We start from the raw sequence: 57,671 nt of genomic DNA on the forward strand, positions 1-57,671 counted from the left end.
TTTTGCTACTACTAAATATTTACTGTTACTTGGCTTGGTACAGTTGCGGACTCTGCGTGCTCGTCTCTTTTGATCTCACACCCCTATGCTACCTGCTGCCCTCGATTTGTTCCACGGCTTGAATCCCGCGCTGAAAGTGCTCTTGCCAGCCGTCGTGATTACTGCTACGCTGCTTATCAGCCGCGCACGGCACTTGTCATTTGCCACGGATCTTGGGCTCGTGCGTCCACCTACCAAGCCGCTAGTGGGGTGGGTGCTGTTAGCCCTAGGCTGGATGCTAGCGACTGATTACGTGCTGCACTGGCGTGGAGCGTTTGACTTCAGCCCGTGGCAGGCCCAGCCACTGTGGGTATCCCTAGCGCGTGTACTCGGCGTGGGCCTTGTAGGACCTGTTGCCGAAGAACTCGTCGTCCGTGGCTTGGTGTTCTCGCGGCTACGCCAAGCCGGTTTCGCCGCCATCGTCGTAATTTTATTAACGGCGGCAGGCTGGTCACTGCTGCACCTAGACTATTCGCCAGCGGTCATCTTTGTCATTTTTATCGAAGGAGTACTGCTCGGGGCGGCCCGCCAGTACACAGGGTCGTTGCTTGTGCCCATCCTTATGCACATTGCCTGGAACCTGTATGCCGTCTGGTAGTTGCCTCCTACCGGAGGGGCTCATGAGAACTAGCCGACTTGCCTTTATTTTACCCCGCCAAGCTTCTCGTTCGATCAGCGCACCAGGGCAGCTTTTTGTTGCTGTTTGCCTTATAGAAGGAAGACTCCATCCTCACTTAGCCGTACCTGCGCCGCGGGCCATCCGCTGCTATGCACCGCAACAAAACCCCTGGCTCTTGGAGAACTACTTGGCGGTCGAACCTCGTGGTCAAGACCGTTACACCTTTCTTACCTAGAGCTCGCGCGTAGCAGGTTGTACGAACCCCACATATATTCAGAAGGCGCCACGCGAACCCATACTGGGCGTTGTGTTGTACCAGAATACCAACATTCGATACTTGTTTCTTGCCTAGTCTCACCGCTCGTCTTAACGTCATAGAAAAGCTGCACATCCTTTCTGCGCCCGCTGCTATGCCGAGCAACTGGAATACCAGCGGCCATCCTACCACCACGCAAGGTATTCGGGAGGTCGTACGCAAAGCGCTACCTAATCAGGCTCCGACCGAAACGGACGCTGGGAAGAGTAGGAGCAGCTGATGGCCCGTCCGCAGAGCGCCATTCAACTCCGCAAAGACGTAGAGGAGGCTCCCAAGAAGAATCGAGCGCCCCGTGCGACGAAGTAATATTACAATGCTCAGTATAAAGAAAAAGCCCAGCCATATGGCCGGGCTTTTTGCTATCTTATCAGCCAGCAACAAATGGCCTTACCTAGCCCAATAGTATGACGCTAAAGACCAGCCTCCTCGCTCTACTGCTAGCCGTCGCTACCCTTGCGTCGGCCAAAAAGCTGGAACTGCCCATTGAAATCATTGCTTCCCAAGCAGAGTATATTGTCGTCGGGGAGATCGTCTCTGTTCAAGCTAGCACCTACCAGTTTCACGTAGCCAAATATGTCAAAGGCAGCGGCAGCTCAACCGTGACGGTTCAGCAATTTGAGGAGTGGACGTGTGATGTACGCTACGCCAAAGCAGCCAAAGGACAACGCCTGGTGTTGTTTCTGCAGAAACACAAGGGTGCGCTGGAATTGATCAATGGCAGCAGCGGGGAACTACCCATCCTCAACAACAAGGTCACGTTGAAAAATGAGACGTATGCCTATCAGTATGGCAAACCATTCGTACCCTATTCGATTCCCTTACCGGAGTTTGCAACCGGTCTCAAGAAGTTTGTTCGCTATTTTACCATCCCGACAGACCCCAACGCCCGTTTCTCTTTTGCTCCCAGAGCCATCGTGCAGGTAGGCAGCACCAAAGAAGTAAAAGCCTTTCGTGCTACGAGCAAATTCGCGGGCTGGCTCTACGAGCGAATAACGTCACGTTATATAATTGCCAAGGCATAGAGTATTTGATAAGATGAATTCTTACTAAGCAGCTATCAATGGGGATGCAACCTAGCCGCTACGATGCCGGCTCTTGAGGGTAGCTATGGATAGTTTCTCTTTCAAGGTTGGCTACTCTACCTCCCCGCAGGCGTCTATGCCAATACGCGCTTGCCATCCGCCCAGCACGCGAGCGCGCCCTAGCGGCAGAAGCCACCTCACCTGGTCACTATTCAGTTGGGGCTTGGTCTTGCTGCTGCTCTGGCGTAGCCTCCCGGGCCAGGCGCAAATACGGGTAAGGGGTATCATCCTAGACGCAGAGACCAAGCAGCCCGTGCCGGCGGTCACCATTCGCCTTGGCTCCGGCCTCGCAACTAGTTCGAGCACAGATGGTGCCTTTTCGCTCACCGCGCCGACCAGACCCGACACCATACGACTCGCTCGCCTCGGCTATGCTCCCTTGACCGTAGCCGTGCCGCCCGGACCATTCCCCACGTTCTACCTGCACCGGCAACAAGCGCTGCTAAGCCCCGTGGCGATTACTGCCCACCGCTGGGTAGGACGCAAGATCGGCATCACGAGTGCGCGGGCGCTGGTTCACTTCACCGACGGCACCTTACCCCCAGGGAAGCCCGTTGAAATTGCTCAACTGATGCGAGTGGGTACCGCCGGGGCGGCCCTGACTTCCGTCAACCTCTTGCTGGCAGCTGATTGTGCTGACAGTAGCACCGTCGTCGTGCGATTCTACCGCCTCGAAGAAAACCAACCGACTACCGTGCTGGTGGACCAGCCGCTTACCTACCGTGTGGCCCTGCGGCAGGGCTGGCTGCGGCTCGACCTCGCGCGGCATCATCTGTATCTAACCCAGGACTTTGTCGTGGGGCTCACATTTTTGCCTGGTGCCAATCACGCTTGTATCGTGCCCGTTGACATTAAGCTAGGTGGTAGCGCCAAAAGTTTTGCGCGGCCCGCTGGCGCTGTCGAGTGGCGCGTACCACCCCATCATTACCGCCTATATATCACGGCGCAGATGCCAGACCACGCCGTACCTGCCGGCGTGAACGAGGCCGAGAACCGGGAGACGTCCGCTGCCGCGCGTCTGTATTCCGAAGTGGTACAAGACTCCTTCTCGCTGTTTGTGCAACTTCCCAAAGGCTACGCGCACTCCCTGCGCCGCCACTACCCGCTGGTGGTGCTCTTGGACGGCAATGTCTACTTCGATCAAGTCAGCGAAGCGGCGCGTCAACTCCCTCAGCGCGAGGCCAGCATCCTGGTGGGTGTGGGGCGGCCCACGGTGCTGCAGCAAGACTCCTTGCGCCAGCGGGATTACACGTACCCCGCGGCACTGCCCGCCGACAGTATTCCTTTATCGGGTGGCGGGCGGCAGTTCTTGTCCTTCTTGGAACAGGAACTGCTTCCGTATCTGGACCACACCTACCGGATCGATTCTACGCGCCGTACGCTCATGGGTCATTCATTGGGCGGGTACTTTACCTTATTTGCGCTCGTCGAAGGGCTCAAAGCAAAGCGGGCAGGCTTCAGCCAGTATGTGGCAGCGAGTCCTTCGCTTTATTATGCCAATCAGTACTTGCTACAGGAATTGACGACGCTCACGCCAACGATTCCACCTGATCCATTGCGGGTCCGCCTTACCATTGGGACCCAAGAAATGACGCCGACGACAGAAGGACGCGCCAACCAAGCCGCTTTTCAAAAAGCATTAGCCTTGTTATCAGCTCGTAAGCTAGCCCCGCTTACCGTGGAGCATACCATCTATCCTAGCTATCGTCATATGGAAACAGCCATTCCCACCTTTACCACAAGCCTGCAAACTAGGCAACATGCGCCAGCAACTGGCGGCAAATGAGAGCAGCCGAGAACCTGCTAGAATACGTTGAGGCTATCACTTACCCAGTAAGCCGGGTTACTGTCCACTCCATTTAATCGCGGCCAATGCCCCTACGGGAAGTAGTAGAAAGAGTACATTACTCAGCCGAAAATTGATTCAGCGATAAGCAGTATTAGACAGGATCGTTATCCAGAGGCAACGGTTGCACTCATTGCCGTATCTGGGTCATATCCTGCTTATTACTGCTGTATGTCATTTGCTCAACGCCTGTGCCTGCTGCTTGGCAGTGGAATCTGTCTCTTGCTACTCGGAGTTCATCCGCTGACGGCTCAATCGGTGCAGAAACAGCACCTGCTTTCCAGTGACCCGACTCACTTATACCGGACGAGGAAGGTAAGCCACGAACTCGCGCTCTACCTGCTTCCTGCCCAGTCACCTACTCCGCGAGGCGTACTGCTTTTATTGCCCGGCTTTGGTGGCCCGGCTGAAAGCGTCTTTCAGGAAACTGCCCTCGGGCAAGAAGCCTCTCAGGCTGGCTTCGTAACGGTAGTGCCGACCCTGAATAACCGGCTATATCTGGATTCGTCCAGTATGTATTTCCTTGATGACGTGCTGCGACACCTGCTTCGGCAGTATCCAAGCGTCGGCCCAAACTTGGTTATTGGCGGCTTCTCGGCGGGCGGGCACTTGGCCTTAACCTATGCCGAAACCCTCGTTGGCGATACCACGCGCCTTCCGTTACGCGTCAAGGCCGTATTTGGCGTGGACCCGCCCGTGGATCTGGCCAACTTCTGGCAAACGGGACAACGACGTATTGCGCAAGCGTGCAGTCCGTTGCTGGTGCGAGAGGGCCGATCGATGGCCGCAACACTCACCCAGGCATTCGGCGGTTCTCCAGAGCAGGTGCCCGGCGCCTACCGCCAGTACTCAGCTTTTTCTAGCAGCGATTCTACCGGTGGCAACCTAGCTCTGCTCCGAACCATTCCGGTGCGCGTGTACTGCGAGCCGGATTTGTCTTTCTGGCGCGAACACTATTGCCCCACGATGCAACTAGAAGACTTAAATACACCTATGCTTCAACAACTGATACACTGTTTGCAGCGGCAGGGCAACAGGCAGGCCGAGTATCTTGAAACGAGAGGAAAGGGACGAGTTGGCAAGCGACCTTTTCCGCATTCTTGGTCGATTGTCGATGCGCCTGAATGCATCCGTTGGTTACAGCCCTATACGGAGCAATGATTATAATAAATCATAACAGCGTCAAGCAGCTAGCCTTGCATCGCTATAGCAGCCGAGAATCCCTTCGTGCGAGTCGTCTTTGACTAGGCAACCGCTTATTTGATTTTCAATTCCGGAATCAGCGGGTCCGTTTCCACCAGTTCTAACTCCTGCACCATGGCCAACGTGCCCTGCTTGTACTTCAAAAAATGTGGCGTTTTGATATGAGCCTGATACGCGGCTTCGTCGGCGTACATTTCGAGAATGGTGAGGTGATTCGGCCGCTTTTTTTCAAATACGGCGTACAACGTGAGCACCCCCGGCTCCTTCTGCATGGCCGCCTCGACTCCTTCTTTTAGCAGCACTTTGTAACGGGCGAGTTGCGCGGGATCAATTACGAGGCGAGCGAGCCGGACTTTCTGCGGCGTGGGAGCCGCTGGTTTAGAATTCCAGCTGCCCACGATCAAGGCTACCCCGACCAGGAGCGCCACTTTCAAGAGGGGGTTGGGATACGTTCATGTGCCGAAGACGTGTAGAGTGAAAACGGATGAAGGACGTGCTTTTTGGCTCACCCTTTTACCCAAGGTCAAAAGTAGGCAGCTACGCGCCGGAGTCAGAGATTTCTCCTCTGTTTGTTCCCTGACACCCACCTTGTTTCTCATTCGATTAGCGCACGAGGGCCGTTTTTTGTACTGCGGATTCCATTAGATGAAGTAGGCGCTCGTCAGTTTCTACTTGCCCCCAACAGAACGCTCTTAAGACGGTTCTTTTTAAGCATCTTAACGAAGACCTATATGGACACGCCCTTTGTGTTGGAGCAATTGTATGAGGCTCCACTTGCTCAAGTCTGGCATGCCTTAACGGAACAAGACCAGCTGCGCGCCTGGTATTTCCCGCAATTGCAGGAATTCAAGCCCGTGGTGGGTTTCGAATTCAAATTTACGGATGAGGGGTCTCCCTACCAGAAAGAATGGCGGGTAACGCAGCTCGTTGCGGGAAGGAAGCTTGCTCACAGTTGGATGTACAAAGGCTATCCCGGTAGTTCGGAAGTAACCTTTGAGCTAGTGGCTGAAGGGAATAAAACCCGGCTGGTCTTGACGCATACGGGCTTAGCCAGCTTCCCGAATGACCCACACTTCGCCCGGCGGCGATTTGAAAATGGGTGGCAGCAAATCTTGGGGAGCAACCTGAAAGAGCAGCTGAAGCTACCTTCTCTAGATTGACTACCCTAGCAAGCCCCTCTTAAAAGGGGCTTGCTACTTTTACACCAGCAGCAGTACACGCACTCGTTTTTAAACGCTATGTTGCATGCTTGGTGGTTCGCCGCCGTCACCCACCTCCCTAACCACACCATGATTGTAGCATCCCCCGCCACTGCTGGGCGGGAAACGACTCCCTACTTTGGCCTCCTCGATGGCCTACGGGGCATCGCCGCGGTGGCTGTCGTGGTCTTTCACTTCATGGAATTCGCCGTGCCGGACTATGCCGACAACTTCATTGCCCATGCCTACTTCGCCGTAGATTTCTTCTTCTGCCTCTCGGGCTTTGTCATTGCCTGCGCCTATGACACGCACCTGGAGAAAATAGGAGCCGCGTCCTTCCTGCTGCGCCGCCTAATCCGGTTGCATCCCTTGGTGGTCATTGGGTCGTTTCTGGGGCTGTTGACCTTTCGCCTGGACCCGTTCAGTGACTTGTATACGGCGTATGCGCCCAAGGTTCTGCCGCTCTTGGTCACCTCGTGCCTGCTGATTCCTTATCCGCTGGTGCCGGAACGGTACTTCAACCTGTTCCACCTCAACCCGCCCACGTGGTCCCTGTTCTGGGAGTATGTTGCCACTGTCGTGTATGCCTTCGTGCTGGTCCGCGTGCGCCCAGGCGTGTTGCATATTCTCACTGGGCTGGCAGCCGTGGCCCTTATCTACGAGGCGCACGCGGCCACGAACCTAGCCGTAGGCTGGGGTGGGGAAAACGTGGGGGGCGGCGCCGTGCGGGTCAGCTATTCCTTTCTGATGGGCCTCGTCGTGTATCGGGCGCAGTGGATTCTGCCCACCCGCCTAGGCTTTCTCTCCCTGGCACTGTTGCTGCTGGCGGCCTTTCTGCTGCCGTTCGCCAAGCAAGTGAATTGGCTCACCGACTCGGTGGTCGTGCTCTTCTACTTTCCTTTTCTAGTAGCCCTAGGCGCCGGGGCACGCATGACGCTACGCTCCGCCAAGCTCTGCACCTTCTTGGGCGCAATTTCTTATCCGCTCTACATGATCCATTACCCTTTCTTGTGGATCTTTTTGAGCTATATCGAAAAGCAAAAACCACCGCTGAGCACCCTAGCTGTGTTGATTCCGCTTGGAGTGCTCTTCTTAGTGCTCTTAGCCTATGGCATCATGCGCTTCGTGGATACCCCGCTTCGCAGCTACCTGAGCCAGAAACTGAAGCTAGAGCAAGCAGCCGTTTCCTATGGTAAAGTAAACCGCTGAAGCTGCAGAGATATTAGGCAGGAATCCCGTTTTTAGAGACCTTACAATTAAGAAGTTCAATGGTATCCGCAAGCATATGAGGTATCTTATCGTCTTCTTGTTATTTATCTCTTCGCAGGTAACCGCCCAAGTACCCGCGTTATATAATCACGTGTCTAATGAGGTGCATCTACTTCATTCTAAGGTGCTCCAGCAAGACCGCCAACTCTACATTCAGGTCCCACACCTCGATTCGGCAGCGGCCAACACGGCCTTGCCCGTGCTGTATCTGTTAGACGGGGAAAATCATTTTCACCTGCTGGCAGCCTATATAGAATACCTGAGCCATTGGCAGGTTATCCCCCCGATGATTGTCGTAGGCATTATCAGTGTCGACCGGGTAAAAGACCTGACGCCGACCAACAGCGTCCTCAACTTTTCCGGCAAGGTGGATTCCAGCTACAAAACATCGGGTGGGAATGAGCCGTTTCTGACCTTCGTGCAGCAAGAATTGATGCCCTACGTGGAGGCGAAGTATAAGACTAGTGCTGTCAAAATACTGGCTGGCCATTCGTTCGGTGGCATTACCACGCTCAACTGCCTACTTACCCGCCCTTCCCTGTTTGATGCTTACATTGCCATCAGCCCTTCCCTGTGGTTTGCCAATAAATTCGTTTTACACTTGACAGAGAAACGCCTCCCACAGCTAGCGTTGGCTAATCAAAAGCTGTTCTATAGTGTAGGAAACGAGGACGGTTCTTTCCGACAGGACGTAGTAAGGTTTGATCGCTTAATCAAAAAAGGGAGGTTGAAAAACCTTGAGCACCGCTACAAGGAGTATCCCGCTGAATCCCACATGAGCGAACCCATTCCAGCGTATTACGATGCCTTGCGATTTATCTATAAGGATTGGAAACCCGATTCGGTAAAGTGATTGCGTTCCGCCAGGAAACGTAGAAACTACCGCCAACGCGTTTGACTAAACGCCACTGCTTTTAAGTAGAAAGCCCCTCATGATAAGAGGAGCTTTCTGGTTTTACAGCGTGTGATCCCAATAGCTAGCTCATTAAGCGAGCCAGCAACTGGTTGAACAGCCCCGCTTCTGCTTGCAGGGCACCAAAAAACTGGGCGTCGGCCGGCTCCATCACCGCCTGGGCTTGCCGCAGCAGGCTTTCGCCGGCAGCAGTCAGCTGCAGCGTCTTGGCCCGGCCGTCCTGCTGGTGGCTGTGACGCTCAACTAAGCCTTTGCGCTCTAGTGTCTGCAGGACTTTGGAGGTCATCATCTTGTCGGTCGTGGCGTAATCGGCCAGCCGTTGTTGGGTTACCACTTCCCCCTGCCGGCTCAGCCAGTACAAACCAGCTAGCAAGGAGAACTGCGTCAGTGTGAGGCCAAGCGGACGCAGGTGCTGGTTCATGCGCAAGTGCCAGCCCATGGTGACCTGCCAGAGCAGGTAGCCCGTGTTTTCCTCGGGCTGCGTATAGGAGAAGATCGGCTTATCCTTCATGGCAGTCGGCAGTCAGGGTCATATGAGTTAATGCCAAGTCTACAGCGGGAAGAGCCAAGCAGCAGCGGGCGACTTCGCCCCAGTACCAGGACTTGCTCACGTGGTGGGCACTTCTTGCAAGGTTAGCCAATAGCCATCCGGGTCGGCAATGATAGCCGTGTTGCCAAAGGGCGTAGCCTGCACGCCGCGGATCAGACGAGCCTTGTCCTCTAGACGCTCTAGAAAGGATGCCAGCTCAGGCACGCCAAACCAGAGACTCACGCCCCACCCGAGCTGGCTGGTAGCTTGTAGATCTACTAGGGGAGTGCGCAAGGCGAATAGGGCGCCACTCTGGGTAACGAACAAACAGGCGTCGGGAGGAGAGGAGGGCGTCGGCTGGAAGCCAAGGACCTCGGTGTAGAACTGGCGCGAGGCCGCTAGGTCGCTCACTTGGAGCGAAACAAAGCCGAGTTGTGTGGGACTGGTCATAAAGAAAGCATTTAGTAGTTGCGACTACCAAATGTAGTAAACGCAGGTGACATTTCCTTGGTGGGAGTCGGTAACGGCTGCCCGTACTCGCATTGAAAAACGCTTAAATGTACCTCGGTGATCAGTGGCATTTTTCAGCACAAAGCAACGGGCTTAGTTGCGCGCTTTAGAGGCTCACGGCTAGATCGCTGATGAACAGACGACTACTGTGGCGGTCTGATCCCGCTAAAAAGCGTAAGGCGGTGGCAGTGAAGGAAACTGAGGGCTCCTAAATGGGCACGTGCTCACCACCAGGAATAAGCCATAATTGGGCATCGGGGACCGAACGGGCGAGTGTTACGGCAATGTCTACGGGGAAAAACGGTCACAATCCCCGTGCACCACCAGCGTGCGGGCGGTAATGGTGGCTAGACGCTGCGGCGTAAAATCCATGTTATCGTAGTGGTCAGCCAATGCGTTGAATTGCAACAGGAGCCCCTGCAGTTGTGTTTCCCCGCGTTTGGCGCATTCCTGGTACATGGCGTGTACGGGCGGAGGCAAGGTGCGTACCGAAGCGGCCCGCATGATGGCCCGGGCCTGCTCTGGGAAATAAGTGGTGGCACTGATTACCACCATCGCGTTGAGGCGTTTCGGTTGGCTCGTGGCCAAGTGCAGCAGCGTCATGGCCCCGGAACTCATCCCCATGGCGGAGCAGTGCTCTACACCCAGCATGTCCAGCAACAGCAGCACGTCCTGGGCCGCTTCCCGGTGCGTGAACCGGTTTCCCGGATTGGTGGAGTAGCCATGGCCGCGCAAGTCCACCAGCAGCAGGCGATGGTGCTTGGCGAGTGCAGCAGTGAAGGGCAGCCAGTTCTGGGTACACCCGCCGAAGCCATGCAAGAGCAGCAGGGGCTTGCCGGCACCGTACTCCTCGTAGTACAGTTCCAGGTTGCTGAGCGCGACGCTTTGCCCGCGTGGATTGAGAGGTTGGGGAGCGTAGGATGTGGCCATGGATGTGCCAGTGGAATAGCGACCTAATAATATAATCCTGCTGCAAAAGGAGGAACACCTACAACGATCGGATCATTCGCACTGTATCAGCTGACGGCCTGAAACAGCTATCCTGCACCGTTACAGCAATCAAGAATCACTTGGCCTTTGAAGCTGCCTAGACTCTTAGAACGACATGAAAGCAGCAAGCCCTGCATGTGAGGAGCTTGTTGCTTGACTCTGTGTCCTTTTTCAACAGTCGAGTCTCCTTTTCTACAAGTTCAGCACTGCGCGTATTGCGAGCGGGCAAGGAACCGTTATAGCAAGTACGAAACATTTCGTGTACCTTGTGCCGAACAACTTTCTCTCGGACCTAGCCTGCTTTTAGCTTTATGCGAAACTGGTTTCTGCTGCTCAGCCTCTGCGCACTTGTAGCGCGTGCACTTGCCCAAACCGCTCCGCTCTACGATCCGACTACCCGCTACACTATACCGCAGTTGCAGGCAGACCTAGCCTACGTACGCCATGCGCTAGAGGAGGCACACCCGGCCCTGTACTGGTACACGCCGAAGGATTCCCTCGACCGCGCCTTTAACCGCGCCGCCGCCGCTCTCACGCATCCCATGGACGAGCCCGAATTCTGGCGCCTGCTGCAATTGGTGGTAGTGCAGCTGCACTGCGGACATACCCGCGTGCAGCATTCTCCCACCTACCGCGCCTGGTTTCGACGGCAGCCACACGCGTATCTACCTTTTACCGTGGCCATCCGCCAGAACCGCCTGTTTGTGGCTGAAAACCAGAGCAGCACCCCTGAATTATGGCCTGGTACCGAGATCTTAGCTCTCGACGGGCATCCCACCTCCGAGGTGCTGGCGCGCTTACGCTCCCTGATTGCTGCTGATGGTTACGGCACGGGCTTTCAAGACCATGAACTGGAAGCCGGCTTTTTTGACACCTACTACTGGGACTTCTACGAAGCCAAACCCGTATACCCGCTGCTGGTAAGGGACAGCACGGGCTGCCAGCACTTGCTGACGCCCCAGCCCCGCCTGCCCCGCGCCGGCGCCGCGAAAGTCCCCTCTCCCGTGAGCGCGGAGCAGGAGCGCGCGCAGCAACTGGCCCGGCAGTGGTCCGTGCGCTACCCCGCCGAACTACCCGCGACGGCGATCCTGCGTATCCGGGAGTTTAGCTACGATCAATTCACGGATTACCAACAGCTCCACACCCGCTTCTTTACGGACCTGGCGCAGCGCCATACCAAGCGGTTGGTGATCGACTTACGCGGCAATCTCGGCGGCAACATGCAGCTGGCCAGTGACTTGCTTAAGTACTTGCTACAAGCCGATTTTGTGCTGACAAAAAGCGCGTTAGCACCCGTATTTATCCCTTCGTTTCTGCAGCCTGATTCTACGAAAGCTGCTTACTTCGATACGACCCAGGTCAGGCGCCTGCCCGAGGGGGTATGGGGCTTTGCCAGTCCTAGTGTCGGCGTACAGCACCCTTACCCAGGACGTTACTTTCAGGGGCAACTCGTGTTGCTGGTTGATGGGGGCACCTTCTCCGCCGCATCAAACTTTGCGGCTAGTCTGCGGGCCCAACGGTCCGTTCTGCTGCTGGGTCAGGAGACGGGAGGAGGCGAAGCGGGCACCAGCGGGGGGCATCTCTCGCGCCTGGAATTACCCCAGACGCACTTAGTGCTGCAACTGCCTCATTTTCGGCTATTGACGGCCTGTGCTCACCCGCAGCTCGGGCGAGGGGTTCGTCCCGACCAAGAAGTTGTGCCGACGCCTCAGCAAATAGCGAAGCACGCGGATGCTGTGCTGCTGCAATTGCCGAAGTTGCTGCAATAGTTTCGAACGCAACAAAGCAAAGGCATCTACGACCTACTGAAGAAGCGACGTCACTCGGACAAGCCCCGCTGATGGGTTGTTCTTTCTGGATCCTGGGTAATAATTTGCCGATAACGTACTGCAAACACTCTCTCCTAGAACATTATAAGCTGTTCTTGCTTACGCTCGATAAGTTAGAGATTGTTGGGAGTAAGGCGTTGTAAAAAGCCCGTTTACTTAAATGATACGGGCAGAAACTGCTCTGTGCATGTGCGAACACCGATTGGGGATAATCTTGAAGCTAGGCTCTTGGTTCACTCCTACGAGCGTAGTGTTAGGCTAGACCCGTCCCAACCAGACGCGGAAGGTCGCTCCCTGGCCTTCCTGGCTCTCTACCTCGATCCGTCCGCCATTGGCTTGCACGATGCGGTTGACTAAGTACAAGCCCACCCCTGACCCAGGCGTGTGCCCGTGCAAGCGACGAAACAGGTGAAACAATTCGTGACCGTACTTCTGGGCATCGAAGCCTAAGCCATTGTCTTGCACCACCAACACCGGCTGCTCGTCCGCCACTTGCACGGCGAGGTAAATACGCGCCGGGCGGTCTGGGTCAGCGAATTTTAGGGCGTTACTGAGCAGGTTGAACAGCACCGTCCGCAGGTTAGCGCGGGGGAAGGACACGGCGGGACAGACCGCGAAATCGGTGGTGATGTGGGCGCGGGCAGCCTGCACCTGAGGCGCCAAGGTGCGTAGCACTTCCGCCGTTATCTCCGCCAGCGCCACGGTTTCAACCGGCCCAGTACTGGCCTGCTGGGCGTGCCCGAGCGCGGCCAGTTCGTCGATGGTGCCATTGAGCTGCTGCAAGGCCTGCCGAATTAGGGGCAGTAGGAGTTGCTCCTCCGTGGGATTTATCCCCTGCACACTACGCAGCAGCTCATCGAGCAGTCCGGCCAGGTTATGCACGGGTTGTTTCAGGTCGTGGGAAGCGGCATACACGAAGTTGTCGAGGTCCACGTTGCTGCGCACCAGCTGCTGGTTGGTGGCCTGCAGCTGCGCGGTGAGTTGCTGCAAGGCTTGCTCGGCCACTTGCTGCTCGTGCACGTCCAGTACCACGCCCACCAAGCCGGCATAAGTGCCCGCCGCGTCAAAGCGTGGGGTAGCCGCGTCAATAGCCCAGCGGTAATGCCCGGCGGTGTTTCGCAGCCGGTAGACTACCCGGAACGGCTCCTGTCGGTCGTTGGCGGCGCGGAAGGCCGCCGCCGTAGCGGATGCATCCTCTGGGTGCACCGCGTCCAGCCAGCCATACCCCAAGGCTTCGGCTTCGGTTTGCCCGGTGAGCTCATACCATGGTCGGTTGAGGTAGGTACACGCGCCCGCGGGGTCGGTTACCCACAGAATGGCCGGCACATGGTCGGCCATGCTACGGAAGTACTGCTCACTCTCGAGCAAGGTGTGCTGCAGATGCTTGAGCTCGTGAATATCGATGGCCGCGCCCACCCATTGTACCACTTGCCCGGCCTCGTCTCGTACGGGCACCGCCCGGTCCAGATGCCAGCGGTACGCGCCGGTCGCGGCCACGCGCAGGCGCAGCTCGGCCTGAAACGGCTGGCCGCTGCGCACGGCCGCGTGCCAGGTCTGTAGCATCGGCGACTGGTCGTCGGGGTGCACGGCTTGCAGCCAGCCGGTACCGAGGTCGGTACCCGTGTAGCTAAACTGGGCCCAGTTTGGGCTTAGGTAGGTGGTATTGCCCGCCGCATCGGCTTCCCATACCACTAAGGGGCTGGTCTCGGCTAAGCGGCGGAAGCGGGTTTCGCTTTGCTGAACCTGCTGGCGCATGCGCACCTGTTCGGTCACGTCGGTGGCGAAGAATACGAGCCCGTCCACTTCGCCCTGGGCGTTGCGGCGGGCCTGACAGGTGAAGGTTCCGTAGATGATTTCCGGCACCGCGCCTGCATGGCGGGCTAGGTTCAGGGGCATATCCTGACTTGAATAGGCGCGCCCGGTGCGGTACACTTCGGCCAGAATAGAGGGCATAGGCGAGTCGGCCACCTCGGGCAAGGCCTCGAGTAGGGGTCTGCCCAATAGGTCCCGGCCGGGAAACACGCGTTGGTAGGCCGGATTGACTAGCTGGTACACCCACGCGGGGCCGTCGAGCACGGCAATGGGTACGGGGGCTTCCTGGTAGAGCTGGTACAGCAACTGGCGTTGCTGCTCGGCCGCACGCCGACTGAGCACCTGCTCAGTGACCACATAGGCAAATACGGTCACGCCCGTAATGCGCCCTTCCTCGCGAAAGGCGTTGTAGGTGAAGTTGAAGTACTGTAGCTGGGCCGGGCGGCCGTCGCGTGGGTCAATGGCCAACGGCATTTCCACCCCCACGTACGGCTCTCCGCTCTGGTACACCTGGTCTAGTAAGGCCACAAAGCCGCTAGCAACGGCCTCGGGCTGCACTTGGGCCAGCATCTGGCCGCGCATGTCGCGACCCGGAAACAGGGCTTGATAGGCCGGGTTGTAGTAGGCCAAGGAATGTTCCGGACCACGCAGCAAGCACATGGCGGCCGGACTCTGTTCAAATACCTGATACAAAGCGGGCTCTGGGAAAGCCGTGGGCAGAGGCGGAAGGGAAGGGAAAGGATCAGTCAACGTAGATCGGCGGCAGGTATCCGTCCAAGGTACGCACGAATGCCCCAGCAGAGAAATAGGTGCCCCCTCTGATGGCCGCATCCCTGCGGCGCCAGCCAAGAAAGCGTTGTATCCTTCGGGCCTTCAAACCTGCGGCAGCGGGTGTAGAGCAACTGCTACAGGGGTATCGTGTAGCTGCGAGACGGTGTCGCGGGCCTCTGCGTAAATTTCAGCTTGGTGTATCGCCCCCGCTTGTCTCGCTGTACAATGGAGCTCCCGTTACGAATAGTACCATTCTGCGTGCTAGTGAGATGAGAGCTGCTTTTCAGCGGAATGCTTCACAAAATCCACCGTTCTTGGTAGCCACACGGTCAACGTAGCGTCGGACCACATCACGATAAGCTGATCGGTACTACGTTACAACTGGCAGCTACTTTCAAAAAATGGATCATGGTGTCTTTATCTCCGAAAGAACACAGTGGCTTATTCACTTGCCATGATCCCACTACCTAGCCTGCCGACCCGTTCGCCTGCTCGTCGCGGCGTTCGTCTACCACGCGGTGGATACGGCAGCGTTTCATTAAGGGTAGAGCTATTGCGTTCATCCAGTTGAACATACGCCTGCTCGGTGGTGTCAGCCACAGGCTAAAAGGATTTCCCGCTCACCACTGGAACTGCTCGTAAGTACCCACAGGGCAGCGAAGCACGCTTCTGTACGTGTGCAATGGCTCTTCTCGTTCTTACAATACCAGCGCCGCCGCACTGAGGCCTCCACGGCTTCTTTAGAGCGGCCGCAACTACTCAGCTTACCGCGCCGAGGCCTTCCCCTGGGGTTGGCCAAATGCCTCGGTGACGCCCTTGCTCATTTGCTTGAGTAACACGCCCGGGGCCAGGCGACTCATATAGTGTAGGATCTTCGACAGGCCGGGGTAAATTTCCAACCGATCGTGCTGGAGTCCGTTGATGGCTTGCGCGATGAGCTTACTTGGGTCCATCAACATACTCTCCTCCAGCACGTTGGTAAACGGATCCGCCAAGGATGTTTTGGCGGCAGGCGCTACTAGTTCAAATACCTTGACCGGGGTGTGCTGCAACTGCACCCGCAGGGCTTTGGTGTAGGCGCGCAGCCCGGCCTTGGTGCCCCCGTAAATCGGCGCCAGCGGAAACGGGGTTAGGGCGAGGCCCGACGTGACGTTCAGGATGGCGGCCGTCGGTTGGGTTTTGAGGTGGGGCAGGAATTGCTGCACCATCCGAATAGGGCCCGATAGATTGATTTCTACTTCCCGGGTGAGGTCGAGCAAGTCTAGGGTCGGGTCTTGCAGGTCGAGCTTGCGCATCTCCCCGGCATTGTTAATTACGATGTTGAGCGCCGGAAATTGAGCCACTACCTGCTGGTAGAGCTGCCGGATGGCTGTAAGGTCGCTCACGTCACTTTGGAAGGTATGCACGCCGGGCAAGCGGCGCTTGGTATCGTCGAGCTTGGCCTGGTTGCGGCCCGTGATGAGTACGGTGTTGCCTAGCTCCAGCAAGCGGGCCGCAAACTCGTAGCCCAAGCCGCTAGTACCGCCGGTGATGAGGATCGTATTATGGCGTAAGTCCATGGGTTTCTAGGAAATAATGACCTAGCAAAGGTCTGCCTAGTGAACCACGAGGTGTTTGCGTTCAGCAATCCATCTTTTGCAAAATTCACACCTAGGCTTACAGCCGAAAGGCGCCGGGCGAAAAGGAGGTTTGCCGTTTGAAGAAGTTGGAAAAATGAGCCACTTCCGCAAAGCCGAGGCTGTCGGAAATTTCCGAGATGTTCCAGTTGGTTTGCTTGAGCAGCAGCTTGGCTTCCTGGATTACGCGACTGCCAATCAGCTCGGTAGTCGTGCGGCCGGTGTGCTCTTTTAGCACCTTATTGAGGTGGTTGACGTGCACAGCCAGCCGGTCCGCGTAGTCTTTCGCCGTACGCAGTTGCAGCTTCTGCTGGGGCGTTTCGATAGGAAATTGCCGCTCCAGCAGCTCAATAAACAACGAAGACACCCGGGTCGTCGCGTTGTGGGCAGGGTAGAGTGCCGTGACGGGCTGCAACTTCTGCCCGATGTGAATGAGTTCGAGCAGGTACGTGCGCAGCAGATCGTATTTGTAGGCGTAGTTGGAGCCGATTTCCCGGTGCATCTTCCGAAAAAGGGCGTCGATTTCCGCGCTTTCCTCGTCGCTCACCTGAAACACGGGGTGGCCGCCAGCTTTGAAAATGGGCAGCTCATCAAGCACGACCCCGCTCTTGGCCGGCAGCAGAAAGGCCTCCGTGAAGATGCAGAAGTGCCCTGCTTGCGCGGGGTCCTGCGGCACCCAGTGGTAGGGCACCTTCGGCGTGGCGAATAGCAGCGCATTCCGTTCGATATCAATTACTTTGTCCGCGTACTCGGCCCGGTTGTGCCCGCTGATCAAGCTGATTTTATAATACGCCCGGCGGTCATAGGGCATCACCGGTTTCTCGCGAAGGCGGTGAAATAACGCCTGAATGTCAAACACATTGAAGTGCCCGATTTCCTTCTGAATATCGGGTGGCAACAACGCATTCAGTCCCGTGTCCAGGGCAGTGGTGGCCTCCTGGTAGAACTGGTCGAGGGAAGTGGGCTTCATCAGGCAGCAGATTTGCGAAATTCAAAGGTAGTGCTTTACCACCTTGCCTAGGTTTAGTAAGGTGGTAAAGCGAACTACGGGTTGCACGAGAGTAGAAACCGAAAACTCCGCTCAGAAACTTGGGCTAGCTGTCCTCACCTGCTGCCTAGACGACCTAGCCGGTTCTGGGTGCTTATCGGCTGTTGAGAACAGCAAGCGCGTTCGGGTCTGCTTTACGACTGCTCTACCGGTGCAGCATGAAGTGCTTCTAAACGCTGCTGATGCTGGAGCGTTTTGCCATCGAACGGGGCTGTTGCCAGTACGCCTTAGTTCTAGCTACGGCCGGTTATCGCTAGAGGCAGTAGCCGTCCATTAGCTCGGCCGCTACGCTGGGGAAGCTCGCCGCGCCAATGCCTGCACCCGGGCCAGCAGCTCCCGGAAGGCAAACGGCTGCACGACATACTCGTCGGCGCCCAGCTGGAAAGCATCCACCTTGTTGTCGGTGGTACCTAGGGCCGCAAGCATAAGAATGGGCACGGTCGCGTCGCGCCGACGGATTTGCTCGCACAGCTCATACCCGTTGAGGCAAGGTAAGCCCACGTTGAGCAGGATGACGTCGTACGTATTTCGTAAGGCTAGGTGTTGGCCGATTTTGCCGTCGAAGGCGACATCTAGTTCGTATCCTTCCTCCTCAAACCCCATTTTTAGGATCGAAACTACTTTTAATTCGTCCTCTACCAACAGAAGTTTCATAGGCCTTACTGAAATGGGTGCACCAGGCCTATACAGCCACACTCGTCGTGTTGGCCGCCGGGCTTGCTTATCCAGCCAAAAGTATTTGATACTCTAGCAGGTTGATATTAGAAGTCCATTAGATTAACCAGCTAGGTCGGTACGCGGAGTTTCAACCTAGCTACTAGAACTTCCGGTGGTGATTACTTAAGATTAGGGGGTAATTGCTGTAAAGCAGGTCTGCTAATGCTATCGGCTTGCCAGTTCTACCTGCAACGGCTCTTCGTTGGTAATTTCCTCGTTACCGGCTTTTAGCACCACGTCCCCTGCCTTCAGCGAACCAAACACCTGAATCTGCCCTCCGCTTTCGTCGCCTTTCTGCACGTCTACTAAGTCGGCGCGGCCATTCACGATGCGGATAACGTAGGTGCGTTCGGCCGTGCTAACTACGGAGGAGCGTGGCACAAACAGACTGCTTTTAGCAGCGGTGACGGGCAAGCTGACCGTCGCAAACATGCCCGGCCGCAGGCGGTTCTTCGGATTAGGCACGTCGATTTCGATTTGCTCGGAGCGAGTTTCGGGACGCACGCTGTTGGCCAGGCGGTTGATGATACCAGTAAAGGTTTCGCCGGGGAAGGTGCGGACCATAAACCCCACCGAGTCGTGCAGGTGAATACTACCCACGTACGCTTCCGGCACGGCGAGGCGCAGACGTAAGCGGTTAAGCTGACGAATCTTGAAAATGGGTAATGCGGTTTGGCCACCCGGTCCGACAAAGGCTCCCGGGGCTAGGTTACGTTCCGTCACAACGCCGGCAAAGGGCGCGGTGATGCGCAAGTACCCCGCCATCTGGCTAGCCGCTTCGTAGTGCGCCCGACCCGCTGCGACCAACAAGCTGTCGGATAACGCTTTGGCGTGGGCCTGCTCCAAGTTTAGGGGCGATACGGCACCGGCCGTGCGGCTGGTTACCAGCAAGCGGTGGTAGGCCGCCCGGCTGGAGCTATAGCTAGCTTGCGATGCTTTCAACTGGGACGACGCCTCGCTCAAGGCCGACGTAAGCTCGGGCGCTTCCAGCTCAGCGAGCAGCTGCCCTGCCCGCACGGGGTCGCCGATGTCGGCGTGCAGGCGCTTGATGTAGCTGCTGACGCGCGGGTAAATGTCGGTTTGGTAGTAGCTATCTAGCTCACCCGGTAGGCTCAGCGAACGAGTTGGTTGGGCGCCTGTGACTGGCACAACATCATAAGGCATTTCTTTAACGGGTGCTTCCGTCACGACCTCTTTCGTGTCGCCGTTGCCGCAGCTCGCGAGAAAACTTACGCTAGTGAGCAAACAGGCCCCTAGGATACTTTGAAAGAAAGAATGAGCGGTGTTCATACCCGTTTGGAAGGCTAATAAGTAGATGCTGAAATCAGCTTGTTTCGTTGTGTATTGAAGGCGCATGCGGCTGCATGCGTCCTGTATCGACCGGCGAGCAGGCACGCGCTAGGCGTGCATAGGTTCGGGGGTACGCTCTGCGATGGCCGCCAACTCGCTGCCATCGTAAGTGGTGCTTTCCGGATCATCCGGGTCGAGGGAGACAGAGTCGAAGGTTGTTTTGCGCTGCACGGCGGCAAACGCTACGGGCAGAATGAACAGCGCAGCCAACGTCGAGGCGAATAGCCCCCCGATAACGGCGCGGCCAAGAGGCGCCGTTTGCTCGCCCGATTCTCCTAGGCCCGAGGCCATCGGAATCATGCCGAAAATCATAGCAATCGACGTCATTAGAATAGGGCGCAGCCGCGCAGCCCCTGCCGTTCGTGCCGCCGACACGGCATCGCGGAAGCGCAGGCGCAGGCCCTCCGCATTGGTCACGACCAGCACCGCATTGGCCACCGACACGCCCACCGACATGATCAGGCCCATGTACGATTGCAGGTTCAGCGTTTGGCCCGTGCCAAGCAGCAGGAGCAGCGCACCTACCAGCACCGCTGGCGCCGTCACGAGCACCACACCGGCCACCTTAAAAGACTGATAATTGGCAGCTAAGAGCAGAAAGATCACCACGACGGCTAGGCCTAGGCCCGTTTGCAAGCTGCCCATTGTTTCCTGTAGCAGCATCGAAAGGCCCCGTAGCTCCACCACCGACCCTTTAGGCGGCGCGCCTACTTCTTTCAGGGCTGCTTGCACGGCGCGGGTGGCCGAACCTAGATCTTGCTGGTGGATGTTAGCCGATACCGTTACGATGCGGCGCGGACCAATGCGGTCATATTGGCCGGGCTCAGTGGCGGGGCGCAGCGAGGCGACGTCACCGAGGGTGGGACGCAGTTGACCGGGTACCAGCGGAATGCTCTGCATATCCGCCGTGGAGCGCATTTGCTGGGGTTCCATTTGCACTTGTACCTGGTAGGCAAAGCCTTTGCTCCGGTCCAGCCACAGGTTTTTGGCCGTAAAGCGGCTGCTCGACGTAGCCGCCACCAAGGATCGAGAAATCTGGTCGGGCGTAAGGCCAAACTGGGCGGCTCGTTCGCGGTCAATCTGGATTTGCATGGTGGGGTAGCTCAGTGGCTGGTTGATGCGCACATCGCGCAGCGACGGAACTTTCTCTAGCCGGCGCACCAGCTTTTCAGCATATTGCTCGCCTTCTCCTAGGTCTTTGCCGCCCACCAAAATCTCGATGGGCGTTTGGGCGCCCTGGCTCATGATCTTGTCGGTGAGGCTGATGGGCTCGAAGGTAATCTTCACATCCGGCAGGTGCTTGCGCACGGCCACCCGAATCTGCTCCTTCAGCGCATCCAACGATTTTACTTCGTAGTGCTCGGCTAGGTTCACCTGCAAATCGGCTTCGTTGGGGCCGGAGTTGAACACGTACAAGGCGCTCGTGCCATAGCTAGAGGGCGTCATGCCGACGAACGCCGAGGTGATGGCCACATTTTTTGGTCCTACGATCTGTTCGATCAGTTGAATGACCTCTTTAGTACGCTGCTCGGTGCGCTCAATGCGCATGCCCTGCGGCGCCAGAATGCGGAGTTGAAATTGCCGAGCGTGCGTAATATTCGGCATCATATCCTGCCCAATGCTGGTGAAACCCCAGCCAATCAGCACCGCGCACACTACGCCGTAAAGCGTCAGCACGAGGGCGCGCCGGGCCAGCAGCCTGTCAAGTAGGCGCAGATAGCCCCGCTTCACGCGCTCAAAGCCCGTGACCTTTTCGGGTTGGTTGGGGTAGGTGTGCGCCGAGCTAGGTTCGTGCGGGTGGTTTTTCAGCCACCAGTTGGCCACCACCGGCACAAACGTCTGCGACAAGATATAGGACACGATGATAGAAAAGCCCACCGACAGCGACAATGGAATGAACATGCCGCGCGGTACGCCCGTCATCAGGAAAGCCGGCGCGAATACCGCCAAGATGCTCAGTGTGATCAACAGCAGCGGAAACGACACTTCCTTGGAGGCATCCAGAATGGCTCTGGCCTTGGGCTTGCCCATTTCCAGGTGCTGGTGAATGTTCTCAATCACTACCGTAGCCTGGTCGACCAAGATACCAATGGCCAGAGCTAGCCCACTCAGCGTCATGATGTTGATGGTCTGCCCCGTGAGCTGCAACAGCAGCACGGCTGCCAGTAGCGACACCGGAATGGTTAGAATAACGATGATGGAGCTGCGGAAATCACCCAGGAATAACAACACCACCAGTCCGGTGAGCAGTGCTCCAATGCCGCCTTCCACCACCAAGCTGTGCACGGCCTGGGTCACGTATACCGATTGGTCGAACTCGTAGCTCAGGCTGATGTTGTCGGGCAGCAATGACTGCATTTCGGGCAGCTTGGCCTTCAAGGCATTCACCACATTCATGGTCGACGCCTCCGCCGACTTCGTCACCGGAATATAAACCGAGCGCTTGCCGTTAACCAAGGCGTAGCCCACCGGCACGTCGGTGGCGTCTTCCACGGTAGCTAGGTCGCGCATAAACACCGTTGGTCCCACGCCTTGCCGCAGCGGAATATCCAGAAACTCGCTCACCTTCTCCAGCACCGCGTTGCTGGGGGTCATGATCATGTAGTCGCCGATACCAACCGAGCCGGCGGGTGCTACTTGGTTGTTTTTCACCAGAGCCGCTACAATTTGGTCGGGCGTCAATTCATAGCTTTTCATGCGCTCAGGGTTCACCCGAATCACGATGGTACGCTCGTTGCCTCCAAATGGCGAGGGTGCCGACGCACCCGGAATCTGCGAAAACAGGGGGCGGATACGAGTAGAAGCGAGGTCTTGCATTTGCCCCAGCGTAGCCGAGCGGCTGCTAAACACCAGCTGCCCCACCGGCAAGCTCGACGCGTCGAAGCGCACCACCGTGGGTGGCACCGAGCCGGGCGGCAGGTAGTTCAGCACGCGGCTTACCTGGTTGGCCACCTCGCCGGCGGCTTGAGCCATGTTGGCGTCTTCGTAGAAGGTACATTTCACTAGGCAAAGCCCTTGTATATTCTTCACTTCCACGTCTTTAATACCCGATACATACAGCATCTGATTTTGGTAGCGCGTGGCAATGAAGCCTTCCATCTGGGCCGGCGCCATGCCGCCGTAGGGCTGCGCGATGTAGATCGTGGGCAGATTCAGGCGCGGAAAAATGTCCACCGGAATGCGCCCCAAGGCCAGCACGGCAAATACCAGAACGCCGAGCAAGGCCACTATCACGGCAACTGGTTTGGCTAAAGCAGCTTTAATCATGAGCGAAATAGGAAGTGAATGGGGCCGTAAGCTGATGAGTTAGCAAGCATAGAATCAGGCTATTGACTCGCTAATTGCCTAAATAGCTAGGTCGCTAAACCATCACCTTACAGTTGGTTAAGCAGCACGCCTAGGCTGCCGTTGGTAGCGGCGCGCAATAGCAGAGCGCGCCAGAGGTTGTTCACGGCCAGGGCTTGGTCGGTTTCGGCGCGGTTGAGCACCACGGCGGCTTGCGTGAGCACCACCAAGTTGTCGAGGCCGGCGTCGTAGCGGGCTTTGGCTTGCACGTAGGCACGTTTGGCGGCATCGAGCTGCAAGGGAGCTTCTTGGGCCGTCTGACGGGCTAGCTCCAACTGAAGCACGGCGTTTTGCCGCTCTATTTGTAGTTGCAGATTTTGCTGGGCGTACTCGGCCTGGGCTAGGTTCACCCGTTGTTGTTGGGCGGTGGTGGCATACTTGGCACGCCACAAGTCGGTCACGTTCCAGGATAGTGCCGCGCCCATCACGTAATTGTACGCCTTGAACGGGATGCCCGCGCTCAGCGAAGGATCGATGGCAAAAGCGCCGTTTTCTCCGGCTCGGTTGCCGATGCCTGAGCCCCGCCCCCAGGTAGCGCCGACCAGCGACAATGTAGGACGCGCATTCATGCGCAAGACGCTGACCTGAGCTTCGCTAGCGCGAATACGCTGCTGATACGCCCGCAAGATGGGGGGCAGGCGCGTCGAGTCGCTGAGTATAACTGGTGCAGTATGGGGGAGCTTGGTATAAAATTGCATCGAATCAAGCTGGATGGCCTGGGTCGGCACCCCTAGCAGTCCTGCTAAGCGGACTCGCTGTTGCAAGGCTTGTTGCTGACTGGCAAGGAGTTGCAATTGCGCACGCGAGGTCTCGGCGTTGGTGACGGAACTATCGATGCCGGCGCGGATGCCTGATAACGCTCCCGCCCGAATCACGGTCCGTAACGACCGCGCCCGTTTCAAGTTGGCGGCTTGCACCGCCACCGACTTTTGGGCCACCAACGCCAACAAATAAGCATCGGCTACCTGCACTTGGTGCGCAAAAAGCTCCTGCTCGTAGTCGGCTTGGGCCTGGGCGACGCCGGTGTTGGCGCGTTGTACAACGGCCCGGTAGCGGCCGAAGGTTAACACGGGCCACTCCACCACCAAACCTGCCTGGCTGGTCCAAGTGGTTTGACTACTAAAGTCAGGACGAACCCCGGAAACAGGAATGGCTCCACCGGCCAAAGCAGCACCCCGTACCTGGTTAGAGGTGCCGTTGAGTGCCTGCGCTTGCATGGTGATCTGGGGCAAATAGGTGGCGCGCGTGGTACGCACATCGGCCGCAGCCGCTTCCACGGCCACTTGCCGGGCCCGAAGCGCCGGGTAGTTGGCCTGCGCTACTTCCAGCGCTTGCGGCAGCGTGAGGGAGGTAGGCGGCACACTTTGCCCGATGGCCGTGCGCTGGCTGAGCAAGCCGGCCGCGCCGACCATCAGCAGTAAGAGGCGACAACGAACGCCTGTAGTACCTATTAAGAGAGCAGCTAACATAGTGATGCAAAGCTCTCACGCCGGTATTAGGCTGACATTAGCAACAAATTAGAAGTTATTAGAGACGTAAAAAGCAATACTAGCATGGCGAAATAGTTTCTTCCGGTGCTCTCGCTTGCCACGGACCTAGCGCTGCAACGAACTAGCTTGAGTAGCCGTCACCAATGGCAAATCGACTTCGGCCACGGTGCCGCCACCGGAGCGCGGGTACAAGCGCAGCTGGGCTTGGTGTAGTTGTAGGATTTGTCTTGCCAATGTTAATCCTATCCCGAACCCATTGATGGCTTGCACGTTGCTGCCGCGGATGAGTGGCTGGAAAATACGCTGCATATCAGCAGGTGCGATGCCGATGCCGCGATCCTCGATGCGCAGTCGTACGCCTTGGTCGGTGTTCATTTCCAGGCAGAGCGCTACCGGCTGCCCCGCCGAATATTTGCATGCATTGTCAACTAAGTTCACCAAAGCGGTGCGCAGCAGATGGGCGTTGCCGAGCACCGTGGGAGCTGTGAGCTGACGTTCCACCCCTTCGCTCACCGCCAACGACAACCGCTGTTGGGTGCGTTGGTGCTGCACCGTATCCATCACATCTAGAAGTACGTCCATCAATTCCAGAGGTTTTCGCTCTAAAGGCTCGCTGAAGTCGCCCAGGCGAGCTAGGTGCAACAGGCCATTGGTAAGTTCGGTAAGCTTGTCAAGCTCCTGGGTGGCCTGGCCGATGCCTTCTTTCAGGCTAGCTACGTCCGTGTCGTAGGCGAGGGAGGTTTCCAGCCAGCCCTTGATGGTGGTAAGCGGCGTCCGTAATTCGTGCGAAGCCTGCGCAATAAACGCTTGTTGGCTTTCCGCCAGCGCCTGTTGCCGGGCCAGTAGGTCATTGAAGGCCGTTGCCAGCACGCCCACCTCATCGTGCGGATTGAAGGCGCGCAGGCGGAAGTCGCGCGTTTGGGAGCCCGGTGCCCGCAGTTGGCGAATTAGAAAGTTAAGGGGTGCCAGTGCCCGGCTTGCGAAGAGCAGCCCAACCCCAGCCACCAGCACTACGGCCATGAGATTGCCATACAGCAGCGAACGAAACAAGTCGTCCTGGCGGGTATATCCGTTATGATCGTAGGCCGTCACAATGGCTACGTATTCGCCTGGCTCATTCGGCCGCCGGTACGCGACGGCAACTCCATCTTTGGGAAAGCGGTGACCGGGACTGACAAACGAAAAAACATGTTCTTTTTCCCGCCGGGCTGCGGCCAAAAGTTCGGAGGTAGGCTCAAAATCCTGGCCGTGCAAGCTCTTGTAAAGCGGCCTGTCCGCGGGGTCATACAGGTACTCGGCCTGCTCTGGTAGCGAGGCTAGCACGCTACTGATCACCGTGTCACCGAGTACTTGGTATGCCACGTTGGCCTTTCGCGTCAGGCGCCGGGTAAAGGAATCTTGGCGGTAATCGACGGAGCTCAGGTACACGTACGTGGAGAAGGCGAGTAAAATCAGCCCTACCAGACTGCTAAACCACAGCAACAGTTTATGCTTGATCTGGAGCCGCGCTGCCATCAGCCTTGCAGTAAGTACCCCATGCCCACCACGGTGTGTAAGAGCTTCTGCTCGTAATTTTTGTCGATTTTTTTGCGCAAGTAGTTGACGTACACGTCAATAATATTGGTATTCGTGTCAAAGTGCAGATCCCATACCTTCTCGGCAATATCGACGCGAGTTACCGTTTTGCCCCGGTTCACCATCAGGTATTCGAGCAGGCCGTACTCGCGGGTGGTGAGCTCAATGCGCTGCCCAGCCCGCCGTACAATACGCGCATCAAGATCCATTTCTAGGTCAGCTACTTGCAAGATGGCGTGCTGCCCGGCATAAGACGAACTGCGGCGTGCCAGAGCCCGAATGCGTAGGAGCAGCTCCCGGAATACAAAGGGCTTCACCAGGTAGTCATCAGCCCCGGCGCCAAACCCACTTTCCTTGTCTTGCAAGCTGTCTAGCGCGGTCAGCATCAGCACGGCCTGGCGCGGCGAGTGCTGCTTGATGTAGCGGCACAGCTCGAAGCCGTTAAGCAACGGCAGATTTACATCCAAAATCACGACATCGTAGGGCTGCTGCTCAAACAAGCGCTGTCCCATCAGCCCATCGTAGGCTACTTCCAACTCGTAGCTTTCGCTCTCGATGCCCTTGCGGATAAACGAGGCTAGGCTTACTTCATCTTCAACGAGGAGAATCTTCAAGGCAGAGAAAGTTCAAGGCCGTTTGGACAGGAACAGACGAACGCCGCTAATACGTTTTACCAGTTAAATCAACTGCGTAATTACCGATAGCGCCCTGCTTATAATAGGATAGCAGGCCCCTCCACTTCTAAGAAGTCGTCAGCACAGCAAAATTACGCAAAATCTAGTACCAGTCTTGGGTGTCGGTAGTTAATGACCCCGTCTTACCGCCCACGAAAGGTGGTCATCTCTCTTGGTCTAGCTTGGGGGAACCAACTCCGTTACGTTCAACTGATGCTGTTCCACTGAACAAGCGAGTTTAAAAACTGCTCTTATTTTATGCTGCCGCAGATTCCGGGTGTTCACCAGACAAAGCGCCGGGTTTAGGTAAACGAGCATTGGCTGAAGGGATGAGACACTTAAGTAAAAGTTCAGGTACTTACTGGATACTCTAGGCAGCTGTACCTTGCAAGTATGGCTGATTTTAGATTGCGTGTCTTTCAGGCCGTAGCACGGCACTTAAGCTTTACCCAAGCTGCTCAAGAGCTATTCATTACGCAACCGGCTATTACCATGTCCGCGAGTTGGAACGCTGCGGTACCCGCATCAGCCTCGCCTTCGCAGGCCAGGCGCTGTACGCCCACACGGACGCCGTGGAGCAGCTTAGCGTGATTGGAACGGGAGGCGAGCGAGCTTTTCCTCGAATCACCACCTAAGCAAGCCCAGGAGGGGGCTGACTAGGCGGCACCAAGTGGAGACCTATTGGGTAGGGAGCGTAGCACCGCGGTTTTGCATAGCGAAAACGGCATTTGCGCTTCATACGCCACGCCTTTAAAAACGGGAAACTGCGCTAGCCCTTCAACTTACTGCGTCAGCTGGAGGGCCTGTTCCAGCATGGGGTCACGCCCAGCCGCTAGGTCGGCAGCCGTGTTGGCTACTTTCACATCGGGGGCTAGGCCACGGCCTTCCCAGTTCACGCCGTTATGGTCACGGTATTCGCCGACCGACACCGTGAAGCGCCACCCGTTGGGCATGTCGCGCTCCACCCGGTCGGAGAAGGCGCCATAGGTGGCAAGCCCCACTTGGCGCACGTGCGGGAGGCGTTTCATGGCCAGCGTGAAGGTTTCGCCGGCGCTGAACGTATCGTCGGAGGTGAGCAGAATGATGGGGTTAGTGTACGGGTGGGAGCCAGTGGGCTCTACGTACCACTCCTGCCAACTGGTAAACTGGTGATGTTGAGGCCCAGTGCGCTTGCGCGACTTCATATACAGGCGGCGCGCATCGGCGAAGCGTCCGGCGATGTACTGACCTAGCTCATCGCGCCCGCCGGAGTTGTCGCGGATGTCGAGCACTAGGGCTTTGGTACCCTGCAACGCGCCAAGGATATTGTCGAGGTTGTGCTTATAGTTCTGGTACTCCTCATCTAGCCCCGACAAGTAGAGGTAGCCCACGTTGCCGGCTAGCTTGCCATACGTAAGCGTGGGCGAGGCTAAGTGGCTCTCCGTGAGGTAGCGGGCTTTAATCAAATCAAGGCTGGTGTGGTTGAGCGCCGGTCCGCGGCGTTGGCCCGATACAAAACGGGGATAGCGCGCGTCGGTGGGCGAAAGGCTCACGTGTGCATCGTTCAGCGTATCTATCATCTGCGTGAGCACCCGGTACAAGTCTGCCGGGCCCGACTGCGCCGTGAGTTGCGACCGAAAATGGCGATGCACCCCCGGCCAATCCACGGCTTTCACCTCGAAGCCCCCATAGAGCCGATCAAATTCCTGCCACACGTACTCAAAGTTGGCTTCGGCGTCTGTGGTGGGCGCTACTTCGTCTGGCATGCACGACCAAGACCCACTCAAGATCATAAGGCTGAGAATGATAACTAACTTTTTCATGGCTCAGAAAGCAAATTGGAGGTGAAGATTTAGGCCGTGCGTGTTGGTGGTCAGCGGCTGCGGATCGGGGTAGTGCAGCAGGCCGAGTTCGTAGCCCAAGCTCGTTTGCCAGTGCGTACCTAGGGTGCGGCAGGCGGTTAGGCTGAGCGTGGCTTGCTGCAAGCGGTGCCCACCTTCCACTTGCGTGTTGTTGCGATAAAAGGCCGTAAGCTGGCTGGTTTCCTGGGGCTGCGAAAGCGAGTTGTGCCACGGTAGCCGCGTAATCAGGCCCGCCACGGCATACTGCCCTTGGGCCGTCAGCACCGTTTTGGCTCCTACCCGGTAGCGTACTTTAGCTACCAGCGGTAGTGAAGTAATGCTGGTCATTCCTGCGTACGGCTCGCTCTGAGGGTAGTAGAGCACTTGTTGCAAGCCGCCGCCAAGCAGTACTTCGCCGCGCTTCATTGCCCAGAGGTGCCGCAAGTAGTGCACTTGCATGTGCACCAAAGCTAGGTTGTCGTGGAGCGGCACGGGAGTGTCGCCGAAGTACACCATGCGCTCGGGATAGGCCTTGGCGAAGAACGAGCCGTAGGCGGCGTGGCCGCCCACAAACCACTCGCTCCGTTCTGCGTGATGCTGGTAGGAAAGACCTAGTTGGAGCAGTTGCCCCCGATAAGTCAGCGGGCTAGCATTCTGGTCGTGCACAGTAAATTGCGTAGCACCCGTGCGTAGCGTAAGCTCGTGACGCTTGAGAGGCGGCAAGCCTTGCGCGAAGCTGGTGCTTGGCGCTAGCAAGAGGCTCATGGCCAATACGCTAGGTGCGATGGTGGTCAGGTTCATGGTAGGGAAGAAATTGGGTTATTGAGGCTAGCGCGTAGCTGAGTACAAAGCTATTTGCGCTCGTACTCAGCGACTTTTGGCAAAAGGATTTCGCCTTTTCTAAGCCGGATTATTTACCGAGTGCGGTTCTTGTGCTAGGGCTCAGCTAGCCTACTCGTATCGTCGGACCGCTTTTAGCTGCGTAAGGAGCTTAATAGCTAGGCTGCCCCCCTGCACGTGTTTGAGCATAGAAATAAGAAGCCCGCCCTAGAAACTAAGGCGGGCAAGCAAACGCAACTCCAGCAACCCGTGAAGCAGCGCTAGAGACGTTGATAAGTCTTGTCGAACAGGATTTATTGCAACGAGCCCGCCCTCATTGCAAGAAGAGCATAGGTCTTCCCGCTGACTCCCGATGGGGTATTGTCAGGGAGGGAGCTTGGCGTCGTAGAACGTGAGGAAGCGGGTGGCGGAAGGTTTACTCGAGCACGACCCGCTGCTTAGCTAGGTACCCTTGCGGTCCGCTCACACGCAACCAGTATATCCCCCGTGGCAGCGTTTCAACCGAAACTGTAACGCTCCCGTTAGCAGGCACTTGCTGATGCAGGACGGTACGGCCAAGCGCATCCAGTAGGTGCAGGTGCAAGCCTGCAGGCAACGGGTTAGCAGGTAGCTGCACCGTGAAAGAGCCGCGGGCCGGATTGGGGTACACGCGCAAGTCTGCGGAAACCTTCGCTGGCTGGTTGGCTAACACGGCGGGGGCGAGCTTCACCACCCAATAATCGCCGTAGAGCTCCCCGCCGCGGCTCGGTTCGCTCTTGTCATAGTGGGCATCGCCTGTGGACATTCCTCCTAGCAAGACCCCCCCATCCGAAGTAGCGCGCACCCGCGTGAGTTGGGTATAGGCACCACCAGCATGTAGTATCTTCTCCCATTGTTTAGCGCCCTGTGCGTCGAGCTTCGTCACACGGTAGCTGCTGAAATCGTTGCTGCCAAATACGCAGCCGCCATCGGCGGCGAGGGTGAGGCTAGTAAGGTAATCTTCTTGAGTTGTGCCATATGCGCGGTCCCACTGCTTCTTGCCCTGCGCATCTACCTTCACCAGCCAGAAGTCCCAACCCCCTAGGTTCGGCTGACTTTTGTCGCCGCTCACACCGGAGTAGGAGGAGCCCGCTAGCAACGCGCCGCCATCGGCTGTCAGCTGTAGCTCTTGCAAGTAGTCACCCTCGCTTCCGCCCAGCACCCGGTCCCACTGGATGGCGCCTTGTCCATCGAGCTTCACTAGCCAGAAATCGTTGCCACCTAGGCTAGGTTGGGTTTTGTCACCGGAAACATCAGATTGAGAATAGCCGCCGAGCAGATATCCCCCGTCCGGAGTTTGTTGTAAGCTGGTAAACGCGTCAATGCGACTCCCCCCGATGGTGCGGTCCCACTGCTTATTGCCTTGGCTATCAAGCTTCACAACCCAGTAGTCGGTTCTCCCCCGGGTGGCTTGGCTCTTGTCGCCGGAAACGGCGGAGCTGGAATTGCCCGCCAGCACGTAGCCGCCATCGGCGGTTTGCTGCACGCTAATCGGGGTGTCGTCGGAATCGCCACCAAGGGTGCGGTCCCACTGCTTCGTGCCTTGCGCATCGAGCTTGATGATCCAGTAATCTACTCGTCCTTGACTAGCCTGCGTCTTGTCGCCTGAAATCGGCGAATTCGAGTAGGCTCCAATAAGGTAGCCGCCATCGGTGGTTTGCTGCACGCTGGTCGCCCCGTCGTAGCCGGTGCCACCTAGCGTTCGGTCCCACTGCTTGTGGCCTTGCGCATCCAACTTAACTACCCAGGCATCATCTCCCCCGAGGTGGCCCTGCGTCTTATCGCCCGAGATGCCCGACTGCGAAGCGCCCACCAAAATGCTGCCGCCGTCGCGGGTGGGTTGCATTCCCATAAGGCGTTCTTCCTCACTGCCACCCAGCGTTCGGTCCCACTGCTTAGCGGGCGTTTGGGCAAACGCGTGACCGGAGAGCATAAGAGCGCAGGCGGCGATGAACGTTTGAAATTTCATAGCATGAGGGCATACGTGGTGAAAGCAGAGCTACAGCTCAAAGCCAATCTCAGAGTACTAACTGCTCAAGCGTGTTCGTCTCTGATAGAATGACTGCTGCAAGCGTAAGGCAAAGGTAGACTGGCTGCTTGCTGGCGGACTTTCGCCAAACGGAGTTCTACTTTAAGCCGCCGGATTTTTATTCGAATTGTTACCCTTCCCCTCAATCCACCCTAGCCTTATCTATAAGGCTTACTGGTAGGAGCTAGCAACGCAGGTAGTTGGTCGTGCCTAGGTAGAAAGTCCAATACTTCCCGTAACGTGGCTACTTGGTGAAAAGAGACGCCCAGCAAGTCCTCCGCTGGTAACTGCTCGTGAATCCAGGTGGCGTGATAGGGCACGTGCACGGCTTGCCCACCTAGGCGGGCCACCGGCAGCACGTCGGACTTCAGCGAGTTTCCGACCATCATGAAGCCTTCTATGGGGCTGTGGTAGCGGGCCAGAATCCGCCGATACGTGGCTTCGTTTTTCTCGCTTACGATTTCCACGTGGTCGAAGTAATTTCCTAGCCCAGAGCGGGCGAGCTTGCTTTCCTGGTCAAACAAGTCGCCCTTGGTAAGCACCATGAGCGGTACGCCGCGCCGGCGCAGTTCAGTTAGTACGTCGACGACGCCGGGTAAGGGTTCGATGGGAAAGTCCAGCAAGCGCTTGCCTAGGTCAAGCAGACGTTGAATGTCGGCACCACTCACCTCGCCGCCTGTCAATTGAATAGCCGTTTCAATCATGGACAGCAGAAACGACTTGGCCCCGTAGCCGAACAGGTGCATGTTGCGCCGTTGCACCTCGTACAAGCCGCGGCCAATCGCCGCCGGGTCGCCGCAGCGGGCCAAAATCGCATGCAGTTCCGCCTCGACCTGATCGAAGTGGGGCTGGTTTGGCCACAGCGTATCATCCGCGTCGAAGGCAATGAGTTGGGGAAAAGAAGTCATACCAGAAAAGAAGAAGGGCGTACCAAGCAATGCCCAAGTTCCGTCGCGGGTTGGAGCTGGTGAGCTAACGAGCGCCCCGCAGCGGCTCAGAGCAGGTACTGCAAAGTTGCAGCATCCTAGGGGCCGGGGCGTTTGGCAAACGGAGTAGAAGTTTTGTCTCCCGGATTTTTGACGTATCCGAGCGAGCTGGCCGCGTCAGCACTCAATGCGGCGGATAGAGCTTATACTGCAAATAATCCGGCAAGGAAAGCCGCACTGGCGCGGGTATCGGCAACGACTGGGCCTTGCAAACGGCTAGTTTATGGCAGGAAGGCAACGCGTATCAAGCAGCATACGAGTACACGGCGGGCATGGGCTCGTGGATGTTAACCTAGGCCTGGGAGTCTACAATCCGGAACGGACCTCGGGTTTTCGCTCGGAGATTCGTACCGTAAGCCGGAAGTACTGCCAGAGGTGGGCCTAAAGCTAGGTTTAGTCTGGTAAGCGCCACCTCGCTAACGCCCCGCTTGGTGGATTCCAAGCTGGTTGCTCTTGCTAGTGAGCAGATAAGGAGGCATCCGTTAGACCAGCACGGCTAGGCCCGCTTCCCGATACCGGGCCAACACTTCCGCGGAGGCGCGCGAATCCGTTACCAAAGTATCCACGAAGGAAAGCGGGGCAAACTGCAAATACTTGTCTTGCTCGAGTTTGCTGGCGTCGCAGAGCAAGTACACGTGGCGGGCCGCTTCGCCCACCGCCAAGCTAATGGAAGCTTCCTTTTCGCTGTTGGCGCTCAGGCCCCGCTGCAGCGAAAAGCCATCCACGCCCAAAAAGGCTTTATCGACTTGGTAGCGCTTGAGTTGCTCCACGGCCACCGTGCCGTGCATCGCCTGCCGCTCGGCATCGACTTCGCCGCCGGCTAAGACCACCTGCACGGGTGAGTTCACCAATTCAAACAGCACGGGCAGCGAATTGGTGACCACGCGGATTTTGAGGTGCTGAATAAATGGGCACAAAGGAAAGGTCGTGCTGCCGCAATCGATGAAAATAGTATCACCTGCCGCAATCTGGCTGGCAGCCAACTGGCAGATGGACGTTTTCTCGGCTAGGTGAGTCGTCGCTTTGCGCGTGAAGGCCACCGGGTTTTTCACCAGTTCGGGCAGGACGGCCCCGCCGTGGGTGCGCACGACCAAACCCTCGGCGGCAAGCTGGGCCAAATCCCGGCGAATGGTGATGGGCGTAGTGCGGAGTTGCTGCGCCGCGTAGCTCACGTCTAGGCTGCCCTGTTGGGCTAACGTGTTCAGTAAAAACTGCTTGCGCAATTGAAAATTCAATGTTTTCTCGTTACTTGCTTCCATAAGAACACAAAGAAACACAATTGATCATAAACGAACGACCACGTTGTTATGAACGAACACATTCGCCTGCGCGAGCAACAGATTCTGTCCAATAATTGGTACACGCTGCGCAAAGTAACCTATGACTACCAGCGAAAAAATGGCACCTGGGAAACCCAGTCGCGGGAGGCCTATGACCGCGGCAACGGGGCCACGATTCTGCTGCACAACCCGGCAGCCGATACCGTCATTCTGACCCGTCAGTTTCGGCTGCCCACCTTCGTCAACGGCAATCCCACGGGCATGCTGATTGAAACCTGCGCTGGCCTGCTCGACGACGAGCACCCGGACGACGCCATTCTGCGCGAAACCGAGGAAGAAACCGGCTACCGACTCACGGCGGTGCAGAAAGTGATGGAAGCCTACATGAGCCCGGGCTCGGTGACGGAGCGTTTATTCTTCTACCTAGCCGAGTATTCCCCCGCCACGGAACACCGGGGTGGGGGAGGCATTGAGGAAGAAGAAATCGAGGTGCTGGAGTTGCCCCTGCCGCAAGCGCTGGGCATGATTGCCACCGGCGAAATCCAAGACGGCAAAACCATTATGCTCTTGCAACATCTGCGCCTCCAACAACTTCACGCGTTATAAATCCCTTTCTGCATCATGGTCATTCTTATTGCTGGCCCGTACCGCAGCGGCACCAACGACGACCCCGCCCGCATGGCCGCCAACTTGCACCGGTTAGAAACCGCCGCCTTGCCCTTGTTTCGGGCCGGCCATTTACCCTTAATTGGCGAGTGGGTGGCCTTGCCCTTGCTCGCCCAGGCAGGTTCTAGCCGGCCGGGCGACGCGCCCTACAACGAAATTCTCTACCCGGTCGCCCACCGCTTGCTCGCGCAGTGCGACGCCGTGCTGCGCCTGCCGGGTTCCTCCCAGGGGGCGGATGAGGATGTCCGGCTAGCCCAGGAGCGGGGTTTACCCGTGTACTACCGCCTAGAAGACGTTCCGGCTTGCGTGCCAGCGGACAGCGGCTATTAGGCCACTAGTAACCTATTCTCAAAGCAAGGGCGAGTTCTCCGACAGCCACGCTTACTCATTTTAAAGGAACCATAACTACTAAATATGCACATTTAGGACGCTGAAACAAGGAAGTCGCAGCTTAGGAGCAGTGAACACGCAAATGATTGATAGCCATGCTTGACGAACAAACATTGTGGCGTTCCATGTGCCAAGGTGACAAAACGGCATTCCGACAGTTGCATCAAGCACATGTTCGCCATCTGCTTAACTACGGGCTCCGGCTGCACAACTCGCTCTCAACCGTAGAAGATTGCGTGCAAGATCTTTTTGTTGAGTTATGGCATTACCGCGCCCGCTTAAGTCAGCCCTCATCCATCCGGTTTTATCTACTCAAAGGACTGCGGAACAGAATTAAGGCGCAGTATAAGCGAGAGCAGCTTTGGCAAGCTAGCCTGGAGGAGGATGTTGAAGAGGGCTTTTCACAGTATTCCTTCAGCCTGGAGCCTTCTGCCGAACAGCGCTTAGTGGAACTTGACCTCGACGCTGAGCGGCGCGAGCAAGTGCGGCAGGCGTTGGAAGCCCTCACGCCCCGGCAACGCGAAGTCTTGTATCTGCGGTATTTCAACGACCTCTCCTACGAGCAGATTTGTGAGGTGATGAACATCAATTATCAAGCAGCGCGCTCACAAGTATATCAAGCGCTGAGGGTACTCCGCACTGTCTTGAAGAATCAGTATCTAGTGACTTTCCTGGCTAGCAACTATTTTTTATAAAAAACTTTCTCTTTTCATACTACAAAAGAGGATCGTCATTTCACTGTAGGATTGCTAACCCATGGTTATGAGGTCCTACGCCGACTATATACCTTTTGCTACCGATGACTTTCTGGTGGATCCGGTCTTTCGGGATTGGATTAGGCAACCTACGCCCGAAATGGATGCCTACTGGCGAGGTCTGCTAAAAACCAATCCGCATTTGCGCGACGCATTTGCGGAAGCACGCGTGCTAGCCCAGGGCCTAGAGAGTACTTGGACCTCCTTTTCGGATGGCTATGTAGCATCGTTGTACGAGCGCCTACACGTGCCGCCGGCTACGCCCCAGCTACGAGTAGGGCGCAGGTCTCGGCAGCTGGCAACCATTGCAGCGGGGATAGTGCTTCTCGGAGGCAGCTGGGCGTATTCGTACTTCATGGTCCCGCAGCGAATCCAAACGACTTATGGTGAGGCCCGAACGTTGACTCTTTACGACGGCTCCGTAGTGACGCTCGCTGCGAATAGTCAGCTAGAAGTTCCATCCCGCTATCAGTGGCGACAGAATCGGCAAGTATGGCTCACGGGAGAAGGCTACTTTGCCGTGCAGAAACAGTCCTATGGACAAGCCGGTAGCTACCGCAAGTTTGTAGTTCATACCAAGCGCGTGGATGTGGCAGTGCTAGGCACCCGGTTCTCGTTGTACACGCGCCCCCAGCAAACCCAGGTAGTGCTGGAAGAAGGACGCGTGGAATTAACTGATGTTGCCAGCCGCCAACGGCTGCGAATGCAACCTGGTCAAGTGGTACAATATGCTCCCCAAGAGCAGTTCTTCCGTCTTCAACCAGCTTCTACTGCCCGAAGGCGTCAGTTGACAGTTTGGCGCGAGAGCCTGCTCGTGTTCAATGGCGCTAGCATGAGTGAACTCAGCCGCCGCTTCAAAGAAGTGTACGGCCTAGACTTAGTGCTGCAAGGGGAGCTTTTCGCCAAGCAACAGTTCGTGGGCGAATTGCCGGTAGATGATGTTCAAAAAGCCCTGCTCATTTTGTCGGAAACGTTCGGCGCGAAGGCTGTTCGAGACGGGGAGTACATCTATTTTATTGCCAATGATCAAGTCAGACCCTAGTAAATGAGCTATCAAAAGCTGAAGTATACCCTGTAAAAATCTCACCACGCAAAAGAATCAACACATGCCTAGACCCTTACTCATTATTCCCTTAAGCGTGACCCTGCTGGTGGGAGAAATCGAATGTCTGTCTGCGCAAACGTATGCGGCCTTGCAGCCACAACAGCACAGCTCGCTTACGGTTGCGCAAGCCACCCATGTATACAAGCAAATAGAGTTGCCTCAACTCTTAAAGCAATTAGCGCAAACGTATGCAGTAAAATTTAACTACAAAGCGGAGCTGGTCCGCAAGGTGACGGTCGCGACGCCTTCTTTGACCGAGTTTGATGGAAAGCTGGTCGAACAACTCAATTCAATTTTACAATCAGCGGCATTACAGTGCGCTGCTATCGACGCCCACACCTTTGTGATTCAAACGCGGGTGTCGCAGGCTCGCCAAGCGCAGCCAGTTAGCGCGCCGGCACCAGCCGATGTCGTAGTAGCCGGCCGTATCACCAGCCGCGACAACAGCGAAGGGCTGCCGGGCGTGACCGTGCTGCAGAAAGGCTCCACCAATGGCGTTTCCTCGAGTACAGATGGTTCGTTTTCCCTGACTGTGCCAGCGGGGAGTACCTTGGTATTTAGTGCTATCGGGTATGTAACGCAGGAAATGTCGGTTACAGGTCCGACCTCCAACCTTAACGTAAAACTAGCGGCTGATACCAAGAGTTTGGAGGAAGTCGTCGTCGTCGGCTACGGCACCCAGAAAAAAGCAGACGTAACTGGCGCCATTGCCACCCTCGACGCCAGTAAGCTAGAAGAGCGGCCCATTCTGCGTGTCGACCAGGCGCTAGTAGGTCAGTTGGCGGGCGTGCAGGTGCAACAGAATACCGGCTTGCCCGGGCGGGGCTTCGCGGTGCAGGTACGCGGCACCGGTTCCATCACGGCCAACAACCAGCCGCTGTACGTGATTGATGGTTTTCCGCTGGAAGCCGCCGCGCCTAATTCCAGCGGTAACTACGCTACTGGCAGCCCACTCGACAATATCAACCCCAACGATATTCAGTCGATTGAGGTGTTGAAAGATGCTGCCGCCGCCGCCATCTACGGCTCACGGGCCGCCAACGGCGTGGTACTGGTCACTACCAAGCGGGGCAAAACCGGCAAGCCTCAGATTTCCTTTAATACCTACGCTGGGGTGTCGCAGGCCGCACGTAAGGTAAAGCTGCTCTCACCGGAGGAATGGATTGAGCGGGCCACGGAGGTGATTAACGGTAACTGGGTGCGTTCCGGCACGGGCCGCAATGCCAGCGACGACAATGCTACCCGCCGGCGCATCCTGAACCTAGGTGCAACTGGCTACAATCCCGACCTGATGCCCGACGACCGCTGGACCCAGCCCGGTCACCCCGGCTTGGATTATGTAGACTGGCAGGATGAAGGATTTCGTACTGCTAAAGTGCAGAACTACCAGGTGAGCGCCGCCGGCGCCACCGATAATGTGAACTACTACATATCCGGCAATTACACTGACCAAGATGGTATCGTGCTGGGGGTGAATTACAAGCGCTACTCGGCCCGCGCCAACATGGAAGTGCAGGCCAATAAAAAGCTTAAGTTTGGCCTGAACGTAGCGCCGAGCTACGCCGTATCGAGCGACCCCGGCGTGGAAGGCAAAGACAACATCCTGAATAAGCTCGTCACGATGGTGCCCATCGTCGAGTCTTCGGCCGGTCTGCTCACCAACTACGGGGATAACGACCGCTACCTCTGGGCTAGCACCAGCAACAGTCCGTATGGCCTACTCACCGATCGGCAGCAGCGCACCACCACCTTCCGCACGCTAAGTACGGTGTTTGGGGAGCTGGAAATTATCAAGGATCTGCGTTTCCGGACCACCCTGAACCTAGACAACACCGACGTGCGTAACAAGTCGTACGTGCCCAATGCTAAATCGGGCGGGCTAGGGGCTACGGGCACGTTCTCGGCGTATCGCAAGCAGGCATTCGTGAATGAAAACACGCTGACCTACAGCCGCACGATTGCCGAGAAGCATAGCGTCACGGGGCTAGCAGGCTACTCCTATAATTTCTTCAAGACCGAGACCGACAAGCTACGGTCGTCGGGGGGCTTCGTAAACGCTGCCGTAACAACCCTGAACGGAGCGCAGAACATCAGTGGTACCAGCGACAATGGCACCAGTGAGACCCAAAACGTCTTGCTGTCGTACTTTGGCCGCCTACAATACGCCTACGAAGGCAAGTACCTGTTCACGGCCAGCGTGCGCCGCGACGGTTCCTCGCGCTTCGGTGAAAACGATAAGTGGGGCATCTTCCCGGCGACTTCGTTGGGCTGGCGCATCTCGCAGGAGAAGTTTATGCAGGCCCTGCGCCCGGTGAGCGAGCTAAAGGTGCGCGCCAGCCTTGGTTACTCCGGCAACAACGGTATTGGTGACTACAGCAGCGTGCCTACCCTAGGCATCTACAACTATGAGCTGGGGGGCGCGCTGGCCACCGGCCAGGCGCCCAATATCTCGGCCAACCCAAACCTGAAATGGGAGAAGTCGCGCACGCTTGATTTTGGCCTGGACTTCGGCTTTCTGGACAACCGCATTTACGGCTCGTTCGACTACTATACGAAAACCAGCAACGACCTGCTCCTGAACCAACCCGTGCGGGGCGCGTCAGGTTTTAATTCGCAGCTCGTCAACATTGGCGAAGTGCTGAACAAGGGCTGGGAAGTGGAACTGAACACGCGCAACCTGACGGGGGCTTTCCAGTGGAACACGTCGGTGAACTTCAGCCACAACGAAAACCGGGTGGTACACCTAGGTACCGGCGATGCGCCCATTGAAATCGGCACGGCGCTCTACGGCGCCCCCAGCATCCGGCTGCAAGTAGGCCAGCCTATGTACTCAACCTACGTGGTGAAGCAAATCGGTATCCTGACCCAGGCCGACATTGATAATAATGTGCCGATTGTTCAGGGACAGACCCAGGGCGACCCTCGCTACGAGGATGTTAACGGCGATGGCGTCATCAGCGTGGCCGACCGGCAGATCCTGGGCCAGCCCAACCCAAAATACACGTGGGGCATCACCAACACGTTCCGGTACAAGGGTTTTGACTTAAGCGTGCTAGTGCAAGGCCAGAACGGGGGCAGCGTCTACTCACTGCTCGGCCGCGCCCTGGATGGTACCAGCATGGGTTACAATGGCAACGCGGCTGTCGCGCAGCGCGACCGGTGGCGTTCACCCGAGAACCCCGGAGCCGGCGAGCGGGGCCAGGTTCGCGCCAACTTTACCCCCTTGCTCAACAGCTCGTGGCTGTATTCGTCGAACTACTACCGCGTGCGCAACATCACGCTCGGCTACAACCTAGGCAACATTCTGAGTAAGCGCGTAGCACAGGGGGCCCGGCTTTACTTCTCCTTGGAGAACTTCTTTGGCCACGATTCCTACCGCGTGGGCTACAACGTGGAAGCGGCCAATTCCAGCAACAGCAGCGACGGCTTCTCAGTGAGCACCGACTACGGCGGGCTGCCCCTCTCCAAAGCCATGACCCTAGGCCTGAACGTCACTTTCTAAAAAGTCGCTGGCATTTACGTCGTGAGCAGCGCAGGCGCATTGCCGGGTTGCTGCTGCTACCAACTACGACGCAAAAACCAACAGCCACTCCTCTCCATGAAAAAGATATCTCTCCTGTTTCTGACGGCGGCGGCCCTCACGTTTAGCAGCTGCGAAGAAGAACTCAACCAAGCGCCCATTTCCAGCGGCTCGGTACCCACGTTTTACCAGAGTGCGACGGACTTCAGCCAGGCGCTGAACGCAACCTACAGCGCGCTGCGCAACTTTCCGGACCGCGAGCTTACTTTATCCGAGACGCGCTCCGACAATATTTACGGCGTGAGCACTCAAGGCGTCCGACCCTGGGAGCCCATCAATAATTTTTCGACGACCATTGCTACCAGCGAGTTCGTCGATGAAGCCTGGAGCGCCAATTACTCGGGTATTTTCCGCGCCAACGTCCTACTGGATCAACTTGGCAAAAACGGCAACGTACTGGCCGCTGACGTGCGTAGCCGCATGGAGGGGGAGGCCAAGTTTTTACGGGCCTTTTTCTACTTCAACCTGGTCCAATATTTTGGTCGTGTGCCATTGGTCGATAAACCCCTAAGTCCGCAGGAGGTAGAGGCCATTAACCGTACGCCGGTAGAGGAGGTCTATACCCTCATCGTCGCCGACCTGCTGGATGCTGCTAGCACCCTTGCTCCCTCCTATACAGGAGCTGATGTGGGGCGGGCTACCAAGTGGGCCGCCAAGGGGATGCTAGCGCGGGTATACCTTACTCGCTCCGGCGCTACCTACGGCATTGATGGGCCTGGCCGCGGTACCAACGACTACGCGGCCGCGCTAGGGTTGCTCAACGAGATTATTGCTAGCGGTCAGTTTCAGTTTCTACCTAGCTACGCCGACATCTTCTCCTACACCAACGAAGCCAATAAGGAGGTACTCTTCGATATTCGCTATAGCAGCGGCGGTACGGGCCTAGGGGCTACCTACCCGTCTATTCTAGTCTCCAATAACTACTTCAACTCGGTTGTGCCGAACACATCCGGCTTCAGCACCGGTGACGAGTTGCGCCCCGCTTCCAACAACCTGCTTAGTACGTTCGCCACCGGTGATCTTCGCCGGAGCCAAGCGCTTCAGGTAGGCTTTACGGTAGCAGCCAGTGGCAGCACGCCCGCCGTCACGGACCCGCGCGCCGCGTTTAAAAAATACCTCGATGTAGCCCGCCGGGGTACTACCCGCGCCGACTGGTCCATCAACTTCATCGTGCTGCGTTACACCGACGTGCTGCTGATGAAGGCCGAGTGTATTCTCAAGGGCGGCGGTGGCACCCAGAGCGAGGTAAATGCCATCATGACCCAAGTGCGCCGCCGGGGAATAGCCACGGCACCGGCCGTAACCAGTACCACCTACGAGCAACTCATCGAAGAGCGCCGGCGCGAGTTTGTGGGCGAAGGCCTGCGCTGGCACGACCTCGTGCGCTCGGGCAATGCCGTGACTATTATGAACGCCTGGATACCCCAAGATGACGTAAGCAAGCGCATGCGCTCGTCCATTACAGCCAATGATTTGATTTACCCCGTGCCGCAGTCAGAGCTGAGTGCCTCGGGCTATGCTTACGAGCAGAATCCTGGCTATTGAGTCAGGGGGGTGCTTGGGCTCGACTACCGCTCGGCCGTTACGGCTGCGCGCTACTCCAGTACTTGCCCGTTATGGACCTAGACTGCCTATGCCAGCGCGTGGTCAGCCTAGGTCCACACCGCTTCTACTTGACAGTGGCATACGCTACTGAGGCAGTACTTAACTAACTGAGCGGTTGATTGCTTCCTTCTGATCTGTTTAGGCCGGCTCGTACCGGAAGGCTGCGTTTGATAACGGGTGTCCTGGCACTTTATCGCTCTAGCTGCTGGGTTTTGCTCTAGTATACCCTAGGTATCTATCTGCAGTGGGCCAGTAGCAAAGTAGTGTCTAATGCGATAGAAAGTTGAGGGCTAATCATCCGTTGCATGAACCAAGAAAAACAGGAAAGAGTAGTATACAGAACCTTGGTTATCAGTTGCATAGTGCTGATTCTTTGCGCAATGAGTCATGCGGTAGCGGCGCAGACTGACAGCCTCTCACTCCACTTCAAGCAGCCAACTGCCAGCGCCAAACCTATGATTTGGTGGTTCTGGGGGGAGAGTACCATCACCGAGCACGGAATTACCAAAGACTTGGAGGCCTTAAAAAGCGTGGGTTTCGGTGGAGTAGTACTGTATGAACAGGTATTCAAAGATGACCCTGACGCGCTAAAAAGTCTTTCGCCGGAATGGCTGAGCCGCGTGCGTTTTGCCGCCGCCGAATGCGCGCGCCTTGGTATGCGCCTGGAAATTAACAGCAGCAACGGCTACGTCGCCGGTGGCCCCTGGATTACCCCTGACCTAGGTATGCAGCGACTGGTTTCGAGCGAAACGACTATTGATGGCGGCCAGCCGGTAGCACTCCAACTGGAACAGCCCCCAACGAAGCTTAATTACTACAAAGACGTAGCGGTACTGGCATTTCCAGCATTAGTAGGCCACCGTTTACCTGTTCCGCTTATCACGAGTAGCCCGAAGCTAGACGACCTAGCCGCTATGTTCAACACCGCCGCTCCTGTTAGAGTCAGGGTGAAGCCGGCAGCGGGTGGCAGCCATACCTACATCAGCCTCGATTACGGCGCGCCAGTTACCATCCGAAGCATCACCTACGCGCTCCGGCCTTCCTCCAAGGCCTATATCATTGCTACCCAAGTCCCCGGCAATTGGAGCAAGGATTTCTACGGCGAAAACATGAAGCCTATCCTGCCCATTGGGGAGCTGGAAAGCAGCGAGGATAAGGGGCATTGGCAAAAAGTAAAGCGCTTGCCTGGCCGGGGCTACCAATTTGAAACCTGGGACCGGCAAACCCTAGCATTTAAGGCCGTGAAAGCGAGGTATTTTCGCTTGAATCTTCACGACTGGGGCTACAATGAGCGAGCGAAAGATGCCGATCTGCTTATCGGTAGCATTCGCTTGCAGGGGACAGCTAAAATCGACCAATGGGAAAAGAAAAGCGGAAACACGAACGACTTTCCCGACCCTGACCAAACACCTAGCTATCAAGCTGCTGAAGTCATTGACCCGCGTAAGATCGTGGACCTAACGCATTTGGTGGATGCGAGCGGTCAGCTGAAATGGACCGCGCCCGCTGGCCGGTGGACGATTATGCGGTTTGGGCATACCCCCACGGGCGTAAAAACCAAGCATGGTCGCCCCGAAGGGCTAGGCCTTGAATGTGATAAGCTAAGTGCCAAAGCGGCAACGGTGCAATTTGAGCAGTACGTCGGCACCATCCTGAAAGAGGTACAACGTGTACCAGGAGCGAAAGTGGCTGGCGTCAACATGGACAGCGCCGAGCACGGAACGCAGAACTGGACCGCAGAATTTGCTGAGCAATTCCGCAAGCTGTGCGGCTACGATTTACGCTCCTATCTGCCCACGATGGCAGGGTATGTAGTCGATACTCCTCAAGTCTCTGACCATTTTTTGTTTGACATCCGCCGGACTATCGCCACGCTGATGAGTAATCAGTACTACGGTACATTCCAGCAGCTTTGTAGCGCCCGGGGTATGACTTTTATGGCGCAAGCTCCGGGCAATGCGACTTGTATGCCTAGTGATAACATTCAAGCCAAAGGGCGCACCGACATCCCAATGGCCGAATTCTGGATGCCGGAAAAGGAAGGGAGTATCGACTGCAAAGAGGCAGCGAGTGCTGCCCATGTCTACGGCAAAAATATTGTTGCCGCCGAATCGTTCACGGGCAGCAAGGCCGATGTTACGCTGGCCCAGATGAAACCGCTGGCCGATGCGGCGCTGGTACAGGGTATCAATCGATTCGTGGTGCTAGCTTATATGCACCAGCCGTGGGACGACCGCAAACCGGGGGTAACGGAGGATCGTTTTTACTTGCCTTATCAGCGCCACAACACGTGGTGGAATGCGAGTTCCGGCTTTTGGAGCAGCCTGGCACGTTCCGCGCAGATGATGCAAACCGGAAAACCAGTGATTGATATTTTATATCACTTGGGCAATGATGCCCCGTTGAAAATCGCTACAGCCCGCATGCGGCCGGTACCACCAGCCGGCTACGATTATGATGTTTGTAGTGACGAAATATTGCTCAAAACCACCTGTCGGAACGGGCGCATCTATTTACCTAGCGGTATGAGTTACCAACTGCTGGTGCTGGCAGGAGGAAGGCAGCTGACATTAGCCAGTATGCGCCATGTAGCTGACCTGCTTCAACAGGGCGCAACTATTCTGGGCCAGTCTAAGGTGACTGGCTCCTCGTCACTTGGCGACGGCAAGACGGCTGACTTCCAGGTGCGAACCCTAGCGAATAAGTTATGGGGCAACAGCAATGCCGAGATGGGACAGACCACGCTTGGCTCTGGCAAGTTTATGTGGGGCGTATCCCCCGCCGAAGCACTGAAGCGCATCCAGGTACTCCCAGATTTTAAGGTGGTCTCCACCGCGCGCACAGACAGTGTTTTGTTCAGCCACCGCAAGGCTGGGCAGGATGAGATTTACCTGGTTGTCAATCACGCAGCTCAACCCCTAGTTTTTGATGGTGTTTTCCGTGTTGAACATGGAAAGCCTCAACTTTGGAATCCTGAAAACGGCTCTATTTTAGGCATAAAGCACAGTAGAGAGGAGAAAGGTCAAACAACCATTCCGATGCAATTGGAGCCGCACGAATCCGTGTTTGTCGTATTTCGAAACGAAACTATACCGCTAGTGGAGCCGTCCAGATTAGTTGAAGCCCTTCCGGTTTGGCAAGACCTTTCCACGGAATGGCATTTAACTTTCACACCGGGTTTAGGTGCCTCGAAGGAGATAGAGTTAAGCAGATTAACCTCTTGGACGGAAAATATTGACGCAGGCGTGCAGCACTATTCCGGCACAGCTACTTATAGCCGGGACTTTACAGTGACAAGCAGACCTACCGGTCGGGTTATACTCGACCTAGGCTCCGTAAAGGAAGTAGCTACCATCAAGATCAATGGTGTTACGTGTGCACCGATTTGGAAAAGGCCTTATGCGGTTGAGGTTACCGCCATGCTTAAACAGGGGGTTAATCACCTCGAAATAGCGGTGACCAACACGTGGGCGAATCGTTTGATTGGTGATGCCAGTCTACCCCCTGAAAAACGTGTTGCATGGGCAACTTTTAACCCGTACAACTCGGAAGCCCCGTTAGTCGATTCTGGATTATTAGGACCAGTAGTCTTGAAGACAGAATAAAATAGCAAAGTGATCCAAGGTAACAGGAGCAAAGAAGACGATTTTTCGTTTGCCATAAGTAGCGTAAAGAACAATGCGTCAGTCAGGAAACTATGCATGTATGATGGGGTTCTATAAGCAGAAATCTTCCTCTAACTTGAACAACTCATCTCTTACAAGATGGGGCGGTAAGGGCGGTGGAAATCGATTGAAAACGGTTCAGAAAACTTGCACAGCGATCTGAGTACAAACTTCTTCTCGCTTCGATAAGAAAGGTGTACTTCAACTGATGAATATCAGTGGTGTCCTTCGGTCGAGGGTAGGTGGCCAGGTTAGTTCTGTTGGTTGATCAGGTTCACGATCACGCGCACCATCGTATCCTTCTCCTCCGGCCGGCTTTCAGCAATCATCAGCGTCAGCGCTACCAGGGCATTATCGGCTAGGCGCCGGCTCCCATCACGGCGGTACAAACACTGATTCCGATCGAGAAAGTACACGAACAGAAAGGCGGCAATGCGTTTGTTGCCGTCGGAGAAGGAGTGGTTCTTGGTAACGAAGTAGAGTAAGTGCGCGGCTTTCTCCTCCACACTCGGGTACACCTCCTCGCCGCCGGCGGTCTGGTAGACGGCCGCCAAGGAAGAGCGAAACGAGTCGTCTTTCTCCCGCCCGAACAAGCCGCCTGCTTGGGTGCGTTGTCCTAGCTCCTGGACGAGTCGGCGAGCCTCCTCATAGTGGAGTTCGTATACCGCTTCCGGGGTGGTGCCCGTGAGCTGGAGTTGTTGGTGGTCATAGCGATCCAGCACCTCCAAGGCGTAGGCATAGTCGGTTAGCACGCGCAGAAGCCCAGCTGCTTGATCAGCACCGACCCCGGCCTCCTCGGTGGTGAGGCGACGCAGCAAGCGCAGGGCGCTGTGCAGTTCCTCTCGCTGCTGCTCACTCTGGCGTAGCCGCTGCTGATTGAGGGTGTAGCCTTGCAGCAAGTGTTCCCGCAGGATGCGCGTGGCCCAGATGCGAAACTGCGTCCCCTGCGCTGACTTGACGCGGTAGCCTACCGAGATGATCACGTCTAAATTGTAGTGCTCGACGTCACGCTCCACTTGTCGCTTGCCCTCTAGGCGAACGATCCGGAATTTCCGGATGGTTGCGGCTCGTTCCAATTCCCCTTCCCGGTAGAGATTGCCCAGGTGCTCCGAGATGGTGCGCAAGTCCTTGGCAAAGAGTTCGGCCATCTGCCGCTGCGTCAACCAGACCGTGTCGGTCTCCACCTGTACTTGCACCTGAGTCGAACCATCTGGTGCCGCATAAAAAAGAATCTCACTCATGCTGTATCACTTCTGCGCTAGGCAACCGGGACTGCCTAGCCGAGGGACCCGTCGCCAAAGGCCAAAACTACTAAATAACCGAGCGGCACGGCCGTTCGGGTTGTTTCGTCTATTGACTAACTAAGCATGTGGAGGCCACTAGCAGGAAGGCCTTATAAATGGAAAATATAGGGAGTCAATGTGTTCAACAAAAAGTGGTGGTTGTGGCAGAACTCGAAGGGGTACGTTTACCTAGTTCCGGTCGAGGAGCTTTCGTCCGTTTGCGCCGGGTACACCGCGCCACATTAGTCACGCTAGCGGCGGGAAGGTGTCAAAAACCCGTTGCAAGAGCTCTCTCTCCGACAGGCACATCGACCTGGTATACGTCCTAGCTAGAATCATCCAGCACGAGCAGGAGTGGTCCTAGCGAACTAGTCTGCTGATCTGGAAAAGCAACGGTTACCTGACCTGCTGTGGCTGCTTTCTCCATTCCCCTTTGAGGCCACTGGTTGGCGGGACGCTCCTAGTGTTCGACTACTTGGGAGCAGGGGCTATATCGCTGACGAAACATTGCCTCCAGGGAAGGCGCTTTGGCTGCCACTATTTCGTTCAACCTTAGTGCGTGTTCAGCGTCGAATTCGGAACTGAGCTATCCTGCCCCACCTAGTGGTACGGCTGGCCTTTGCTTTTGCAAAGCAGTGATTAGGTGTTGGTTGTCGAACGCCTGACTGCAAGTTAAACGGCTTCTGAAACAAACTACTAAAACTAATTAGTCCGCTGTTACGCGGCTTTCAGTCGGTAATCTTACTTCTCTCCTTTCTATCTTCGGCTACCCTGCGGTGTGCACATCAAGCTCTTACAAGTCTATCCCTTATCCCCCTATCCTTCTGCGTATGATTCGTTCATGCACACTACCGGGCGTGGTGCTCTTATGCCTGCTTCAGCTGCGCCTTGTTCCCGCTCGGGGCCAAGTGAAATGGCCGGTCGCGCAACTGCTGCCTTCCTTTCCCAAGCCGGCCAAAACGCAGGATCTGATCTATCTGCGTGAAGTGCCGGCCCGCTGGGAAGCCGAAGGCTCGGCGCTTGGGCACGGTACCGGGCGCCTGGAAGGCGACGGGTGGCGGTGCCAGCCGGGTAGGGACGAGCCCGAGCAGTATATGGTCTACGGCCCCCACGCCACCAGTGTGCCGGCCGGGCCCCAGGTAGCCGAGTTTCGCTTGCAGGTTGACCACAACACGGCCTATGACGATTCGATCGTGGACCTCGACGTGCGAAATGCCACCACGGGCCAAACGCTGGCCGTGCGCACGCTCACCCGGCGGCAATTTCCCGTCGCCTCCGACTACACCACCTTTACGCTGCCGTTTGCCCTGTCGGCGGCCAATCAAGCCCTGGAATTGCGTGTGTTTTGGCGCGGTAAGTCCTCCACGAAAGTCGACTGGGTCGGGCTGCAGCAAAACCAATCGGCTGCCGAAATGTACTTGTTTGCCTCGCTGAAAGGCCTCATCAACCGCAAACAGCCCCGCATCTTCTCCTACGAAGGCGACGCCTTCGCGGAAGGACCCTATACCTGGCTGGAGTCGTTGGGGTTGAGTTGGTCTGAACCCGCGGATAAGTGGAACCTGATCACCAAGTACCGGCGCGAGCTAGCTGGCCTGATCGTGTACGATCCGGCGCAGATTCATACCGTGAACCTGGCCACGCTATTAGCGAAGGATAAGAAGGCCCTGATTGCTTCGCCCGACCTTGTCTCCCGACTCACGGCGGCGCCCTACAACTTGCCAGTCTTGCTAGACTTGCGCGGCCAGTTTAACAGCAAGCTGCAGGTCTACCAGACCATCTACAACACGTATTGGCCGACGCTTAATCATCGACTGCTGATTGGGTTGAATCCCGAGGCCCACAAAGCCGCCTTACGCGAGTATGCCACCGCGCTCGGGGCCGCCGTGATCTGGCTCGACCCGCAAGTGGCTGGCGAGAGTGAACTGCTCAACCGCTTCTTGGCTGCCATGCCCGCCGGCGCGAACGTGATGGGGTGGTGGCCCGAGGAACAACCTGGTGTGGAGCGGGCCTCTCGCTACGGCCTAGCTACCATCGCCAGCGATTACGCCACCAACCTGACGCTGCATAGCGGGATGCCTCGGAAAATAAAGCGCAAGCCCATACCGCCAACGCCTACCCTCCAAAACAAGATCTATGTGGCTTTCATCCTAAGTGACGGCGACAACTTACAATACGTCGAACACCTGATGCGCAAGCTGTGGCAAAACCCCGACCGAGGAGCGGTACCCATGGGCTGGACGCTTTCCCCAGCCATGCTGGATGCCATGCCGGGTGCCCTGAACTACTACTGGCAAACGGCTACAGCCAATGATAACCTCGTTTCGGGCCCCTCGGGCTACGGGTATGCGTACCCCAATAGCTTTCCCAATCAGCAGGCGTTGAACCAGTTTGTGGCCAAAACCGAGGCCTACACTCAGCGGGCGGGCTTGCAGGTGGTCACGGTGTGGAACACGATCCGTGGAGGCATTAACGAGGCGGTCGGCCGGAGCTTCGCCGAGCACGCCCCCTCTTTGCTGGGGTTGACGGGCCAAAATACGGGCGGCGGGCTGACCATCTACCAGCAGCGGTTGCCGGGTATGGCGCTGTCCTGTAACTACTGCACCAGCGAACAAGCCATGAAAGAGCACATTGCCACGGCCTCGGCGGGGTGGGATGGCAATTCTCCCCGCTTCGTGCTGATCCAGGCGCAGCCTTGGACCAATGTGACCCCTACTACGTTCAAAAAGGTGGCCACCTCCCTCAACCCGGAGTATGTAGTAGTGCGGCCCGACCATCTTTTCCAATTGATCCGGCAAGCCAACGGCCTTACCCGGAACCCGGGCCGCAAATCCGCGGGGCACGCCCGGGTCGTGCGACCTCGTTGACCGAGCGCGCCTGGGCTCCGGGCTCTCTCATCCTTGCACGGCGCTACTAGCCAACACAGAATCCATAGGCTCAGCGGCCGCATGGTCCCCCACCCGCCCCAGGTGAGTGTCGTGAAAGCCAGTGGTGTACTTGAGCCCGTAGCCCAACAAGCGGTCCAAGGCGCTGTGGAACGAGAGCACCGTGCTCGCGAGCAGTAGTGTGGCTGCCCCAGCTATCAGCCACTCATGCCTACAGCTAGCCCAGAGCTTTGTGATAGGCTAGGTTGTAGCACAGGGCACCCACTCGTGGCCCAGCCAAGTAGCCTAGCGTGCTCACGTCCGGCAGCAAAAAGATAGCCGGCAGCACCCACCAAGCATAGGGCAGGTGCGTGAAGACGAACAGAACCAGTAGCAGTTGGGCAAGTTCTTCGAGTTAGAGCAGCTTTTTTACGGACCGTTGGGAAGGGAGGCGAACCAGAATACCCAGAGGTCCCGGTTCTGCCCTCTGCTAGACGATAAAAAAGCTAAGAAAACAGGGGATACTTCCGGCTCGTGGGCTATCGGTGTGGAGCACTCTTGGTCGGCCTTTGCTCGAATTCCCGCTCCGAACCCAGAAGTTACAGGCTAAGAATGCTCGCTCTTAGATTGCAACGAAAGTATGTGTGTCCTTGACAACCTAGCACCAGGAACTGCGACTTAGCGAAAGATTGACTTACACCTTGGCAAGACACATTATATACAACGTGTAGCCCAGTATTGCTAACAGTAACTTCTGCCAAGTACCCCGAATACTACAGCTCTAACAAGAAAACTTCATAAATAGTATTTTTCTGCATTTAAATATAATAAATACAACTAAATTATACTATTTAAATTTTAATTTGATTTTTCTAGTAAAAGCTCGGATAATCCTTACTTATCCGAGCCTTTCTACTTACCTTGTCGGCGACCAATTGGTTGCTAGCACTGCTTACCTATCGATTATACAAGGAGTAGATGAAGGAGCTAATCCGAACAACCCCACCAGAAGTCGGACCTGTACGAGCGTTCAACGACTATGCGCAGGAAACCGGCGAGTACTTGGCGGCTGGACTAGAAGGAGCCGCTAACACGCAGAAAGCTTACGCCGGCGACTGGCGACGCTTCACCGCCTGGTGCACCCAAGTGGGTAGGTCATCCTTACCCGCGGCACTGGAGACCTTGGCTGGGTTTGTCACGCACCTAGCGGCCGAGGGGAAGAAAGTTGCCACCATTCAACGCCATTGCGCAGCCATCGCCAAAGCCCACCAACTGCAGGATCATCCCAGCCCCACGGACGAGAAAAAATTCAAAGTGCTGCTCAAAGGCGTTAGTCGCAAAAAGGGGGTGCGGCAGAAGCAAGCGCCCGCCTTTACGCTAGCGCATTTCAAGCGCGTCGTGCAAAGCATCGACCTGAGTCGTCCCAAGGGCGTGCGCGATCGGGCTATTTTGTTGCTCGGCTTGGCCGGTGCTTTTCGGCGCGAGGAACTAGTGAGCCTCGACGTGGAGCACCTGCGCTTTGACGAGGATGGTTTGGTCATTGATGTGCAGCGCAGTAAAACCAATCAGATCGGCGAGCGGGACGAAAAAGCCGTGTTCTTCGCACCGGACCGGCGCACTTGTCCGGTGCGGGCAGTGAAAGACTGGCTTGACCTGCTCGCGGAAAACGGTCGCACGACGGGTCCGCTGTTCGTTTCCTTCTATAAGGGGCAGCGCCTGACGCGTCAGCGGCTGAGCACAGACCGCGTGAACCTAGTCGTACAGGAGTACCTAGGCCCGGAATACACGGCCCACTCCTTGCGTGCCTCCTTTGTTACCATCACTAAACTCGCGGGTTCCGATGACGCTAAAATTATGAACCAGACTAAGCACAAGACCACGGCTATGATCCGTCGCTACACCCGCCTGGATAACATCCGCCAGCATAATGCGGCTCAGGATTTGGGTCTATAATGCTCCGGAGAAGAGCTGTTCTGTCTTGTTCTTGAGAAACAGCTTCTTCTTGTAAACGTGCTATACAATTCCTGTGGCAAAAGCTAAGCTGCTTACCGGGGTATGAGGAATGGATTTTTTGGCTCGGTCCATAGCAACCGCTTCTTTGGCGAAGCGGTGCTCCGCGTGAAGGTAGAAGCACTTTGGACGCGTTCCACAACAGCATCTGCCGTCGCTATCGTCTCTAGAGCTAAACGAAATACATCCACAGTCGATGAGGTATCTATCGTCTGAATGCTGCTTTTGTACGCAGTCCAGCGTAGCGTGCGCTACGCCGCATACCTAGCAGTTTCCCGCTTAATGTAGATTGTGGTTGCACTATAGGCCTGGCCTCTGGCTTTACTGCCTCGGTATCTGTGTGCCAGAGCGCTAGGTAGGTGGCTAATCGTATTAAGCTTTCCTGCTTTACCTCCTCTACTTTCTCATTGACGATGTCTAAAACAGGACGGCACCTCGTAGCGGTTGTCTCCCACTGCTGCGCTGTGAGCTCTGGTAGCGTGCACTCATCACTTATTGAACATACTTTCTAGCTTGGATCTATAGCTGTGGGGCAACTTGGGAATAAGGAATAAGAACAGAGCTCATTTGATTATAATGACAACAGTTTTCCTGGTAATTAGATGATTTCATATTAATACACCATACCAATCTTCTGGCAGGATAGTATAAGTGCAGAAATTAAGGGCGTATGCGCCCTTAATTTCTGCAGGCCTCCGCGGCAGTTTACCACGTGAAGAATCTCAATGGTTTATAAGCATTCGCCAATCGGCTGCGCTCCTTGTGCAAGCAGAGAAGCTATTCATAGCAGCAATTAGCAGATATTGCCAGTGAGAGCAGTCGACAATTAAGCAAATTGAGCTAGCACAATTAGCTCCTACATTGGACCTATTAATATCCATCAGTCGTGCCTTAAACTTAGAGGTACGAGACTTAATAGATGATCCGGCCATTACTAATACCAATTCAGATGCAAGCAGATAAGTAAATTCAGATCAAAAGCTCCTTTGCAAGACCTGTCTAACATAATGAATATCAATTCTCTATCAGTGCATTAGTGCGCAGAAAGAACCCTCTCCCCTACTATGTCAAAAAGCAATAAATTGTAGGTACTGGCAACCTGCCTGAATGATAATATCTGCTCTTGCGGTAGCTCACTCGCATTAAAGACGAGTATCTATCCAACAACTACTCAACACTCTGCTATAATATATGAGTATGTAATACATGCTAAGTATGTAATACATACACAGTATACATTACATACAATATATGTTCATACAATACATGTACATACAGTATACACGAAACAGTTATGTATTGCGTCTAAGAGATAGTAATAGGCAATGCTATATAGAACAGAATGTACACGACGCCTAGTAGGCTGTAATCGCCTGCACACTAGTGAACCATCACCACGAAAATTTAGGCTCGGCTACTGTAAAGGCGATTTTGAGGTTATACGTGCCTAGGCAGCGGTAGCAGTTGAGCAGGCAAAGGTGCTCTCGACCACTCAGCAATCACACAGTGCAGCTCAGGTTTTCTAGTTTGTGGGCTTGGTTACCAGCACGAGTTGGCACCCGGACAGAGCCATTCCCGCTACTAGTGGACCACTATATTCCAAGTTAGCTTATACCACCTGCAAGCCAAGTTGGCGGTGCCCTGCTTCTACCAACACCGGGTCCACGCCGCACTAGTCTAGTTTGCTGGCCGGCTGCACCTGCACGACAAATCTTACACCGAGTGTATCGATAAGCAGGTGGCGCTTGGCGTCGTAGCTCCTTCTTACCTGCCCATACGGCTTGTCGACGATACCAACATTGGGCTCTGGTGACTTGTCTGCACGTTGACATATGAGCGTAATACTTCGCTTCGTGCATTTTGCTTCGTAGAGCTGTTGTCGCGCTAGCGCCGGAAACTGGTACACACCTCACACATTGCTCATGCCGATCAGCGACGAGGACATCCAGCACGCCCGCTAGGTGCTATAGGTAGTACGGCCTACACCTGCTCCTAGGGCACATCGCTAAAATAAGCACCGAGTTTCGTTCGTACCGTACCCAGCAATTGTGCTGATAGCCAGTATTGCATACGAGATATGCTTTACACGCAATGTATGTAGTACATACATTGCGTGTAAAGCATATCTCGTATGCAATACTGGTTAGGTATGTATTAAATACATTGTGTACTATTGTGCTAGAAATAACTAACGTTAACGTCCATGAAGACGATATGCTTTGCTAACCACAAAGGAGGCGTAGGTAAGACCACATCCACGCTAAATGTAGGGCAGGTGCTAGCTAGCCGCGGCTCACGTGTGCTATTAATTGACAGCGATTCTCAAACAAACCTATCTATGGCGTTTGACCGACAAAGCACACGTCATTTAGGCGAACTGTTAGAGAGTGATGGGAAAACTCCGCTGACTGACCTGATGGAAAGAGTAGGGGAGGGGTTACAGCTCGTGGCGGCCTCACCGCGTTTGCAGATGGTGGAGAAACTCATGGCGGGCAGTTCTGGGTTAGAGTTTGTGCTGCGGGAAGGATTGGAGTCGGTGGAAGATCAATTTGATTATTGTTTAATCGACACTCCACCTTCCCTTGGAGGAATTACTTATTCGGCTTTGATTGCGGCCGACGCTGTATTTGTTCCTATGCAACCTGAGTACTTTGGCTATAATGGGTTGACTTCCCTACTACAAGCATGCGTGCGTGTGCGCAAGCATTACAACTCTAAGCTCAAAGTTGGCGGCATCTTTTTTACAAAGTACTCGCCCACCTATCGCTCTTCTATGCACCACCAATACGTGGGGCTCGTGCATCAGGACGAGCAGCTCGCTCCTTTAGTGATGGAAGTGAGTATCCGCCAGAACACCAAACTTGGAGAAGCGCAAGCCATGCATGAATCGATGTTAGCTTATGCGCCTGAAAGCAATGGCGCCTTGGACTATATTTCTTTAACCGACGAAATCCTGACCCGACTATGAGCACTCCCAAGCGCGATTTCACAGCAAAGACGGCCCGCCCTTTCCTCGATCCCAGTGCGCTCTACGGCATGGATGAAGTTCCTACTCAATCCTCTTCCACGCCTGACTCTGTGCCTGCTACACTAGTAACAAAATCTGCGGAGGAAGCTGGGCAAGAATGGGTGCAATTCAGCACGTATTTGCACCGCAATACCTATCTACGGCTTAAGCAGGCTGAGTATTGGGAACCTGGTTTTGTAGCACGGCAGCAGATTGAGCAAGTTGTTAGTGCTCTATTAGATTCGCTAGAAGGCGCCAACCGTCCTTTACCAGAAGACCAACTACAAAAACTGCTACAAAAGAACAAGAAACTTAAGCCATAAAAGGCACAAAAAGGCACTAAAAACCGCATTTTTGAAGCAAAAATAAACCTTTTTGGACTATGTAGACCTCATTGATCTGCTACAAAAAAGACGTTTTTAAAAACGCAACTAGTCTTTTTTTTTATTACTATCCTTATAGAAGTATTATAGGAGCGCTAACTACTTAAAAACCAGAGCGCCCAGAGGGCCATCTGCTACAAAAAAGACGTTTGGTGCTACAAAAAAGACGTGGATCTGCTACAAAAAGGACGTGGATCTGCTACACAATAGCCGTTAACCATTCGTATCTGCTACAAAAAAGACGTTTAGCCCATCATGGAAGCCAACTCCGATAAACGGGTCGCCCAGCATAATGCCCTGATCAATGCTCGATTTAGCTTCGTACCGTTGCAGATGCGACTGTTTGTAGCTTTGCTCTCACGTATTGACTTCGACGACGTAGACTTCAAAGAGCACTTTATTCCTCTAGAAGAACTCGTTTTTGAGCGACGCGGAGGATCGGCCTATGAGCAGATAGACGAGATGTGCAAAGGCTTGGCATCCTTTACTCTCTACATTGAAGAGTTGGAAGAAAAGACGCGCAAACGCCGTCGCAAACCGAGTTACACTTATATTCCACTAATGGCTGAAGCCGGTTACCGAGCTGATCTAGGCGGGGTAATAGCTAGCTTCAACCCGAAGATTATGCCTTACCTGCTACAGTTGCGAGAGAGTGGTAACTTCACTACGGCCGATATCCAGCAGGTTCTTAAGTTAAAAAGTCCCCAGTCACTACGCATTTATTGGCTGCTGAAAGAATACGCGGATTTTGGGAAGCGCACGATGAGCGTAGAGGACTTAAGGTTTGTGTTAGGGATAGAAGAGCACGAGTATCCCCGGTTTTCGAATTTCAAAGCCCGAGTACTAGATAAAGCCCAAGATGAAATTGCCAACACGGATATTCCTTTCACCTATGAGCTAGAGCGGGAGGGGAAAACCGTCGCTAGGATCAAGTTCTTATTTCAGCAATTGGCTGCATCTGCTACAAAAAAGACGTTGCCAGGCGCCACAGAATGGGCGAATGCTTTGCTCCAAATTGGGGTCAGCCAGCGTAGCATTACTGCGATTGCTCACCAGCTAGAACAAGGAGAATACGAAGTAGGCTACATTGCGTATGTAGTCAGAATTGTAGAAAGTCAGTTTCAGAAAGGTAAGATCAAAAAGCCCGCAGGAGCTATTTACAAGGCATTAGTAGAGAAGTACCTCTTGGAAGATTACAACGTTTCGCTAAATACCCGGCAGAGCTCGAAAAAGAAGCTAATACTCCCTAGTGAGAGGAAGCCCACAATTGCATTTTGCTTACGTGAAGTGCAGGAAATGTATGACAACCCCGGTCCATACGCCCGTCGACAAGAGAGAGCTACAACTTTTGAAGAACACTTACAGCAAGTGTATTTGAACGAGGGATTTATACTAGAGCACCGCGGAGAGGAGCAGTGGCTAGTAAAACACTCGTAGAAAAAATGAAGGCAAGGGCGCTTAATCACTGTTAGCCTAGGATACCTTCGATTGTGCGAACCTAGATGAGTTTGTCACTTGTGCCATTGTTAGCATGAGATGACAAGAGAGTCTTCCTGCCACTGCCTGACTACTACTTCTGGCCGCTGCGCTTTCTAGCAGCTTGCAGGCGATACTGCCCAACAGGACGACTAACAGCAGGATATCGTCACACTTTGGGAGGGCATAGCGTCCGGTTCTCTGAGAAACAGGCAACCAAGAGAAAGGATACCCGCTCGTCTGGCTAGGTGCGTTGGTTGTAGAGAAGTACGAACCCTTGTATTTTCACCGGGCCGGTCAAGCAACAGTGGAGGCGCTACTGCTGAGCTTATAGTGATTATCAAAAGAACATTTGTGGAGATACCAGCAAAACGCACTCAGGTACAGTAGTTGTAATTTACTGCAAGTTTTTGCCCCATTCTAACGGGAATCCCCGGTTCGTCTCAGTTACGGCCTGCTCGCTAGGTATACTTTCTTTTATCTAACTAGCAGTGACTTGCGTTCTTTCAAGCGCGCCTAGGACGGCGGTAGTAGTCGGCCCAGTTCAAGCCTAGAGCATATGTGTGTCATGCTGTTGCCAACCCTGAGTCTATTAGCTACTTCCAGCGGTTGAAAAACTGGTCGAAGGCTTCCCGATAGCCTTCGCTCACGGGCAGCGTCTGGCCGCGTAGCTGCACCGTGCCGCGCGCGACTGCCTGTACGTGTCCCAGGCCCACAATGTAGGAGCGGTGAATGCGCAGGAAGTGGCGCGACGGCAGCTTTTCTCCCAGGCGGCGCAGGCTGGTAAGTACTAACAGGGGCCGGGCTGCGCTGGCCAGGTGCACTTTCACGTAGTCCTTCAGGCCTTCCACGTACACGATGTCGGCCAAGGTCACCCGCACGAGCTGGTACTCGACTTTTAGGTAAATGTGGTCCTCCTCAGGCGCGGCGGGCGGCACCGGGGCCGGAGCAGCGCCCCCGGCCAGCAACGCGAAATAGGCGCGAGCCTTCAGGGCAGCGCGCAAAAACTCCTCGTAGCCGAAGGGCTTGAGCAGGTAGTCGAGCGCATCCACTTTGTAGCCCTCAAGGGCGTAGTGGTTGAAGGCGGTGGTAAAGATGACGCGTGGACCATTTTGCAGAACGCGAGCTAACTCCAGGCCGCTCAAGCCTGGCATCTTAATGTCGAGGAAC

At 55.8% G+C, this 57,671-nt stretch carries 44 protein-coding genes and 1 pseudogene (1 of these 45 running past the window's edge); 23 read left to right on the forward strand and 22 right to left on the reverse strand.

Features of this window, described 5'->3' with window-relative positions; genetic code table 11:
* The first annotated feature begins 85 nt into the window (after positions 1 to 85).
* The 5 genes from BXP70_RS23865 (at position 86) to BXP70_RS23885 (ending at position 5,063) form a co-directional block, all read left to right on the forward strand.
* The gene (locus BXP70_RS23865) at positions 86 to 637 is read left to right on the forward strand and encodes a CPBP family intramembrane glutamic endopeptidase (RefSeq protein ID WP_086596645.1); all 552 of its coding nucleotides are present in this window, start codon (positions 86 to 88) and stop codon (positions 635 to 637) included.
* A 365-nt stretch (positions 638 to 1,002) separates the two neighbouring features.
* Entirely contained in the window at positions 1,003 to 1,194 is a 192-nt protein-coding gene (locus BXP70_RS29625; protein WP_143436658.1) for a hypothetical protein, read from the forward strand.
* A gap of 184 nt (positions 1,195 to 1,378) precedes the next feature.
* Positions 1,379 to 1,996, forward strand: a complete 618-nt coding sequence (locus BXP70_RS23875) for a hypothetical protein (RefSeq protein WP_086596647.1) — start codon at positions 1,379 to 1,381, stop codon at positions 1,994 to 1,996.
* 136 nt (positions 1,997 to 2,132) lie between these two features.
* Positions 2,133 to 3,842: an alpha/beta hydrolase-fold protein gene (locus BXP70_RS23880; protein ID WP_179197803.1), complete on the forward strand. Its 1,710-nt coding sequence runs from the start codon at positions 2,133 to 2,135 to the stop codon at positions 3,840 to 3,842.
* Positions 3,843 to 4,073: 231 nt separating this feature from the next.
* Positions 4,074 to 5,063: an alpha/beta hydrolase gene (locus BXP70_RS23885; protein ID WP_143436659.1), complete on the forward strand. Its 990-nt coding sequence runs from the start codon at positions 4,074 to 4,076 to the stop codon at positions 5,061 to 5,063.
* A gap of 95 nt (positions 5,064 to 5,158) precedes the next feature.
* Here the strand turns inward: BXP70_RS23885 and BXP70_RS23890 are convergent, their stop codons facing one another.
* Positions 5,159 to 5,533 (reverse strand): putative quinol monooxygenase, encoded by a 375-nt coding sequence (locus BXP70_RS23890; RefSeq protein WP_245849734.1) that lies wholly within the window; start codon positions 5,531 to 5,533, stop codon positions 5,159 to 5,161.
* A gap of 141 nt (positions 5,534 to 5,674) precedes the next feature.
* Here BXP70_RS23890 and BXP70_RS23895 point away from each other — a divergent pair, with 141 nt between their 5' ends.
* The 3 genes from BXP70_RS23895 (at position 5,675) to BXP70_RS23905 (ending at position 8,426) form a co-directional block, all read left to right on the forward strand.
* Entirely contained in the window at positions 5,675 to 6,265 is a 591-nt protein-coding gene (locus tag BXP70_RS23895) for an SRPBCC family protein (RefSeq protein ID WP_218779854.1), read from the forward strand.
* Positions 6,266 to 6,394: 129 nt separating this feature from the next.
* The gene (locus BXP70_RS23900) at positions 6,395 to 7,513 is read left to right on the forward strand and encodes an acyltransferase family protein (protein WP_086596707.1); all 1,119 of its coding nucleotides are present in this window, start codon (positions 6,395 to 6,397) and stop codon (positions 7,511 to 7,513) included.
* Between the two features lie 184 nt (positions 7,514 to 7,697).
* The gene (locus BXP70_RS23905) at positions 7,698 to 8,426 is read left to right on the forward strand and encodes an alpha/beta hydrolase (RefSeq protein ID WP_179197804.1); all 729 of its coding nucleotides are present in this window, start codon (positions 7,698 to 7,700) and stop codon (positions 8,424 to 8,426) included.
* A gap of 124 nt (positions 8,427 to 8,550) precedes the next feature.
* Here the strand turns inward: BXP70_RS23905 and BXP70_RS23910 are convergent, their stop codons facing one another.
* The 3 genes from BXP70_RS23910 to BXP70_RS23920 form a co-directional block, all read right to left on the reverse strand.
* Positions 8,551 to 8,997 (reverse strand): MarR family winged helix-turn-helix transcriptional regulator, encoded by a 447-nt coding sequence (locus tag BXP70_RS23910; protein ID WP_086596653.1) that lies wholly within the window; start codon positions 8,995 to 8,997, stop codon positions 8,551 to 8,553.
* Between the two features lie 96 nt (positions 8,998 to 9,093).
* Positions 9,094 to 9,465 carry a VOC family protein gene (locus BXP70_RS23915; RefSeq protein WP_086596654.1) on the reverse strand — a complete coding sequence of 124 codons (372 nt, stop codon included), beginning with the start codon at positions 9,463 to 9,465 and terminating at the stop codon, positions 9,094 to 9,096.
* A 348-nt stretch (positions 9,466 to 9,813) separates the two neighbouring features.
* Complete coding sequence (locus BXP70_RS23920) at positions 9,814 to 10,455, reverse strand: alpha/beta fold hydrolase (RefSeq protein ID WP_218779855.1); 642 nt, start codon at positions 10,453 to 10,455, stop codon at positions 9,814 to 9,816.
* A 371-nt stretch (positions 10,456 to 10,826) separates the two neighbouring features.
* Between BXP70_RS23920 and BXP70_RS23925 the strand changes: the two genes are divergently transcribed.
* Positions 10,827 to 12,284 (forward strand): S41 family peptidase, encoded by a 1,458-nt coding sequence (locus BXP70_RS23925; RefSeq protein ID WP_086596655.1) that lies wholly within the window; start codon positions 10,827 to 10,829, stop codon positions 12,282 to 12,284.
* A 318-nt stretch (positions 12,285 to 12,602) separates the two neighbouring features.
* On the opposite strand, the gene BXP70_RS23930 is transcribed toward BXP70_RS23925, so the two are convergent.
* The 9 genes from BXP70_RS23930 to BXP70_RS23970 all read right to left on the reverse strand — a co-directional run bounded on the left by BXP70_RS23930 (position 12,603) and on the right by BXP70_RS23970 (position 26,682).
* Positions 12,603 to 14,906 (reverse strand): PAS domain-containing sensor histidine kinase, encoded by a 2,304-nt coding sequence (locus BXP70_RS23930; RefSeq protein WP_179197805.1) that lies wholly within the window; start codon positions 14,904 to 14,906, stop codon positions 12,603 to 12,605.
* Between the two features lie 785 nt (positions 14,907 to 15,691).
* Positions 15,692 to 16,486: an SDR family oxidoreductase gene (locus BXP70_RS23935; protein ID WP_086596657.1), complete on the reverse strand. Its 795-nt coding sequence runs from the start codon at positions 16,484 to 16,486 to the stop codon at positions 15,692 to 15,694.
* Between the two features lie 97 nt (positions 16,487 to 16,583).
* A complete protein-coding gene (locus tag BXP70_RS23940; RefSeq protein ID WP_086596658.1) occupies positions 16,584 to 17,513 on the reverse strand; it encodes a helix-turn-helix domain-containing protein in 930 nt (309 codons plus the stop codon).
* Between the two features lie 363 nt (positions 17,514 to 17,876).
* Positions 17,877 to 18,245, reverse strand: coding sequence for a response regulator transcription factor (locus BXP70_RS23945; protein ID WP_086596659.1), 369 nt, complete (start codon positions 18,243 to 18,245; stop codon positions 17,877 to 17,879).
* Positions 18,246 to 18,473: 228 nt separating this feature from the next.
* Entirely contained in the window at positions 18,474 to 19,664 is a 1,191-nt protein-coding gene (locus BXP70_RS23950; protein ID WP_245849732.1) for an efflux RND transporter periplasmic adaptor subunit, read from the reverse strand.
* A gap of 42 nt (positions 19,665 to 19,706) precedes the next feature.
* On the reverse strand, positions 19,707 to 22,925 hold the full coding sequence (locus BXP70_RS23955) for an efflux RND transporter permease subunit (RefSeq protein ID WP_086596660.1): 3,219 nt from the start codon (positions 22,923 to 22,925) through the stop codon (positions 19,707 to 19,709).
* A gap of 107 nt (positions 22,926 to 23,032) precedes the next feature.
* Entirely contained in the window at positions 23,033 to 24,472 is a 1,440-nt protein-coding gene (locus tag BXP70_RS23960; RefSeq protein WP_086596661.1) for a TolC family protein, read from the reverse strand.
* 126 nt (positions 24,473 to 24,598) lie between these two features.
* Positions 24,599 to 26,008, reverse strand: a complete 1,410-nt coding sequence (locus BXP70_RS23965) for a sensor histidine kinase (RefSeq protein ID WP_086596662.1) — start codon at positions 26,006 to 26,008, stop codon at positions 24,599 to 24,601.
* A complete protein-coding gene (locus BXP70_RS23970) occupies positions 26,008 to 26,682 on the reverse strand; it encodes a response regulator transcription factor (protein WP_086596663.1) in 675 nt (224 codons plus the stop codon). The genes BXP70_RS23965 and BXP70_RS23970 overlap by 1 nt, the downstream gene beginning before the upstream one ends.
* Before the next feature lie 453 nt (positions 26,683 to 27,135).
* Here BXP70_RS23970 and BXP70_RS30970 point away from each other — a divergent pair.
* Both BXP70_RS30970 and BXP70_RS30845 read left to right on the forward strand, forming a co-directional pair.
* Positions 27,136 to 27,195, forward strand: a pseudogene (locus BXP70_RS30970) (hypothetical protein); the annotation flags it as partial.
* 50 nt (positions 27,196 to 27,245) lie between these two features.
* A complete protein-coding gene (locus tag BXP70_RS30845) occupies positions 27,246 to 27,377 on the forward strand; it encodes a hypothetical protein (RefSeq protein WP_262490766.1) in 132 nt (43 codons plus the stop codon).
* A 147-nt stretch (positions 27,378 to 27,524) separates the two neighbouring features.
* On the opposite strand, the gene BXP70_RS23980 is transcribed toward BXP70_RS30845, so the two are convergent.
* The 5 genes from BXP70_RS23980 to BXP70_RS24000 all read right to left on the reverse strand — a co-directional run bounded on the left by BXP70_RS23980 (position 27,525) and on the right by BXP70_RS24000 (position 33,694).
* A complete protein-coding gene (locus BXP70_RS23980) occupies positions 27,525 to 28,544 on the reverse strand; it encodes a S41 family peptidase (protein ID WP_086596664.1) in 1,020 nt (339 codons plus the stop codon).
* Between the two features lie 3 nt (positions 28,545 to 28,547).
* Positions 28,548 to 29,363, reverse strand: a complete 816-nt coding sequence (locus BXP70_RS23985; protein WP_086596665.1) for a hypothetical protein — start codon at positions 29,361 to 29,363, stop codon at positions 28,548 to 28,550.
* Positions 29,364 to 29,817: 454 nt separating this feature from the next.
* Positions 29,818 to 31,389 carry a T9SS type A sorting domain-containing protein gene (locus BXP70_RS23990; protein WP_086596666.1) on the reverse strand — a complete coding sequence of 524 codons (1,572 nt, stop codon included), beginning with the start codon at positions 31,387 to 31,389 and terminating at the stop codon, positions 29,818 to 29,820.
* 218 nt (positions 31,390 to 31,607) lie between these two features.
* Entirely contained in the window at positions 31,608 to 32,357 is a 750-nt protein-coding gene (locus BXP70_RS23995; protein WP_086596709.1) for an HAD family hydrolase, read from the reverse strand.
* A gap of 560 nt (positions 32,358 to 32,917) precedes the next feature.
* A complete protein-coding gene (locus BXP70_RS24000) occupies positions 32,918 to 33,694 on the reverse strand; it encodes a DeoR/GlpR family DNA-binding transcription regulator (RefSeq protein WP_245849733.1) in 777 nt (258 codons plus the stop codon).
* Between the two features lie 48 nt (positions 33,695 to 33,742).
* Between BXP70_RS24000 and nudK the strand changes: the two genes are divergently transcribed.
* The 7 genes from nudK to BXP70_RS24035 all read left to right on the forward strand — a co-directional run bounded on the left by nudK (position 33,743) and on the right by BXP70_RS24035 (position 45,421).
* Complete coding sequence (gene nudK / locus BXP70_RS24005; RefSeq protein ID WP_086596667.1) at positions 33,743 to 34,321, forward strand: GDP-mannose pyrophosphatase NudK; 579 nt, start codon at positions 33,743 to 33,745, stop codon at positions 34,319 to 34,321.
* A 15-nt stretch (positions 34,322 to 34,336) separates the two neighbouring features.
* Positions 34,337 to 34,711 (forward strand): DUF4406 domain-containing protein, encoded by a 375-nt coding sequence (locus tag BXP70_RS24010; protein WP_086596668.1) that lies wholly within the window; start codon positions 34,337 to 34,339, stop codon positions 34,709 to 34,711.
* Between the two features lie 185 nt (positions 34,712 to 34,896).
* The gene (locus BXP70_RS24015) at positions 34,897 to 35,466 is read left to right on the forward strand and encodes an RNA polymerase sigma factor (protein WP_245849735.1); all 570 of its coding nucleotides are present in this window, start codon (positions 34,897 to 34,899) and stop codon (positions 35,464 to 35,466) included.
* A 67-nt stretch (positions 35,467 to 35,533) separates the two neighbouring features.
* A complete protein-coding gene (locus BXP70_RS24020) occupies positions 35,534 to 36,568 on the forward strand; it encodes a FecR family protein (RefSeq protein ID WP_179197807.1) in 1,035 nt (344 codons plus the stop codon).
* A 64-nt stretch (positions 36,569 to 36,632) separates the two neighbouring features.
* Positions 36,633 to 40,133 (forward strand): SusC/RagA family TonB-linked outer membrane protein, encoded by a 3,501-nt coding sequence (locus tag BXP70_RS24025; RefSeq protein ID WP_086596671.1) that lies wholly within the window; start codon positions 36,633 to 36,635, stop codon positions 40,131 to 40,133.
* Positions 40,134 to 40,229: 96 nt separating this feature from the next.
* Positions 40,230 to 41,756 carry a RagB/SusD family nutrient uptake outer membrane protein gene (locus tag BXP70_RS24030; RefSeq protein WP_086596672.1) on the forward strand — a complete coding sequence of 509 codons (1,527 nt, stop codon included), beginning with the start codon at positions 40,230 to 40,232 and terminating at the stop codon, positions 41,754 to 41,756.
* A gap of 440 nt (positions 41,757 to 42,196) precedes the next feature.
* On the forward strand, positions 42,197 to 45,421 hold the full coding sequence (locus BXP70_RS24035) for a glycosyl hydrolase (protein WP_179197808.1): 3,225 nt from the start codon (positions 42,197 to 42,199) through the stop codon (positions 45,419 to 45,421).
* Positions 45,422 to 45,732: 311 nt separating this feature from the next.
* Here the strand turns inward: BXP70_RS24035 and rhuM are convergent, their stop codons facing one another.
* Complete coding sequence (gene rhuM, locus BXP70_RS24040; protein WP_086596674.1) at positions 45,733 to 46,722, reverse strand: virulence protein RhuM/Fic/DOC family protein; 990 nt, start codon at positions 46,720 to 46,722, stop codon at positions 45,733 to 45,735.
* 872 nt (positions 46,723 to 47,594) lie between these two features.
* On the opposite strand from rhuM, the gene BXP70_RS24045 reads away from it, so the two are divergent.
* On the forward strand, positions 47,595 to 49,628 hold the full coding sequence (locus BXP70_RS24045; RefSeq protein WP_086596675.1) for a GxGYxYP domain-containing protein: 2,034 nt from the start codon (positions 47,595 to 47,597) through the stop codon (positions 49,626 to 49,628).
* A 27-nt stretch (positions 49,629 to 49,655) separates the two neighbouring features.
* Here BXP70_RS24045 and BXP70_RS30850 read toward each other — a convergent pair whose 3' ends face one another.
* Entirely contained in the window at positions 49,656 to 49,808 is a 153-nt protein-coding gene (locus tag BXP70_RS30850) for a DUF4260 family protein (RefSeq protein ID WP_218779856.1), read from the reverse strand.
* 55 nt (positions 49,809 to 49,863) lie between these two features.
* Positions 49,864 to 50,022 carry a DUF4260 family protein gene (locus BXP70_RS31100; protein ID WP_218779859.1) on the reverse strand — a complete coding sequence of 53 codons (159 nt, stop codon included), beginning with the start codon at positions 50,020 to 50,022 and terminating at the stop codon, positions 49,864 to 49,866.
* Positions 50,023 to 50,603: 581 nt separating this feature from the next.
* On the opposite strand from BXP70_RS31100, the gene BXP70_RS24060 reads away from it, so the two are divergent.
* From BXP70_RS24060 to BXP70_RS24075, 4 genes are all read left to right on the forward strand, one after another.
* A complete protein-coding gene (locus BXP70_RS24060; protein WP_086596677.1) occupies positions 50,604 to 51,578 on the forward strand; it encodes a site-specific integrase in 975 nt (324 codons plus the stop codon).
* A gap of 2,260 nt (positions 51,579 to 53,838) precedes the next feature.
* Positions 53,839 to 54,603 carry a ParA family protein gene (locus tag BXP70_RS24065; RefSeq protein ID WP_086596678.1) on the forward strand — a complete coding sequence of 255 codons (765 nt, stop codon included), beginning with the start codon at positions 53,839 to 53,841 and terminating at the stop codon, positions 54,601 to 54,603.
* A 68-nt stretch (positions 54,604 to 54,671) separates the two neighbouring features.
* Positions 54,672 to 54,965, forward strand: a complete 294-nt coding sequence (locus tag BXP70_RS24070; protein WP_179197809.1) for a hypothetical protein — start codon at positions 54,672 to 54,674, stop codon at positions 54,963 to 54,965.
* A 315-nt stretch (positions 54,966 to 55,280) separates the two neighbouring features.
* Entirely contained in the window at positions 55,281 to 56,462 is a 1,182-nt protein-coding gene (locus tag BXP70_RS24075; protein WP_086596680.1) for a replication initiation protein, read from the forward strand.
* A gap of 635 nt (positions 56,463 to 57,097) precedes the next feature.
* On the opposite strand, the gene BXP70_RS24080 is transcribed toward BXP70_RS24075, so the two are convergent.
* Positions 57,098 to 57,671: the 3' portion of a LytR/AlgR family response regulator transcription factor gene (locus tag BXP70_RS24080; protein WP_086596681.1), read on the reverse strand. It continues 185 nt past the right edge of the window; only the last 574 of its 759 coding nucleotides appear in the window; its start codon lies off the right edge, out of view; the stop codon is at positions 57,098 to 57,100.

Origin of the sequence: Hymenobacter crusticola (genome assembly GCF_002154225.1) — a bacterium.
GTDB lineage: Bacteria > Bacteroidota > Bacteroidia > Cytophagales > Hymenobacteraceae > Hymenobacter > Hymenobacter crusticola.

Bases quoted from the DNA above. Each gene is read 5' to 3' on its own strand.
- BXP70_RS23865 (WP_086596645.1), top strand. From the start codon at position 86: ATGCTACCTGCTGCCCTCGATTTGTTCCACGGCTTGAATCCCGCGCTG.
- BXP70_RS23875 (WP_086596647.1), top strand. From the start codon at position 1,379: ATGACGCTAAAGACCAGCCTCCTCGCTCTACTGCTAGCCGTCGCTACC.
- BXP70_RS23880 (WP_179197803.1), top strand. From the start codon at position 2,133: ATGCCAATACGCGCTTGCCATCCGCCCAGCACGCGAGCGCGCCCTAGC.
- BXP70_RS23885 (WP_143436659.1), top strand. From the start codon at position 4,074: ATGTCATTTGCTCAACGCCTGTGCCTGCTGCTTGGCAGTGGAATCTGT.
- BXP70_RS23900 (WP_086596707.1), top strand. From the start codon at position 6,395: ATGATTGTAGCATCCCCCGCCACTGCTGGGCGGGAAACGACTCCCTAC.
- BXP70_RS23910 (WP_086596653.1), bottom strand. From the start codon at position 8,997: ATGAAGGATAAGCCGATCTTCTCCTATACGCAGCCCGAGGAAAACACG.
- BXP70_RS23915 (WP_086596654.1), bottom strand. From the start codon at position 9,465: ATGACCAGTCCCACACAACTCGGCTTTGTTTCGCTCCAAGTGAGCGAC.
- BXP70_RS23920 (WP_218779855.1), bottom strand. From the start codon at position 10,455: ATGGCCACATCCTACGCTCCCCAACCTCTCAATCCACGCGGGCAAAGC.
- BXP70_RS23925 (WP_086596655.1), top strand. From the start codon at position 10,827: ATGCGAAACTGGTTTCTGCTGCTCAGCCTCTGCGCACTTGTAGCGCGT.
- BXP70_RS23935 (WP_086596657.1), bottom strand. From the start codon at position 16,486: ATGGACTTACGCCATAATACGATCCTCATCACCGGCGGTACTAGCGGC.
- BXP70_RS23940 (WP_086596658.1), bottom strand. From the start codon at position 17,513: ATGAAGCCCACTTCCCTCGACCAGTTCTACCAGGAGGCCACCACTGCC.
- BXP70_RS23945 (WP_086596659.1), bottom strand. From the start codon at position 18,245: ATGAAACTTCTGTTGGTAGAGGACGAATTAAAAGTAGTTTCGATCCTA.
- BXP70_RS23950 (WP_245849732.1), bottom strand. From the start codon at position 19,664: ATGCGCCTTCAATACACAACGAAACAAGCTGATTTCAGCATCTACTTA.
- BXP70_RS23955 (WP_086596660.1), bottom strand. From the start codon at position 22,925: ATGATTAAAGCTGCTTTAGCCAAACCAGTTGCCGTGATAGTGGCCTTG.
- BXP70_RS23960 (WP_086596661.1), bottom strand. From the start codon at position 24,472: ATGTTAGCTGCTCTCTTAATAGGTACTACAGGCGTTCGTTGTCGCCTC.
- BXP70_RS23965 (WP_086596662.1), bottom strand. From the start codon at position 26,008: ATGGCAGCGCGGCTCCAGATCAAGCATAAACTGTTGCTGTGGTTTAGC.
- BXP70_RS23980 (WP_086596664.1), bottom strand. From the start codon at position 28,544: ATGAAAAAGTTAGTTATCATTCTCAGCCTTATGATCTTGAGTGGGTCT.
- BXP70_RS23985 (WP_086596665.1), bottom strand. From the start codon at position 29,363: ATGAACCTGACCACCATCGCACCTAGCGTATTGGCCATGAGCCTCTTG.
- BXP70_RS23990 (WP_086596666.1), bottom strand. From the start codon at position 31,389: ATGAAATTTCAAACGTTCATCGCCGCCTGCGCTCTTATGCTCTCCGGT.
- BXP70_RS23995 (WP_086596709.1), bottom strand. From the start codon at position 32,357: ATGACTTCTTTTCCCCAACTCATTGCCTTCGACGCGGATGATACGCTG.
- BXP70_RS24000 (WP_245849733.1), bottom strand. From the start codon at position 33,694: ATGGAAGCAAGTAACGAGAAAACATTGAATTTTCAATTGCGCAAGCAG.
- nudK (WP_086596667.1), top strand. From the start codon at position 33,743: ATGAACGAACACATTCGCCTGCGCGAGCAACAGATTCTGTCCAATAAT.
- BXP70_RS24010 (WP_086596668.1), top strand. From the start codon at position 34,337: ATGGTCATTCTTATTGCTGGCCCGTACCGCAGCGGCACCAACGACGAC.
- BXP70_RS24015 (WP_245849735.1), top strand. From the start codon at position 34,897: ATGTGCCAAGGTGACAAAACGGCATTCCGACAGTTGCATCAAGCACAT.
- BXP70_RS24020 (WP_179197807.1), top strand. From the start codon at position 35,534: ATGAGGTCCTACGCCGACTATATACCTTTTGCTACCGATGACTTTCTG.
- BXP70_RS24025 (WP_086596671.1), top strand. From the start codon at position 36,633: ATGCCTAGACCCTTACTCATTATTCCCTTAAGCGTGACCCTGCTGGTG.
- BXP70_RS24030 (WP_086596672.1), top strand. From the start codon at position 40,230: ATGAAAAAGATATCTCTCCTGTTTCTGACGGCGGCGGCCCTCACGTTT.
- BXP70_RS24035 (WP_179197808.1), top strand. From the start codon at position 42,197: ATGAGTCATGCGGTAGCGGCGCAGACTGACAGCCTCTCACTCCACTTC.
- rhuM (WP_086596674.1), bottom strand. From the start codon at position 46,722: ATGAGTGAGATTCTTTTTTATGCGGCACCAGATGGTTCGACTCAGGTG.
- BXP70_RS24045 (WP_086596675.1), top strand. From the start codon at position 47,595: ATGATTCGTTCATGCACACTACCGGGCGTGGTGCTCTTATGCCTGCTT.
- BXP70_RS24060 (WP_086596677.1), top strand. From the start codon at position 50,604: ATGAAGGAGCTAATCCGAACAACCCCACCAGAAGTCGGACCTGTACGA.
- BXP70_RS24065 (WP_086596678.1), top strand. From the start codon at position 53,839: ATGAAGACGATATGCTTTGCTAACCACAAAGGAGGCGTAGGTAAGACC.
- BXP70_RS24070 (WP_179197809.1), top strand. From the start codon at position 54,672: ATGGATGAAGTTCCTACTCAATCCTCTTCCACGCCTGACTCTGTGCCT.
- BXP70_RS24075 (WP_086596680.1), top strand. From the start codon at position 55,281: ATGGAAGCCAACTCCGATAAACGGGTCGCCCAGCATAATGCCCTGATC.